General features: G+C 47.5%; 47 protein-coding genes, 1 tRNA gene, 1 other RNA gene and 1 pseudogene (2 of these 50 cut by a window edge). 27 read left to right on the top strand and 23 right to left on the bottom strand.

Translation table 11 applies throughout. The annotated features are described in order from the left end of the window. Together Q1A54_RS17120 and Q1A54_RS17115 are read right to left on the bottom strand one after the other, a co-directional pair. Positions 1-328, bottom strand: the beginning of a protein-coding gene (locus Q1A54_RS17120; protein WP_299990580.1) for a hypothetical protein. The gene continues 386 nt to the left of window position 1, outside the view; only the first 328 of its 714 coding nucleotides appear in the window; its start codon is at positions 326-328; its stop codon lies off the left edge, out of view. Between the two features lie 60 nt (positions 329-388). Next, a complete protein-coding gene (locus tag Q1A54_RS17115; protein WP_299990578.1) occupies positions 389-1,096 on the bottom strand; it encodes an SDR family oxidoreductase in 708 nt (235 codons plus the stop codon). A gap of 116 nt (positions 1,097-1,212) precedes the next feature. Here Q1A54_RS17115 and Q1A54_RS17110 point away from each other — a divergent pair, with 116 nt between their 5' ends. Together Q1A54_RS17110 and Q1A54_RS17105 are read left to right on the top strand one after the other, a co-directional pair. Continuing rightward, positions 1,213-1,944, top strand: a complete 732-nt coding sequence (locus Q1A54_RS17110; RefSeq protein ID WP_196119715.1) for an ABC transporter permease — start codon at positions 1,213-1,215, stop codon at positions 1,942-1,944. A 73-nt stretch (positions 1,945-2,017) separates the two neighbouring features. Beyond that, positions 2,018-2,761 (top strand): annotated as a pseudogene (locus Q1A54_RS17105) (ATP-binding cassette domain-containing protein); the annotation flags it as partial. A 278-nt stretch (positions 2,762-3,039) separates the two neighbouring features. Here Q1A54_RS17105 and Q1A54_RS17100 read toward each other — a convergent pair. The 4 genes from Q1A54_RS17100 to Q1A54_RS17085 all read right to left on the bottom strand — a co-directional run bounded on the left by Q1A54_RS17100 (position 3,040) and on the right by Q1A54_RS17085 (position 6,793). Then, positions 3,040-4,350, bottom strand: a complete 1,311-nt coding sequence (locus Q1A54_RS17100) for a nucleoside transporter C-terminal domain-containing protein (RefSeq protein ID WP_196119717.1) — start codon at positions 4,348-4,350, stop codon at positions 3,040-3,042. A 102-nt stretch (positions 4,351-4,452) separates the two neighbouring features. Next, positions 4,453-5,052, bottom strand: a complete 600-nt coding sequence (locus Q1A54_RS17095; protein WP_196119719.1) for a bifunctional nuclease family protein — start codon at positions 5,050-5,052, stop codon at positions 4,453-4,455. 18 nt (positions 5,053-5,070) lie between these two features. Further along, positions 5,071-6,051, bottom strand: a complete 981-nt coding sequence (locus Q1A54_RS17090; RefSeq protein ID WP_196119721.1) for an electron transfer flavoprotein subunit alpha/FixB family protein — start codon at positions 6,049-6,051, stop codon at positions 5,071-5,073. Position 6,052: 1 nt separating this feature from the next. Further along, complete coding sequence (locus Q1A54_RS17085) at positions 6,053-6,793, bottom strand: electron transfer flavoprotein subunit beta/FixA family protein (RefSeq protein ID WP_299990574.1); 741 nt, start codon at positions 6,791-6,793, stop codon at positions 6,053-6,055. Between the two features lie 67 nt (positions 6,794-6,860). Between Q1A54_RS17085 and Q1A54_RS17080 the strand changes: the two genes are divergently transcribed. Continuing rightward, positions 6,861-7,193: a tetratricopeptide repeat protein gene (locus Q1A54_RS17080; protein WP_196119725.1), complete on the top strand. Its 333-nt coding sequence runs from the start codon at positions 6,861-6,863 to the stop codon at positions 7,191-7,193. A 193-nt stretch (positions 7,194-7,386) separates the two neighbouring features. On the opposite strand, the gene Q1A54_RS17075 is transcribed toward Q1A54_RS17080, so the two are convergent. Both Q1A54_RS17075 and Q1A54_RS17070 read right to left on the bottom strand, forming a co-directional pair. Next, the gene (locus Q1A54_RS17075) at positions 7,387-10,830 is read right to left on the bottom strand and encodes a pyruvate carboxylase (RefSeq protein ID WP_299990572.1); all 3,444 of its coding nucleotides are present in this window, start codon (positions 10,828-10,830) and stop codon (positions 7,387-7,389) included. A gap of 385 nt (positions 10,831-11,215) precedes the next feature. After that, positions 11,216-12,067 carry an HAEPLYID family protein gene (locus Q1A54_RS17070; protein ID WP_299990570.1) on the bottom strand — a complete coding sequence of 284 codons (852 nt, stop codon included), beginning with the start codon at positions 12,065-12,067 and terminating at the stop codon, positions 11,216-11,218. 179 nt (positions 12,068-12,246) lie between these two features. On the opposite strand from Q1A54_RS17070, the gene Q1A54_RS17065 reads away from it, so the two are divergent. The 4 genes from Q1A54_RS17065 to Q1A54_RS17050 all read left to right on the top strand — a co-directional run bounded on the left by Q1A54_RS17065 (position 12,247) and on the right by Q1A54_RS17050 (position 16,474). Further along, positions 12,247-13,116, top strand: a complete 870-nt coding sequence (locus Q1A54_RS17065) for a DUF2279 domain-containing protein (protein WP_299990568.1) — start codon at positions 12,247-12,249, stop codon at positions 13,114-13,116. A 152-nt stretch (positions 13,117-13,268) separates the two neighbouring features. Then, a complete protein-coding gene (locus Q1A54_RS17060) occupies positions 13,269-14,228 on the top strand; it encodes a Smr/MutS family protein (protein ID WP_299990566.1) in 960 nt (319 codons plus the stop codon). A gap of 187 nt (positions 14,229-14,415) precedes the next feature. After that, positions 14,416-14,810: RNase P RNA component class A (gene rnpB, locus Q1A54_RS17055), an RNA gene on the top strand. Between the two features lie 671 nt (positions 14,811-15,481). Continuing rightward, positions 15,482-16,474: a hypothetical protein gene (locus Q1A54_RS17050; protein ID WP_299990565.1), complete on the top strand. Its 993-nt coding sequence runs from the start codon at positions 15,482-15,484 to the stop codon at positions 16,472-16,474. 94 nt (positions 16,475-16,568) lie between these two features. Here Q1A54_RS17050 and Q1A54_RS17045 read toward each other — a convergent pair whose 3' ends face one another. From Q1A54_RS17045 to Q1A54_RS17035, 3 genes are all read right to left on the bottom strand, one after another. After that, complete coding sequence (locus Q1A54_RS17045) at positions 16,569-17,279, bottom strand: SIMPL domain-containing protein (RefSeq protein WP_299990564.1); 711 nt, start codon at positions 17,277-17,279, stop codon at positions 16,569-16,571. Between the two features lie 148 nt (positions 17,280-17,427). After that, positions 17,428-17,736: a hypothetical protein gene (locus Q1A54_RS17040; protein ID WP_007654587.1), complete on the bottom strand. Its 309-nt coding sequence runs from the start codon at positions 17,734-17,736 to the stop codon at positions 17,428-17,430. A 75-nt stretch (positions 17,737-17,811) separates the two neighbouring features. Next, on the bottom strand, positions 17,812-18,087 hold the full coding sequence (locus Q1A54_RS17035; protein ID WP_299990561.1) for a hypothetical protein: 276 nt from the start codon (positions 18,085-18,087) through the stop codon (positions 17,812-17,814). 197 nt (positions 18,088-18,284) lie between these two features. On the opposite strand from Q1A54_RS17035, the gene Q1A54_RS17030 reads away from it, so the two are divergent. Next, positions 18,285-18,356, top strand: a tRNA-Glu gene (locus Q1A54_RS17030). 126 nt (positions 18,357-18,482) lie between these two features. Here the strand turns inward: Q1A54_RS17030 and Q1A54_RS17025 are convergent. The 6 genes from Q1A54_RS17025 to Q1A54_RS17000 form a co-directional block, all read right to left on the bottom strand. Then, positions 18,483-20,327, bottom strand: a complete 1,845-nt coding sequence (locus Q1A54_RS17025; RefSeq protein WP_299990559.1) for a PLP-dependent transferase — start codon at positions 20,325-20,327, stop codon at positions 18,483-18,485. A 167-nt stretch (positions 20,328-20,494) separates the two neighbouring features. After that, positions 20,495-20,656: a hypothetical protein gene (locus Q1A54_RS17020; protein ID WP_299990557.1), complete on the bottom strand. Its 162-nt coding sequence runs from the start codon at positions 20,654-20,656 to the stop codon at positions 20,495-20,497. Positions 20,657-20,859: 203 nt separating this feature from the next. Further along, entirely contained in the window at positions 20,860-21,534 is a 675-nt protein-coding gene (locus Q1A54_RS17015; protein ID WP_299990555.1) for a site-2 protease family protein, read from the bottom strand. A gap of 61 nt (positions 21,535-21,595) precedes the next feature. Then, on the bottom strand, positions 21,596-22,207 hold the full coding sequence (locus Q1A54_RS17010; protein ID WP_196119753.1) for a MarC family protein: 612 nt from the start codon (positions 22,205-22,207) through the stop codon (positions 21,596-21,598). Positions 22,208-22,409: 202 nt separating this feature from the next. Then, positions 22,410-22,799 (bottom strand): DUF2255 family protein, encoded by a 390-nt coding sequence (locus tag Q1A54_RS17005; protein WP_299990553.1) that lies wholly within the window; start codon positions 22,797-22,799, stop codon positions 22,410-22,412. A gap of 19 nt (positions 22,800-22,818) precedes the next feature. After that, entirely contained in the window at positions 22,819-24,030 is a 1,212-nt protein-coding gene (locus tag Q1A54_RS17000; RefSeq protein WP_299990551.1) for a serine hydrolase domain-containing protein, read from the bottom strand. A gap of 1,227 nt (positions 24,031-25,257) precedes the next feature. Between Q1A54_RS17000 and Q1A54_RS16995 the strand changes: the two genes are divergently transcribed. The 3 genes from Q1A54_RS16995 (at position 25,258) to Q1A54_RS16985 (ending at position 29,984) form a co-directional block, all read left to right on the top strand. After that, positions 25,258-28,098, top strand: coding sequence for a T9SS type A sorting domain-containing protein (locus Q1A54_RS16995; RefSeq protein WP_299990549.1), 2,841 nt, complete (start codon positions 25,258-25,260; stop codon positions 28,096-28,098). A gap of 139 nt (positions 28,099-28,237) precedes the next feature. Continuing rightward, the gene (locus Q1A54_RS16990; protein WP_299990547.1) at positions 28,238-28,936 is read left to right on the top strand and encodes a protein-L-isoaspartate(D-aspartate) O-methyltransferase; all 699 of its coding nucleotides are present in this window, start codon (positions 28,238-28,240) and stop codon (positions 28,934-28,936) included. Between the two features lie 166 nt (positions 28,937-29,102). Next, complete coding sequence (locus tag Q1A54_RS16985; RefSeq protein WP_299990545.1) at positions 29,103-29,984, top strand: DUF3078 domain-containing protein; 882 nt, start codon at positions 29,103-29,105, stop codon at positions 29,982-29,984. Between the two features lie 14 nt (positions 29,985-29,998). Here the strand turns inward: Q1A54_RS16985 and Q1A54_RS16980 are convergent, their stop codons facing one another. The 4 genes from Q1A54_RS16980 to Q1A54_RS16965 form a co-directional block, all read right to left on the bottom strand. Beyond that, positions 29,999-30,397 (bottom strand): DUF983 domain-containing protein, encoded by a 399-nt coding sequence (locus tag Q1A54_RS16980; protein WP_196119761.1) that lies wholly within the window; start codon positions 30,395-30,397, stop codon positions 29,999-30,001. Positions 30,398-30,483: 86 nt separating this feature from the next. Next, entirely contained in the window at positions 30,484-32,913 is a 2,430-nt protein-coding gene (locus tag Q1A54_RS16975) for a TonB-dependent receptor (RefSeq protein ID WP_299990543.1), read from the bottom strand. Positions 32,914-33,069: 156 nt separating this feature from the next. Next, a complete protein-coding gene (locus Q1A54_RS16970; RefSeq protein WP_299990541.1) occupies positions 33,070-33,822 on the bottom strand; it encodes a DUF72 domain-containing protein in 753 nt (250 codons plus the stop codon). A gap of 6 nt (positions 33,823-33,828) precedes the next feature. After that, positions 33,829-35,307, bottom strand: coding sequence for a Do family serine endopeptidase (locus tag Q1A54_RS16965; RefSeq protein WP_299990539.1), 1,479 nt, complete (start codon positions 35,305-35,307; stop codon positions 33,829-33,831). Between the two features lie 259 nt (positions 35,308-35,566). Between Q1A54_RS16965 and Q1A54_RS16960 the strand changes: the two genes are divergently transcribed. From Q1A54_RS16960 to Q1A54_RS16940, 5 genes are all read left to right on the top strand, one after another. Next, positions 35,567-36,979: an amino acid permease gene (locus Q1A54_RS16960; protein ID WP_196119769.1), complete on the top strand. Its 1,413-nt coding sequence runs from the start codon at positions 35,567-35,569 to the stop codon at positions 36,977-36,979. A gap of 187 nt (positions 36,980-37,166) precedes the next feature. Then, on the top strand, positions 37,167-37,730 hold the full coding sequence (locus Q1A54_RS16955) for a methyltransferase domain-containing protein (RefSeq protein ID WP_196119771.1): 564 nt from the start codon (positions 37,167-37,169) through the stop codon (positions 37,728-37,730). A gap of 183 nt (positions 37,731-37,913) precedes the next feature. Then, a complete protein-coding gene (locus tag Q1A54_RS16950; RefSeq protein WP_196119773.1) occupies positions 37,914-38,315 on the top strand; it encodes a hypothetical protein in 402 nt (133 codons plus the stop codon). A 102-nt stretch (positions 38,316-38,417) separates the two neighbouring features. Continuing rightward, a complete protein-coding gene (locus Q1A54_RS16945) occupies positions 38,418-39,866 on the top strand; it encodes a M14 metallopeptidase family protein (protein ID WP_299990536.1) in 1,449 nt (482 codons plus the stop codon). Positions 39,867-39,953: 87 nt separating this feature from the next. Continuing rightward, entirely contained in the window at positions 39,954-41,186 is a 1,233-nt protein-coding gene (locus tag Q1A54_RS16940) for a nucleoside recognition domain-containing protein (protein WP_196119777.1), read from the top strand. 73 nt (positions 41,187-41,259) lie between these two features. Here Q1A54_RS16940 and Q1A54_RS16935 read toward each other — a convergent pair whose 3' ends face one another. Then, positions 41,260-41,721, bottom strand: a complete 462-nt coding sequence (locus Q1A54_RS16935) for a nuclear transport factor 2 family protein (protein WP_196119779.1) — start codon at positions 41,719-41,721, stop codon at positions 41,260-41,262. 108 nt (positions 41,722-41,829) lie between these two features. Next, on the bottom strand, positions 41,830-42,417 hold the full coding sequence (locus Q1A54_RS16930) for a hypothetical protein (protein ID WP_196119781.1): 588 nt from the start codon (positions 42,415-42,417) through the stop codon (positions 41,830-41,832). A 301-nt stretch (positions 42,418-42,718) separates the two neighbouring features. On the opposite strand from Q1A54_RS16930, the gene Q1A54_RS16925 reads away from it, so the two are divergent. The 11 genes from Q1A54_RS16925 to Q1A54_RS16875 form a co-directional block, all read left to right on the top strand. Beyond that, the gene (locus Q1A54_RS16925; protein WP_299990532.1) at positions 42,719-44,269 is read left to right on the top strand and encodes an amidohydrolase family protein; all 1,551 of its coding nucleotides are present in this window, start codon (positions 42,719-42,721) and stop codon (positions 44,267-44,269) included. A 387-nt stretch (positions 44,270-44,656) separates the two neighbouring features. Beyond that, on the top strand, positions 44,657-45,454 hold the full coding sequence (locus tag Q1A54_RS16920; RefSeq protein WP_230392234.1) for a polysaccharide biosynthesis/export family protein: 798 nt from the start codon (positions 44,657-44,659) through the stop codon (positions 45,452-45,454). Positions 45,455-45,470: 16 nt separating this feature from the next. After that, positions 45,471-47,792 carry a polysaccharide biosynthesis tyrosine autokinase gene (locus Q1A54_RS16915; RefSeq protein ID WP_196119788.1) on the top strand — a complete coding sequence of 774 codons (2,322 nt, stop codon included), beginning with the start codon at positions 45,471-45,473 and terminating at the stop codon, positions 47,790-47,792. A 56-nt stretch (positions 47,793-47,848) separates the two neighbouring features. After that, the gene (locus Q1A54_RS16910; RefSeq protein WP_196119790.1) at positions 47,849-48,943 is read left to right on the top strand and encodes an NAD-dependent epimerase; all 1,095 of its coding nucleotides are present in this window, start codon (positions 47,849-47,851) and stop codon (positions 48,941-48,943) included. Between the two features lie 139 nt (positions 48,944-49,082). Then, the gene (locus tag Q1A54_RS16905; protein ID WP_196119792.1) at positions 49,083-50,642 is read left to right on the top strand and encodes an oligosaccharide flippase family protein; all 1,560 of its coding nucleotides are present in this window, start codon (positions 49,083-49,085) and stop codon (positions 50,640-50,642) included. Further along, a complete protein-coding gene (locus Q1A54_RS16900; RefSeq protein ID WP_299990528.1) occupies positions 50,602-52,074 on the top strand; it encodes a hypothetical protein in 1,473 nt (490 codons plus the stop codon). The genes Q1A54_RS16905 and Q1A54_RS16900 overlap by 41 nt, the downstream gene beginning before the upstream one ends. 415 nt (positions 52,075-52,489) lie before the next feature. Further along, the gene (locus Q1A54_RS16895) at positions 52,490-52,846 is read left to right on the top strand and encodes a hypothetical protein (RefSeq protein ID WP_196119796.1); all 357 of its coding nucleotides are present in this window, start codon (positions 52,490-52,492) and stop codon (positions 52,844-52,846) included. 7 nt (positions 52,847-52,853) lie between these two features. Next, complete coding sequence (locus Q1A54_RS16890) at positions 52,854-54,149, top strand: O-antigen ligase family protein (protein WP_299990525.1); 1,296 nt, start codon at positions 52,854-52,856, stop codon at positions 54,147-54,149. 115 nt (positions 54,150-54,264) lie between these two features. Beyond that, positions 54,265-55,377, top strand: coding sequence for a glycosyltransferase family 4 protein (locus Q1A54_RS16885; RefSeq protein ID WP_196119799.1), 1,113 nt, complete (start codon positions 54,265-54,267; stop codon positions 55,375-55,377). A 50-nt stretch (positions 55,378-55,427) separates the two neighbouring features. Continuing rightward, positions 55,428-56,615 carry a glycosyltransferase gene (locus tag Q1A54_RS16880; RefSeq protein ID WP_196119801.1) on the top strand — a complete coding sequence of 396 codons (1,188 nt, stop codon included), beginning with the start codon at positions 55,428-55,430 and terminating at the stop codon, positions 56,613-56,615. A 185-nt stretch (positions 56,616-56,800) separates the two neighbouring features. Continuing rightward, positions 56,801-57,671: the 5' portion of a DUF354 domain-containing protein gene (locus Q1A54_RS16875; RefSeq protein WP_299990521.1), read on the top strand. The gene runs 236 nt beyond the window's last position; only the first 871 of its 1,107 coding nucleotides appear in the window; its start codon is at positions 56,801-56,803; its stop codon lies off the right edge, out of view.

Genomic DNA, 57,671 nt, shown 5'->3' with positions numbered 1-57,671 from the left:
GTGACCAGTAGCCATGGGCTCTATCGATCTTAGCCCGTGTGCGCAACTGCTCGTAACCTGCCTGTGTGCCAAGCAAAAAGCCATTCGAAGCGACGTATTGTGCCTGCAGGCTGGCTCCGAGGGCCAAATTATACCTGCTGCCATAAGGGTTGATCACCATTGGAGAACTGCCCCAGGTATCATTTATAACCATTGAAGTTGTGCTGCCAGCTGACTCGCCACCAAACCTGGAGAGTCCGGAATTAAGGTGCACACTGTACTCCATTTTCTGCCCGAACGACAGGGTGGCGCTACCTAGCGCAAGCAAAAGCAGGTATACTTTTTTCATATAGGTATAAGCTTGTTTCTGATTCAAATCAACCCTGCATACCCACTTCACTCTCCTGTGCTAAATATCGCCTAACTGTGGTCTGATCAGAATCTCCTCCACTACACTGTTGGGTGACATGGTATAGGCACCATAAATGGCCATGGCCACATCTTCAGCTCTCATAAAGCGCTCTGGCGGCAGGTCCACGCCTTCCCAGCTGGCAGTTAAAGTTGCACCGGGCAGAATGGCCGTTACACGCACGCCGTGCTCTTTCATCTCCTCACGCAATACTTTTGACATCCCGAGCAAGGCGTATTTAGAAATACAGTAAGAGCCACCATTGGTGTAGGGTGTGATGCTGGCTGTGGAGCACATATTGAAGACATGCCCGCTTCTGCGCTTTTTCATATCCAGCACAAAAGCCTTGGTGATGTAGTAGGCGCTGTAAAGGTTCGTGTTGATCATCATCGGAAGCGCCGCATCGTCCTCTTCGTGCACTTTGCCAGGTATAAACAGCCCACTGTTGTTGACAATCACCTCGATCTTGACCTCAAGGCCTTTTACATAGGAGATGAAGTTTTTGAGTGAGCCCATGTCGCTCAGATCAGCCTCCTGGTAGAACACTTTGGAAAAGGTATAGCGCTCCTCAATTTCCAGTTTCAGCTTTTTCAGGTCTTTCTCGTTTCTTGAACAAGTAATAATATGAAATCCTTCTTTTGCAAATTGTTCGATTACGGCCCTGCCAATGCCTTTTGTGCCACCTGTCACCAAAATATACTGCTGCATGTGCTCTATATAGATATTAGATAATACGTTTTCAAAATTTAACCGTAATATAGGCATTTAAACAGTATTTTTGTTTAGAAACACGTTTAATACCTTGTTTAACACGTAACGCCTGTATGCTACAATCCTTTGGGAAATACCTGCTGTTCATGCAAAGCCTCTTCACCCGTAAAGAATCCGCCAAGATTCTGTTCGGCCGCACCGTCGACGAGGCTATTTTGATCGGCATCAACTCTATATTCATCGTTGCCATCGTTTCCACCTTTATCGGTGCGGTTACCTGCGTGCAGGTTGCCTACAATCTCAACAATGCGTTCATCCCACGTTCCACCATCGGTTTCATGGTGCGCGAAATGACAATTCTGGAATTGGCTCCTACTATTACCTCTATTGTACTGGCTGGTAAAGTTGGCTCCAGCATCGCTGGCGGTCTGGGCACCATGCAGATCACCGAGCAGGTAGATGCCCTGGAAGTAATGGGTATCAACTCAGCCTCTTATCTTGTTCTACCGAAGGTAGTAGCGGCTATCCTAGTTTTCCCCATGCTGGTGATTCTGGCCATGTTCCTTTCCATACTGGGAGGCTACTTAGCCGGAACGCTTTCAGGTGAGCTAACGCCTCAGGAGTACATTACAGGTATACGCGACCAGTTTATCCCTTATAACATCACATTTGCGCTGATCAAGTCAGTGGTGTTTGCTTTTCTGATTTCGTCCATCTCCTCTTTCCGCGGTTACTATACCTCAGGCGGAGCCCTGGAAGTTGGGGCAGCCAGTACGGCTGCCGTAACGAACAGTGTGATTGCCATCCTGATTGGAGACTTTGTGCTGGCATACATCTTACTGTAGGGTTGCTGGCCATTAAAAAATTTACAGGAGTTCTTCGCGTCTTTGCCTTTAGCTCCCGAATACAAGAATCATCATGATTGAAATACACAACATACACAAAGCTTTTGACGGCAAGAAAGTGCTAGACGGTGTGAGCGGCGTCTTTGAGACGGGCAAAACCAATCTGCTGCTTGGTGCCAGTGGTACCGGCAAAAGCGTGCTGCTTAAGTGCATCGTGGGCCTGATTAAGCCAGACCTTGGGAGCGTGACCTTCGACGGGACCTACTTTACCAACAACAAACTTGACATCCGCCAGGAGATCCGCCGCAAGATCGGTATGCTCTTCCAGGGGTCTGCCCTGTTCGACTCCATGACGGTAGAGCAGAATGTGGAGTTTCCGCTTAAGATGCTGACCGACATGAACAAGGAGGAGCGTATGGACCGGGTAAATTTCTGTCTGAAACGTGTGGGATTGGAGGGTGCTAATAAGAAAATGCCCTCGGAGATAAGCGGTGGTATGAAAAAGCGTGTAGGTATAGCCCGCGCCATTGCACCACACTGTACCTACCTGTTTTGTGACGAGCCTAACTCTGGCCTCGATCCGCAAACTGCCATGAAGATCGATGAACTGATCAAGGAAATCACCGAGGAGTATAATATCACCACCATTATCGTAACACACGACATGAACTCTGTAATAGAGATCGGTGATAAGATCATGTTTCTCTACGAAGGCAAAAAGCTCTGGGAGGGCACCCGCGACGAGATCATGGACACAGACATTCATGAGCTCAACGAGTTCATCTTTGCTAACCGACTGATGCGCGATGCCAAGAAGGTAGAAGACGAAGAGCGCGAAGAGGAGGAAGAACGCCGGCACAATGGTCAGGTGGCTTCACAGGGCAAAGAGAAGACTCCTTCTGAAGAAACAGTGGATACACGGGACGAGCCGCAGCCTGAAAACCCCGATGGTCCTGCCGCTACTACCCAAACCGGAAACGACAAGGTATAAACTCAGATACCGGTATAAGCAAGGTATAGCTATACCTGTACAACCATAAAAAAGGCTCCCGCTTAGGTATAGCGGGAGCCTTTTTTGTAGATATAGTTTCTATTTTAGAAGTCTAGTCCAAACAGCATACCTGCCACAGTAGCGGTCATCATACAGGCCAGGGAGGCACCAAGCAAGGCGATGAAGCCAAGTTTGGAAAGCTGCCCCTGCTGATTGGGAGCCATGCTGCCAATACCACCGATCTGAATGGCAATGGAGCTGAAGTTAGAGAAGCCAGCCAGGGCATAAGTTGCCATCACCAAGGCTTTTGGACCCAATGTACCCGCTTCTTTCATGTTAGCCAGGTCGAGGTAAGCTACAAATTCGTTGATGGCGGTTTTCTGTCCGAGCAAGCTGCCCACCTGTAAGGTATCGGCCCATGGCACACCCATGATGAAAGCGAACACCCGGAAGATCTGACCCAGAATATATTGCAGCGAGAAGCCGTTGAACTGACCGTTTGTGCTGGCTACTACCATTTCATTCAGTCCGGTCCAAACACCGATCATGTCTGTCAGGATGTAGTTAACCAAAGCGATAACGGCAATGAAAGCAAGCAACATACCACCAACGTTAGCGGCTAGTCTCAGACCGTCCCCAGCTCCTCTTGAGAGGGCGTCGATCAGGTTCACACCCAGCTGCTCTTCGTTTACTTCGAGCTTGTTCGTGATTTCTTCGTGCTCTGTTTCAGGCACCAGGATTTTGGCGAGTACTATACCTGCAGGCGCGTTCATGATAGAGGCCGTGAGGAGGTGTGCCGCAAAGATGGCTTTCTGCGCCGGATCAGTTCCGCCGAGGAAAGAAACGTAAGCCGCCAGTACACCACCGGCCAGCGTCGCCATACCGCCTGTCATCAGGCACATCAGTTCGGAGCGCGTCATGCGGGCGATAAACGGACGAACAAGCAATGGTGCCTCTGTCTGTCCTAAAAAGATGTTGCCAGCGGCAGAAAGGCTCTCAGGACCTGACAGGCGCATCACCTTCGACATCACCCAGGCGATGCCGTACACGATCTTCTGGAGCACACCGAGGTAGTACAGGCCAGCTGATACCGTGGAAAAGAAAATGATGGTTGGAAGAACCGAGAAGGCGAAAATAAAGCCGAGTCCGCTATTCTTGGATGGGTCTGCCAGATTACCGAAAAGAAACTGCGCGCCCGCTTGCGAGAAATCCAGAAAGGTTACGAAGCCTTCACTCACGTAGGCAAAGCCTTTTGCCACGACGGGTACTTGGGTAACCAATACGCCAAACAGAATCTGGAGGCAAACGCCGTAGCCGACGAGTCTCCAATCTATATTTTTACGGCTTTTAGAGAACGCAAAGGCAATGGCAATAATGGCTAGGAGGCCAAGAAGCCCTCTGAAAATATCGAACATGCTGTGGGACAAAATTTGGCCAAAAGTAAGCCGAATATCTGTTAAAACAAAAAGTCCTGTGCCATATAGGCACAGGACTTTTAAAGTATAGCGTATGTTATGCTAGTTTCGCTTGTTCAACTCGTCACGGATCTTAGCGGCACGCTCGTAGTCCTCTTTTTCGAGGGCCTCGTTGAGCATCTTGTTCAAGTCATCAACCGACGTCTGGTTGAGCGGCTCCTTGGCACTCGGAGTCGATGAAGAGCTGCTCTTTACAGTCATTTCTTCGTTTTCGTCCTCTTCCTCTTCCAGATCGCTCAAAATAATGCCAGCTTCTGACAGCACACTTTCCACCGTGTAGATAGGCACCCCGAACCGCAAACCGATCGCAATGGCGTCGGACGGACGCGCATCCAATTCAAACTCCTTCTCGCCATCAGTGCACATGATCTTGGAATAGAACACGCCCTCTTTCAGGTCTGAGATCAGGATCTCGGTGATGTTCACGCTCATCTGCTCGGCAAAGGTCTTGAACAGATCGTGCGTGAGCGGACGGTTTGGGTTGATTTTCTCTATCTGTATAGCGATGGACTGCGCCTCAAACATACCGATGATGATCGGCAGCCTGCGGTTTCCATCACGCTCTCCCAGCACCAGTGCAAACGATCCCGTCTGTGACTGGCTGGAGGAGAGCCCGAGTATCTCTAGCTGTATTTTTTTCACAATTAAGCTCTTCTTGTTCTATTTGTCTAAAGCTTTTGCAGCTTCTATTAATTTAGGAAGTACCTCGAGCGCATCGCCAACTATGCCATAATCAGCGGCTTTGAAGAACGGCGCTTCCGGATCCTTATTAATAACGACAATCACTTTAGAAGAGTTAACCCCTGCCAGGTGCTGAATGGCACCAGAGATGCCCGCAGCGATGTACAGGTTAGGGCTTACAGTGATACCCGTCTGGCCAACGTGCTCATGGTGAGGGCGCCAGCCGATATCAGAAACAGGCTTGGAGCAAGCGGTTGCAGCACCCAGTTCTTTAGCAAGTTCCTCGATCAGGTGCCAGTTCTCAGGGCCTTTCATACCACGACCACCAGACACGACGATCTCAGCTTCCGGCAGCAACACGCCACCGCCTGTGTCCTGCATCACTGTCTCCTTTGGAGCGGCAGCAAAATCAGACTCCGCCAGGTCAGCTGAAAGCTTCTCTACTGTAGCAGTTGAGCCTCCGTTGCTGATAATGTCGGTGCTGTTTTTCTTAACGGCGATGATCTTCACATCAGATGTCAGGTTTACGTCCGCAAACGCCTTGCCTGAGAACACACCGCGTGTCACCGTGAAGTTGCCACCGTCAATCTTCGGAAGTTCAGTTACGTTGGTAGCCAGTGAGCCGTTCAGTCGAACAGCCAGCTTAGAGCCTACCGCCGCGCCAATGTTAGAGTTGGAGAACACCAGTACTTTGGCGCTTTCCTGCTGGGCCGCTGTCGCGATCACTTTTACGTAAGCGTCAGCTACAAACTGCTTCAGGCGGTCATCGGCGTCGTACAACACCTTGCTGATGCCCTGCTCGCCCAGTTTGGCCAGCGCCTCTTCGTGTACTTCACCAATGGCTACCGCTGTAGCGGTTGTGCCCATGGCCTGCGCTACCTGGCTGCCGTAGGATGCTGCCTCGAGTGAGGACTTCTTGATCTCTCCGTTCAGACCTTCTACAAATACTAATACAGACATATTACAGTACTTTAGCTTCGTTTCTCAATAGTTTAATCAATTCGCCGGCATTCTCCGGTTCAATCAGCTTCACGCCGCTCTTTTTCTCGGGCTTGCTGTAGTTCACGTACTCCGACTTGGCTTCACCACCTGCTGCTTCCACCACTTTGAGTGGTTTGGTGCGGGCTGTCATGATACCGCGCATGTTTGGGATGCGGGGCTCGCACATCGGCTGTTGAGCGCTGGCTACGAAAGGCAGTTTTACCTCCACCACTTCTTTACCACCTTCGATCTCACGCTCCAGACGTGCCGTGCTATCGTCTACCATGTCCAGTTTGAAGGCTGGCGTAACAGACGGAATGCCCATCATCTCGCCTACCATGTTGTGTACCTGGAAGCCGTTGTAGTCGATGGACTCCTTGCCCATCAGGATCATATCATAACCTCCCTCTTTGGCCACGGCAGTAATCTGCTGCGCCACGAAGAAAGCGTCTTTCGGGTGTGCGTTCACGCGGATGGCGTCGTCGGCGCCAATGGCTAGTGCCTTGCGAATGTTCGGCTCAGCGTCGGCTTCGCCCACGTTCAGCACGGTTACGCTGCCGCCTTTGGCCTCTTTCAGCTCAATGGCGCGGGTCAGGGCGTACTCATCCCAAGGGTTGATCACGTACTGTACCCCGTTCTTGTCGAACTCTTTGTTATCTCCAGTAAAGTTGATCTTGGATGTAGTATCCGGAACGTTACTGATGCAAACTAATATTTTCATGATTAGAAATGTTAGCTTATTTAAAATTAGATTTGTGCGAAGTTAGTTAAAATATAGCCAAATAGAAATGTCTCAAAATAGATTAGAACAGCTCTTCAAATTCTACGAAGAAGACCCGAACGATCCATTCACGATCTATGCAATAGCGACAGAGTTACGTGGATCCGAACCGCAAAAAGCGATGGAGTTTTACGAGAAACTGCTGTCTGAGCACGAGCGCTACGTAGGCACTTACTACCATGCGGCCAGCTTATACGCTGAGCTTGGACAACCTGAAAAAGCCGAGCAAACCTACAAAAAAGGAATGCTGATCAGCCGTCAGGAAGGCAACATGCACGCATTTGCCGAGTTGCAACAGGCGTATAACAAGTTTGCAGGCCTTGACTACGAAGACGAGTAGCACCTTTTGCGCTACAGATCAAAAATAGTATGCATGCAGCATATCTGCAAGTATAAATCAGGCTTTTATGCCGAAATGTTTTCTAATGGCTTCTGTAGCGTACTAGATATAGCGCCCGAAGGTTTACGATAGCAAAAAGAAAAGCCACCGCCTTTGCAGGTTTGGTGGCTTTTCCTGTTTATACTTTGGATGGCTACGATAAACTAACCACCAGATCGTCGGTGTTCACCAAAGAGCCTTCCGGCAAATGCAGATCGGCAATCTTGGTGGCTTCTGAAGCTGTGATGGTCGTTTCCATCTTCATAGCCTCGATCACAAACAGCGGCGTGTTTTTCTTCACCTCTTGGTCTTTCTCCACCAGAATCTTTGAAAGCAGCCCCTGCAGCGGTGCCCCGATGTGCTTCGGATTACCTTTGTCTACTTTCTGGTGCTGTACCCGCTCCACTTTCACGGACTTGTCACGCACTTCGATGTTTCGCGTCTGGCCGTTGAGCTTGAAGAACACCGTGCGCATACCGTCCTCGTCCACATGGCCCAGCGACTGGTATTTGATCACGATGGACTTGCCGCGGGCAATGTCGATAATGGCCTCTTCGCCCGGCTGCATGCCGTAGAAGAAAAGGCGCGTCGGGATCTTGGAAACGTTGCCGTACTGCTCTAAGTGTTTGTGATAGGCCTCGTATACCTTGGGATAAAGCTGGTACGAGAGGAAGTCGGTATACTTGGTATGCTCCCCAAACTTCTCCTGAAACTCCCTGAATTCCTGATCCAGATTGATCGGCGCAAGGTGCTCGTTCGGACGCCCGTCGTATGGCTGCTCGTCTTTCAGGACAATAGACTGCAGCTTTTTCGGGAAACCGCCCACCGGCTGGCCCAGATCACCGCGAAACAGTGACTGCACTGATTCCGGGAAGGAAATCTGCTCGCCACGCTCCAGCACATCCACTGTCGTCAGGCCGTTTGACACCAGGTATAGCGCCATGTCGCCTACTACTTTGGAACTTGGCGTTACCTTCACCAGATCCCCAAACAACTGGTTCACTTCCGCATAGGTCTCTTTGATCAGTTCCCACTTATCACCCAAGCCCAGCGCATTGGCCTGCGGACGCAGGTTAGAATACTGTCCGCCCGGAATTTCGTGGTGGTATACCTCGGCCGTTCCTGCTTTCAAGCCAGACTCAAAAGGATAATAGTACTCCCGCACCGTTTCCCAGTAGTTGGAGTGGCGGTTGAGGCTCTTCTGGTCGAACTCTCGGTGCCGCTCCTGAAAACGCATGGCCTCCACCATCGAGTTAAAGTTCGGCTGCGAGGTAAGGCCAGACATAGAACCCAAAGCCACGTCCACCACATCCACACCTGCTTCTATGGCTTTGAGGTACGTGGCTGACTGTATACCTGATGTGTCGTGTGTATGCAAGTGGATTGGCAGTTTCACGGTGTCACGCAGCGCCTCTACCAGCACCTGGGCGGCGTATGGCTTGAGCAAACCAGCCATGTCTTTGATAGCCAGAATGTGTGCCCCAGCTTCTTCGAGTTGTCTGCCCAGTTGCAGGTAGTACTCTAAATTATACTTGGTTTTCTTCGGATTGAGAATATCGCCGGTATAGCAAAGTGTACCCTCCGCCAGACCGCCTGTGCGCTTTCGCACGAAGTCGATGCAGGGCTCCATGCTCTTCATCCAGTTGAGCGAGTCGAAGATTCTGAAAATGTCCACGCCCGTCTCCCACGACTTCTCCACGAACGACTCGATCAGGTTGTCCGGATAGGCCTTATACCCTACCCCGTTCGAACCGCGGATCAGCATCTGGAGCAAAATGTTCGGCACAGCCTCCCGGATCTCAGCCAATCGGCGCCACGGATCCTCGTGCAGGAAGCGCAGGCACACGTCAAACGTGGCGCCGCCCCATACTTCCATGCTGAAAGTCTGCGGATGATCCTTGGCATAGGCTTCAGCTATCTTGAGCATATCAAAAGAGCGCATACGGGTCGCCAACAGCGACTGGTGCGCATCGCGGAAAGTGGTGTCGGTATAGTGGATCTGCTTGTCGTTGCGCAGCCACCTCGAGAACTCCTCGGGCCCAATCTCTGTCAGGAGGTCCTTCGTGCCGCGCTCGTAGTTTTTATTCAGGTTGAAACCCGTGAAATCCGGTTTGGAAAGCACTTTGTCCGGATCTGGTTTTTTTACGTCCGGGTGACCGTTTACGATCACATCAGCCAGGAAACTGAGGAGTTTGGTTGCGCGGTCCTTGCTCTTGCGGAACACAAAGAGCTCTGAGTGATTCTTCACAAAATCCACGGTCGCGTCACCGGAGATGAAGGTTGGGTGATTGATGATGTTCTGCAGGAATTGAATGTTCTGCTTCACGCCACGGATTCGGAACTCATCCAGCGTGCGCGACATCTTCATGGCGGCGTGGCGCAGGGTCGGTGCCTGTGCAGATACTTTTACCAGAAGCGAATCGAAGAACGGACTGATCTTGGCACCCTGGTACACGCTGCCCTGGTCCAAACGAATGCCAAAGCCACCGGCACTGCGGTAGGCGATGATGGTGCCGTAGTCCGGTTTGAAATCATTCTCTGGGTCTTCGGTCGTGATGCGGCACTGGATAGCCACGCCGTTTGCGCGCACGGTGTGCTGCGGACCAAGCAATACTTCCTCGTGATCCAGGGTATAGCCGTCGGCGATGAAGATCTGCGTTTTGATCAGGTCGATGCCGGTGATCATTTCTGTCACGGTGTGCTCCACCTGAATACGCGGATTCACTTCGATGAAGTAGATGTTATTGTTATGCGGCTCCACCAAAAACTCCACCGTGCCCACGTTGTTGTAGTTTACGGCTTTGCAGATGCGGATGGCGTAGTCGTAGAGTTGGTGGCGGGTTTCTTCGCTCAGGCTGATAGCTGGGGCCACTTCTACCACTTTCTGGAAGCGGCGCTGCACCGAGCAGTCGCGCTCGAACAGATGGGTGATGTTGCCAAAGTTATCGGCGACGATCTGCACCTCAATGTGCTTCGGATTCTCCACGTACTTCTCCAGGAAGAGCGTATCGTCGCCAAAGGCTTTCAGGGCTTCGTTCTTCGCTTCAAAAAAGCCTTTCTCCAATTGCTCGTCGTCCCGGATCACACGCATACCGCGACCGCCGCCACCGGCTGCAGCCTTGAGCATGAGCGGATAACCGATGCGGTGCGCCTCTTCCAAAGCGGTGTCATAGGTGTTCAGATCCAGGTCATTGCTCTGGATGATCGGCACATCGCAGCTCACTGCCACTTTCTTAGCCGACACCTTGTCGCCCAGTGCCCCCATCACCTCCGGCCGTGGACCAATGAAGATGATACCGTTCTCAGCACATTTGCGGGAGAAATGCTGGTTTTCGGAAAGGAATCCGTAGCCCGGGTGAATGGCGTCTACTCCATTTTCTTTGGCGATGGCGATGATGCCGTCGATGTCGAGGTAGGGCTGCAGCGGCTGGTTGTCTTTGCCGATCTGGTAAGCCTCGTCAGCTTTGTAGCGGTGCAGGGAGTAGCGGTCTTCATAGGTATAAATGGCCACCGTCTGGATATTAAGCTCCGTACAGGCTCTGAGCACACGGATGGCAATTTCGCCGCGGTTAGCGACAAGTACTTTTTTGATTTTCATATAAGGTGAGATGTAAGGTATAGCTGCACTATATTTTTATGGATAAAGGGCGAAAAGGGAAACACCGATGCGCCACAGGTATAAGCAACACTATAATAATCAGGTATAGACGAATGGCAGACTGGAAATGAAGCGACCTGCCGTTTTGAAAACATCCCTTAATACAGGCTTTTTCAGGATAAGGTTATATTGCAAATTCGAAGGATAAACAGCGTTATTTATACCTTCTTGACTACAGCCTCTGCAACATATTACAAAACACTAATATACCTACAGTTAGGCAGATAGCAAAAAATAGCGCCACCGTTAAACAGTGACGCTACCAAATAAACAACAACCTAAACTTTAATCTGATTAGAAAACCTCTTGCTATGCCTGTCTGGCCTTAGTGCTTTTTGTGCCCCGGCTCGTAAATCAGTCGGAAAAAGGTGCTCATGCGCTCCCGCTCTTTTGTAACCGGTATACCTGTCACAATACCGATCATTAGGCCCTCGTTGATCACCAATCGCATCTGCGGACGCAGCACCATGTCCATGTGTCCGCCCTGCATTTCCTTGTTTACCTCAAGGCCTACAAAGTTGCGGCTGTTCGGTATCATGTAGTGTGCACTGGTGTTGATTTCGTAACTGGTTTCAAGCCCGCTGTGGCCAAAGTGATTGAACACCCGCGGACCGGTATAGATCAGTGAGTGAAAATTGCTGCCCCACTTTTTGGCCGCCACTAGAAAGGGGTTAAACAGAAATCCCTGAAACACATCATCCCGGCGGATGCGATTGAGTTCCTTCAGTTCGAACTCAGTGATGGTACCCAAGGCCATGGACGTATTAAACCGCTTGTTCACCAGAAAGGTATACTGCGCCGCCAGCTTCAGCGACTCGATGCGGTCAGAGGGACGGTTCACCTCCGGGCGACGGTCTTTGCTGTTGGTTGTGTAAACCGACACCGGTACTTCAATCTCCAGTCCCAGCCTGTCGATCGGTGCCCATTCGTATTCCACCAGAAATTCATAGCGGTCGTAGCCGAGGTTGTCGGTCATGCCGGCACCGATGTTCCACTCCTTTTCCCCTTTGTGGGCGCCAAGATCCCGGATCAGGTCAATGTACAGAGGCTCTGCGTGGTTCAGTTTGAGTGGCTTTGGAGCCTGCTGCTGGCTTGTGTCAGGTATAGCTGTTTCCTGGGCGTAAGCTGTAAAAGAAAGTATGGTAATAAAAGCTGAAAGAAGTAAAGTCCGTTTCATAAAAGGTTTAAACCAAAATAAGGACGAAAGTATGGTGGCTCTATTAAAGGCATATTAAAAATAGATTAGAAATAGATTAAAGCAGCTGATCTGAGGTAAAGGGACAGGCTGATTTTGACAGGTATGTGTATATTTGCCACGCAATGTCGCGAAACCTGCTCCTTCTCTGGCTTTCATGTATGCTTCTGCTCCAACCCATGCAGGGCATGGCTGCTATACCTGACAGCACCAACGCAGCGCCAGACAAAGGACGTCTGCTGCTACTCGGCAGTGGCTTTACGGTCGGTTACACGGCCATGCTGGTTTCACTGAACAAGGCTTGGTATAGCGATCAGGAGCGCACAAGTTTCCACTTTTTCAATGACAACCGCCAATGGAAGCAGATGGACAAAGCCGGTCATTTCTGGGGTGCCTTTCACCAGAGCCGTGCAGGTATAGACCTGCTGCGCTGGGCTGGAGTACCCGATAAAAAAGCGATTTTGTACGGCGGTTTGACCGGTATCATCCTACAAACGCCTATTGAGATCTTCGACGGTTTTCAGTCTGACTACGGCGCCTCAGTGGGCGATGCGATTGCCAACACGGTAGGTTCGGCTGCGGTGGTGGCTCAGGAGCTAGCCTGGCGAGAGGTGCGCATCATGCCAAAGTTTTCTTTCCAGACCACCCGGTACGCCGAAGAGCGTCCCAATGTGCTGGGTAGTACCCTGCCGGAGCAGGTTCTGAAAGACTACAATGGGCAGACCTACTGGCTTTCCGTCAATGTAGGCAGCTTTCTGAAAGAAGAGAGCAGGTACCCCAAGTGGCTGAGCATAGCGGTTGGCTATGGTGCACAAGGTATGGTATACAATGATCCGGAGCTGAACAAGGCACGCGGTTTCAATGCCCGCCGCCAGTTCTACCTCAGCCCTGACCTCAACCTGATGCACTTCAAAGGCCGCAGCAAAGTGCTCAACACCACGCTATACGTGCTCAGCATCATCAAAATTCCTGCTCCCGCCCTGGAGTACAACCGCACAGACGGGCTGCGCTTCCATCCGGTATACTTCTAAATCGGCACGATTATTCCGCCGCACAAATCGTATCTTTGTGTAAAGTCAATTTGTACTTGTATAATAAGGTATAGCAAACAACGCTATACCTCAGCACAGGCTTTATGCTTGTGACTAATGAACAACCACTAACGATAACGAGCAACGAAAATATGAACGTAGGAGATCGCGTGCGCCTGATGTCAGGACGAGAGGAAGGCATCATCACCCGCATACTGGATAATAACATTGTAGAGGTCGCCATCGACAACGACTTCACTATACCTGTGTCACGTCGTGAGATTGTGTTGATTGCGCCGGAAGAAGCCAAGGCTTTCCGCAATACCGAGCCTGAGCCCTACGCAAAGCCGGCTACCCGCAAGGAACCGCCGGCCCCCGTGTTGGCCGAAAAAGGGATTTACCTGGCCATGGTGCACCAGTCAGATGAACTGTTGGCTGCCACAGTAGTAAATAACACAGACTACGATGTGCTCTTCGCAAGTGGCGAAGAGCGCAATAATCAGTACCGCGGTTTGCAGAACGACAAGTTGGCCCCGAAAGCCAGCCGTGTAGTGAGTCACTACCACATGAAAGACTTCGAAAAGTGGCCGACACTGATCGTGCAGTTTTTGCAGCATCGCAATGGCAGTCCGAGCTTGTTTGAGCCAGTTACGAAGAAGGTGCAGTTCCGTGCCAACTCTTTCTACAAGAGCAAAAAGACCGCTCCGGTACTCAACAAAGAGGCCTACCTCTTCCAGCTTGACAGCAAACCTGTTGCCGTAGACACTGACAAGATAAAAGAGCAACTCTCAGAGAAGCCTGCTGCACAGGAAAACGTGAAGGTACAGGCACCCGAGCACGAAGTAGATCTGCACATCGAAAAACTGGTGGAAGACCATACTGGTATGAGCAACAGCGCCATGCTGAGGCTACAACTGGATCGTTTTCAGGATGCACTGGACCGCGCCATGGCCGCCAACATGCACGAGATTGTGTTTATTCACGGCTCAGGCAACGGCGTGCTCCGCAAGGAGATTCAAAAGATACTGAGTCGCACCCCGGGCATCCGCTTCTTCGAAGACGCCAAAAAAGAGAAGTTCGGGTATGGCGCAACGTTAGTGAGACTTAGGTGATTGTTAAATTGCTGATGGTTAAAGTGTTGGTATTTTTCAACACGCATTTTGCTTCCCTCGATTTAAGTTCAGAGAGATTGCTCTGCCACAAAATGAATCAGCGTGATTGGAACGATAAGCTCATTTCAACAATTTAACAATTTAACCATCAACAATTAATCATACCTTTGCAGGTATAGAAAGCTTAACAGCAAGCCGTCTTATCGCTGCTCCCGCAAGGGAGGAGAGGAAAGTCCGGGCAACATAGAGCATCCTACTTCCTAACGGGAAGGGGCCTTCCGGGAGACGGGAAGGCTACAGCCAGTGCCACAGAAAATTACCGCCTCGGCTTCGGCCGCGGTAAGGGTGAAAAGGTGCGGTAAGAGCGCACCAGCGGCTGGGTGACCAGTCCGGCTGGGTAAACCTTAGGAGTTGAAAGACCAAATAGGCTGACAGCGTCTCGCTTCGGCGGGGCTAAGGGCTGCTCGTCCGATGTCAGTGGGTAGGTCGATGGAGCCTGTGCGCGAGTGCAGGCCTAGATAAATGATAAGACGTTGGGCTTCGGCCTGATGACAGAACCCGGCTTATAGGCTTGCTGTTAAACTTTTCTTTCCTTTCTTAGATCATTTCTTCTTTTTTCTAGCGTACAGTAGGTTGCAGGTATAGCAAGTTTGATGTTTCATTGCATGCCCTAGCCGGGCGGGCAGATTTTGCCCTGGCCGGGCGGGCCTTACTTTTTTCCTTGATGAAAAAAGTAAGCAAAAAAATCAAGACTCCCCAAACTCGCTGAACGCTCGAACAGTGGGTAGTCATTTTGCGCACCTGGCGCTGCTACTTGTTTCATAGCTACCGTGCGAGTTAGTTTTTCAATGCGTGTCAGCGAAATGTGTGGTCTTTATACTGAAACTATGATACTTATACCTTCGAACTGGCAGTTACTTTAGTCCCCCTCGAAGGTAAGGCCGTTAAGTTCTGTCTGAAATTATCCCCTTGAGGGGATTATAGGGGTGTAAATTCGGTGCTAAGTTGCCAGTAGCGAACTTATTTACAATTCATCCGCAGCCCTTCCCCCTTCTGAGAGCTTCGCTCGAAAGTTTCGACACGCGTCTCGCTTGTCCTCAAGGGGAGAATTTGCTGGAGCTTAACGGCTTTACCCTGCAAAGGGGGCAGCCGGACGACAATCGTGCACGAAAATCCTGTAAATCCATAAATCCTGTAAATCCTGATTCAGACAAGCTCTTCTTCGTATCTTTGCACCCTCAAATGACGCGATTATGACTGAGTTGAAATTATACGACCCGTTCCCGAACATGCAGTTTAGCGAGAAGCACTGCTTTTTGTGCGGGGCACATACCGAACCTGAGAACCGAACCCCAGTATTTGCTACCTGGCTGCAGGACAGGTATAACCTGCGCGATAAAGAGCTGCTCATGCTCGACAAGAGCGTCAGCACATACGGTGATCTCACCATCCCCTGCTGCGACCACTGCCATACCCATCATGTTATTCCGCTTGAGGAAGAAATAGCCAAAGCCACAGAAACAGGTTTGGACGGACTGCAGGCGCTGGAGCCAAAAAAACTATTCCAGTGGATTGGTAAGATGTATTATGGTACGCTGATCACGGAGCTGATCAAGGAGGCGGACCCGCTGATCATGCCGCAGAACCCGGTGAGTGAGAACCCAAAAATGCTGGGCAAATTCCGCGAATTCTTCAAGGTGCTGCAGTCTATGCGGGTGCCAATGGAGTTTTCCGATTTTCTACCCTGCTCCCTGTTTATGCTGGAAGTGAGCCCTACGGAAGATGAGCTGCCTTTTGAATACCAGGACGAGCTGACGACCATGGCCTTTAGCATCAAGCTGGGACCGGTCGTGCTTGTGTGCACGCTCCTCGACAATGGCATCATTGGCAGAGCCCTTGGCAAACTTTACCGCCTGACACAGGGCCAACAGCTGCATCCGGTACAGGTGGCTGAGTTTAAAGCACGTGTATTCTATGCGGCTTATATCTTTAATGTAGTGCCCGAATACTTTGAGCGACCACTCAAGCCGGAGGATACGCATATCACCCTTGACACCATTATCGATGATGTGACGAACGAGATTTTCAACCCCTGGGAGTTGACCGCTTATGCCCATATGTTAGAGGAAATGCTCAAACCTTGGGACATCCGCGAAAATGAGATACTCGCTGAACCTGGCAAACCACTAAGTTTTCTGCTGGATGATCAGCAAAACCTTAAACCAATGGAGCATTTTCAGAAATAAGCTGAATCCGTTTCGCTTTATACCTGCTCCAAACAAAGAAGAGCTCCCTGGTCTGTACCAGGGAGCTCTTCTTTGTTTAGTTACCTATTAAAGTCTACTGCTCTATCACAAAACTCACGTTAACATTAGAAGTCACCGTCACTTCCCCTCCTGCTATGGACGGACCGCCACTTTGTGCCATTTCCATATCCATCGACATTTTCGCATAGCCTATCCGCGGAGAGCCGTTAGAAGAATGTTCGTTGATGGAGTACACCTTACCCACTTTAGCACCTAGTTCAGCTGTCAGGGCATTGGCTTTTTGTTTGGCGTCGGCCACCGCTTTCTTGCGGGCTTCAGCACGGTGCTTCTCAATGTCTGAAACTCTGAAATAGATGTTATCGATGCGGTTCACCCCATTGTCGTACAAACCTGTAAGCAGTTCGTCAAACCTGTTGATTTTTCTGATAACAATGGTCATGGTTTTCTGGGCCATGTAAAATTCGGGCTGTGCTTTCCCAAATTCGTTACCTGAATAGATAGGCTGCAGGTTCACAAAAGAAGTCTGGATATCTTTGGCATCCACGCCCTGCTTGCGCAGGTAGGCAATAATGGCAGCGGCTTGCTTATCGGTTTGCTTCCGGGCCTGATCCAGGGTCTTCTCGCGTGTTTCCACTCCCAGGCTTATCACGACTTCATTTGGTTCAAGTTTCACCTCCCCTATTCCGTTCACACTGATAAGCGGAGGCATGATCTGTTGCTGGGCCATTGCCGGAAACATAGCTGCCAGCAAAAACACAAGGGCGATAAAAGATACTTTTTTCATAGTATTGAATAAAAAAGGTTAGAAACACTCTGGTAAATATAGCTACTTGCTATATAGAACCAATTACAAAGGCCGTACCAGAAATGGATTTGCACAAAAAAACCCTTCACGATTTAAGCGAAGGGTTTCTATTAGCATGAGTTGCTTACTAAGCCTCTAAATCAAAATCCTGGTCAGCTACATATTTGGCGACCAGCACAGCGCCCAGTGTCACAGCACCAGCCGTTAGGATAAGCTGTGTCGTGCTCATGCGGCGGGCACCTTGCAACACCAGTTTTCCAACATCGTGCAATAGCTCAGGCAGTTTATCGTGTTTGCCCTGGAACACATGCATAGCTGACTCCACTGTTTTGGACATATCATGTGGCTGTAGAAGTTTGAGAGCACTTTGTTCCTTCTTGCCCTGGCTTTGTCCGCCATTACCGGCATTCTGGTTGCTCTTGTTATCGTTTTCCATAGTTATACTCGGTTTCGTTTAGGTATTAAGTTCAAGTGATTTTCTTATACGGCATTATGCGCGACAGGATATAACCTACCCCTCTGCACGACCACCGTACTTGGTGATCATCTCGCTCATGCGCTGCATCAGACTGTCGGCGCTGATCATCATACTGGCCGGAAATCCTACTGACAGGTCACTAATCTCAAGCGACTTTGCCTCAGGATTATAGTTGAAGTTGGCATTGACACCCTTCTCGTTTATGCGTCCGCTGTTGCCCTGTAAGTTCATGCCATAGGTCTGAAGTTTGCTTTTCAGTTCATTGTAAGCCTCAGGCGTTACGCCGGTATATAGTGCTCTTTTCGACATAGTATTTATCTCTTTTATGGATGAAAGTATAACGGCACAAGATAAGACGAAGTTTACAAAAGTTACCGCTCGTTATCTGCAGGAATCACCTGCCAGGGCATCAAAAGCGGGAACGGTGCAGAACTTCCACTTTTTCGAAAAATAATTTTGCATACTAAAAATCAGCTTGTATATTTGCACCCGCAATACAGTAGAACGGTCCGTTCGTCTAGGGGTTAGGACTCCAGATTTTCATTCTGGCAACAGGGGTTCGATTCCCCTACGGACTACTAAAAAGCCGGTTCAGGTATACCTGAACCGGCTTTTTTTATGTTCTTAGGTTACTCTTCAGGATGTGTTTCCCATAAAAAGTAACGCACCACTGCGACAGGTTGCAATGGTGCGTTACAGAAAGCTTAAATCTGCTCCACGAAATCTAAAAATACCTTTTTATGCAGTTCAAGGTCCATGTCAGGAGATAATGCTACACGGGCAATATAGTCCTTATCGTCTTCTTTCGTTGTCCCTTGAGTAGATGTTGCAGGTATAGTCCAATAACATCCTTTCAGTTGCCCGTAGCTCACGCAGTATTTACTTTCGTGGGGAATTTCTTCGATCATTAAATTGATCAGTTTTAAATTCAACTCCCTTTTATAGGCTTCTCTTTCTGCATCGGTATCCCCCTTCGTAGGAAGATCCAGTGAAAACACGGATGGCGTAAATCCTTCCTGCGCCAGTTCTTCGGAAACGAAATTGATTTTAGCCGCTGGCAAAACCTCTTTGATAAAGTTTACATAGTCACGAGTGTTCTTATAAGCATCTGCAATTCGTTGATTCATGGAAGGCAGCTGCTCTGCCAGTATCTCCATCTGAAGATCAGTAGCCTCGTTGTCACAGAGTATCAGGTGCTTTTCTATCTTTTCGAGCAAAGCTTCGGCCTTTGTGTTTGCTACACAGTAGCCGGCAGTAACTTTCCCGCCACTCGGAAATTTCGATCCGCTCACATAGGAGATTGTCCTGACCGTGGAGAGTATACCCTCTTCACTTGCGAACTGCACATTCGGGCAAAATGTCTGATCCAGGATAAAGACCGGATCGATCGCAACTTCACCGGCTGCAGTCTTGCGCTCTTTACTTAGAACATCTCTTAGTTTTTGAAGATCCGGAACCTCGACCCTCGGGTTTGTTGGAATCTCAGCGATGATGTATGGGACAGCATCCTGGCTGGCAATCCTGTCCAGCACGGTATCAATACTTTGAACCATATCGTGCTCCCCATCAACAAGTAAGTCCACCACTTCAACATTATCCAAACAAGCAGCTACTCGTCTTGCCTGGTCGTTTGTTCCACCATAGCAATTGGGGGGAACAATAAATCGGATACCCTTGCCTTTATGTCTTTCCAGGGCCTCGTGTACCAGCCCCATCATGATGGCATACTGCATAGACAGGCCGGATGAAGCAGCGAGCGCTTTTGTATTAGTACCGTTAATCTTTCTGATTGACTCTACTACACGGGCTTTGTTCTTGGCAACATCACGCTGCTTATGATCAGAAGAAGGTTTTCCTGTAAGCTGCTGCAGGGCAGCAAAACTATTAGCCGGCGTCATGGCAATGGTTTCTCTTCTTCGCACATGCTGAATTTCAGAGATATAGCGCTCATTTTGTTCCCCGTTCACCAACAAGATACTTCCAAACTGAGAGTGAACCTGGACAAAGAAGTCAATCGTCGGGTTGAGGTCCACTTTCCCAATCTCATCTTCCTGCGAAATGAAAATGGTACTACCATCAAACTCAGAAACCTCTTCTATATTCTCAACCTGCTTTAAGTCAAATTTATAACCATAAACTTGCTTCAGTACTTCAGCATCGAATGCATCCGGCAACTCGCCGGTATAAAGGACCTGCGTATTCTTATGATCCAGTAAGTTTTTTCTGAGAACTGCTAAAACAGGAACCGTTCTGGAAGAAAAGCTGATAACATTCTCCGGTTTCAGATTATGCATCTTGGCAATACTCCATTCCAATATAGAAGATAAGGGATGTCCCAATCGAATGTAATCGAATGCAGTGGGCAATTCACTAAGCGCTGCTGTTTCAGAATCGCTGTCCTTGTACAGTTTTTCAAACTGCTCTAAGAATTGGGTTTTGGCTAATTGTTCATTGTAAATATCCAGTCGGTGGGTAGTAAGCTTCAACCAATCGGTTGGCATATTTTCTAATACACCTTGTATATAATGAAGCACTTTATTTCCTTTCATAATTTTTATCTTGAGATAAGCTATAAAATACAAAGTAGTAGAAAATATAACTTCCTGCCTAGTTTTAAACTGATTGAGAAGATGCTAAACTACTACTGTTGTTTATTAGAGGTCTTCAACACCAAAGGAGGCTACCGCATAACCTTCTGTAAAAGAAAGGGACAAGCTTAGTCTTTGGATGCAGGTAGCCGATCAATTTCATCGTCATTTTTAGATGCACTGCGTTTAGCTTTTTTCGCCGCAGCTTTAAGAGACTCCTGATGTTTTTTTCTTTCCAGAAACTCTTTTTGGCGCTGCTTCTTCTGTTGGTCTCTTGCTCTGGTACTCATAACCTGATTTATTTTTTACAGTATCTGATTTTCGAATCTTACTAAGCCCCAATTTCCATAATAATCTTATTGCATAGCTGAGCTTCCTTCAAATATTTACGCACAGCCGCTAAATCCATATGGATAGAGTCCGACAATTCATCCCTATGGGCTACCACAGCAGCACCCAGGTATACCTGAAACGATTACTATCAACCCATTTATTACAAGGGTATTTTCGGATAGTTTTGCACTTCTGTTTCCTTGCCGCTTTTTAAGATTTTCAGTCGGCTAGGCCTATTCTGCTGCGCTACTTCATGTGCCTTCTCCAAGGCCTGCTCTTCGCCTTCAAATGCCTGTACAAGCTCCCTGTCATGATCCAGCACGCACCACTGCTTTTTTTCCTGATTCCATTCCACCCGGTATGTTTTAAAATGCGCCTTGTTCCGAATCAGGTCAAGTATCACTTTACCGTCGCTCTCGTTGCCATCCGGGTAAGGCATGGGCAGCAGGGCAAAGAATACATAATAAAGCGAGAAGTACGTGAATTGGTAAGTGAGTATACCTGGCTCCAGTGTCTTGTTTTCGATGAGGTAAACTACCACGAGCGCTGCAAGTGTATTAAATAATGCTCCTCCCGAAAATATGAGGATGTTGGCAAACCGTTCGTTTCGCTTCAGGTTTTCAAAAGTGCAGAGACCATACCAAAAATAGTACTTACGAACTTCCACTATACCTATCCTAAAAAGCACTTTACCAGCGCCTATAGAAACTTTTATGTTCTTCCCTCCCATTAGCCAGGCGAAGAATACATGCCCAGCCTCGTGCACAAGAGAAATTATTGGTAACACAAGAAAGAAAGCCAGAAAAAACTTAGGGAGGTCATTAATTTCAAACATAGCTTCAAGTATACGTTTTACAGAAAGCTGGTTGCTGCCAGAAAAGCAAATAAGATTGCCATTACATGACCTCAGGTGTAACCAGGTTCCTTATACCTGACACAATCATGTCGATACCGATGGCACCCAGGAAAAAGCCATTGATACGCAGCAACAACTCCATGTTCTTGTCAAAAGCTACCTGCACTTTTTTGGAGTGCATACTCCGGCGTATATACTTCAGCCCCATGATAATGCCAAAGTTGATCAGCATGATACTGACTAGCGAAAGCACCCCTTGCCACAGCACCAGCTGCTCTGACATCAGTACGGTAAGCGATATGGTACCGGCGCCTACCATGAAGGGCAGAGCTATTTCTGAGGCCAGATCGTGAAGATCGCCTTTTATCTGGATGAAGGCTTTCTTGCCCTGCACGATAAACATATAGGCAAAGGAGAACAGCACAACGCCGCCGAATATCCGGAATGACTCAAAATTGATGCGGAACACTTTCTGAAACACCAGGTCACCCAACAGCAGAAAGACAAGGTAAATGCCAAAGGAAATACTGCTGGCTTTGATAAAGACAGATCGGAAATCTTCATCAGACAGGTCTTTCATGATGGGCTTTAAGTATAGGAAAAGCGCAAAAGGGTTAAGCATTACCAAAAAACTAACGATTGCTGTAATCATAAATATCAGGACTGGTTGAGGGTGCCTTTAACTACGCAGCACAGCACAGGTAGATATAAAAAAAGCATGTAAAGCTTTAACATAGCTTCACATGCTTTCATCGGGATCAGGTGAGTCATCAACCCACTTATAGTTGACAACCAATACCTAAGACCTGGTTGTTTGTTCAGAAAATATTATTCGGGAGAGAAGCCAGTATCTGTTAAATCGACTGATTTTCAAAAATGAATTCCATGGTATAGTTGTGGTACTCGGGCTGCGTGATACCAGCCACATACGGCAGGTTGTGCTCTTGTGTGTACTTCGCTTTGTAGGCTTCGTCTACCTGCAGGTTCAGGTTAGTGTCTCTTACCTGCTCTCCTCTTACGTTCAGCACATGTTGGCCGTATTGAATCTGTCCGACGCCTTCTTCCAAAAAAGCAGTGAACCAGCTTCTGTTACTTTTGATCCAGCTTCGGGCAAAGACCCTTCCTGCTACTTCGACCATCCATATGTTTAGAAAAGTCTCGCGTTCTACGCCGCCTTTAACCCCTACGAGTGTAGAGGAGGCCAGGTAGGCTATAAAATCAGTCGGGAAGGGTTGTTGCTTCATGATCTGTATCTGATGAAATTTAGCGTGCACTGGCTACCCGCGCCTGTTTCCTTGTATTTTTGGATTGGGCCGGGTACATAAAATTGCGCACATCCTTCATGTAGTTCAAGCTGCCATTGGTCAGGTTGCTGAGCACAATGATGGAACTGTGGTCTTTTGGGTTGCGCAGGAAATAAGTGTTGAAACCATGCCACAAGCCGCCATGGTAAATTACAGTGTCGCCACTCTCCACCTGCTTCAGACGAAAGCCGAAGCCGTAGGACTCTGCCCGCTTGTTGACCTTTCCGGTTGGCATAAAGGCCTCCTCCAGCGTTTCGCGCTTCACCAGTTTTTGGGTGTATAGCGCCTGGTCCCATTTGTAAAGGTCTTCTACGGTTGAGTACATTCCTTTATCACCCAAAACGGTGTCCTGGTAGTCGGGCAGGCGCTTGCGACGACCACCGATGTGCCCTGTTGCCACACGGCCGGTTTGGGTGACCAGTTCGTGGTTGAAGGTATAGGTGTCATGCATTTTAAGCGGCTCAAAAATATGCTCCCGCATGAACTCTGCAAAAGGCTGTCCGGAAGCCTTTTCTACCACGGAAGCCAGCAACGCATAGCCTGTGTTACTGTAGCTGAAGGTACGGTCAGGCTGGTAATAAATGTTGGGTTTGTGCACAGCCATCATGCTCAGCACATCATCATTGCTCAGGTCCACTTTACGGTCTGGCCAGAATTCTTCGCTGAAATAGGTATAGTTAGGCAAGCCGGAACGGTGCGTGAGTAGCTGACGCACTGTTATGCCTTTGTAAGGAAAATCGGGGATGTATACCTGCAGGCTGTCATCGTAATTAAGCTTACCCTGCTCTTTCAGCATCATTACGGCCATGGCCGTAAACTGCTTCGAAACGGAAGCTAGCTGAAAAACCGTCTGAGTGCTAAGGGTGTCTTTCGTCTTGAAATCAGCGTACCCGAAAGCGCCGCGGTAAATGATCTGGTCATACTTAGTCACGAGCACTGTCCCGTTAAAGCCCTTGCGCTTGTGCAAATGCGTGAAAAGGGAATCGACCTCTTTACCAAGTTTGGTCGCAGTGGTGGGAGTAAAGGTTTCAGGTACCTCTACGTGTAATTCACAGTCCTCCTCTACGATCAGCTCTTCGTTCTGAAAGCCGGAGCAGGCACTAAAAGATAGAAATAAAGCGCACGCCGCTACGCTCCGAATTAAAAGCGACTGAATGTTACTAAAAGCCATACCTGAAATATACCAACAAGGGAAATGAGCTTTAAATATAAAGGAAGTTTCTGATTAATCGGAAAGGAAATTCCATAAAACTTAAAAATCAGGCTATTAAAACCTCACTATTTAACGTACACAATTTGCTCTACTCCGCTAGTATTGAAAATGAATCCCATATGGCCTGACAGTTCTGTGAGTTGGCCTGTTCCCGCATAAGTTAAATGCTATTGCTTTTCATAATTGCACCGAAATTAAGCTTACTCCAGAGTTTTACATCTATTCTGCTACTTCATATCGATAGCTATCAGCTATTTACCTATCTGTATTCAACCTACAAACAGTGCAATACCCCCAATAAACTAACCCAAATAAATCACACTTACACTAAGTAATATGATACTTATACTCATTTTTTACCAAATATTAAGAAATATCAAAATTCATGTAAATAAAATTAATGCAATACCGTACAGGTAGTTATGGAATCCAAAAGACATCCATAATAGCATTGTTCTCAAGGTTTTTATACCCTGTAGCAGAATCGATATATAGGTTAAATAATATTTTTAGATTTTACACCTCAATCCAACTATGAAAAGAAATTTACTTCTCCAGTCAATCAGTTTCCACCTGCATTTCCCGAATCCAATTTAGGCAGCTGATTTCTAATTAGGCAAACCAAAACAAGGCACATACTTCCGCCATTTGAGCAGGACTTACCAAAGCCCTGCCTGGCACCGCCTTGCCTATACTTTATTATAAAAAAAGATTAACAATTACTTACACATTACTACTATGAAAAAAAATTACGCTTACTCAATTCTTACGAACCAAGTCTGCTACGGCTCCTCCCGGCTGTGGCAGCTATTTGCTTTTAGCCTCTTATGCTTGTTTCTGTATCCACTTACTAGTCTTCAGGCGAATTCAAAAAATAATGTTACCAAAGCAGAAGATGTTTTAACTGTATATATCGGCCTTGGAAGTGTGTTACAAATTGATTGCTATGGCACACCTATTCAAGCATACACGCATGTTTACCTGAATGGCGATGAGGTCACAGAGGGCGTCATTTATACATGGTCTGGCCCTAATGATTATTCTTCAGAAGAACGTGCGGCAACCGTTTCAGAGCCCGGTGATTATACAGTTGAGGTAACACACCTGGCTACTGGTTTAACGGCAACTGCGACTCATAGAATTTCGCAAAGACCCAGACCTGAGGGAAGTGCTGGACCTGATAAAGTGCTGACGCGTGACAACCCTACCGTTACGTTAGAGGGGTCGGTTGTAAATAACTCGGGGCAACCCATATGGCTAGCCAGCGACGGGGGCAATTTTGTTTCAGGTTACAGAACACTTAACCCGATTGTGGATGCCCCGGGCACCTATACCTTAAAGCTTCAGGATGGAAGAGGATGCTCGACAGAATACACGGTGAAAGTTACCCGTGAAGAAGAAAATACATTAGCTGCACGTATCGATTATGGCTCTGCAAAACAACTTGATTGTGATCGCAATGCTATTACATTAAATGCCTACGTTACACTGAATGGAGAGGAAATAACAGAAGGGATTATGTATAGTTGGACTGGCCCTAATAGCTACTATCCACAACTACAGGCAGTATCCGTTAATGAACCTGGGGAACATACGGTTGTGGCTACACACATTGCCACTGGAGCAACAGCAACCGCGACACTGACCGTTTCTCGAATGCCTTCTCCTGAAGGAAGTGCAGGCCCCGACAAAGTGCTGACGGCCGAAAACCCTACTGTTACACTCGAAGGGTCCTTAGTAGAAGGGTCAGTGGTAAGTGGTTTGTATGAAGTAAGATGGGATGCCATTGATGGAGGCGAAATTGTTTCGGGTCACTGGACATTCAACCCAGTCGTCGCTACTCCTGGTACTTATCGAATGTCAATTATGGACCGTATAAGCAAGTGCACATTCAGAGAAGATGTAATAGTTACCCGCGAGGGGGAAATTCCGCTTGTGGCTTTTATTACATCTTCAAATGGTTCTATGCTTGATTGTTCTCGTTCATACGCCATCAATATGACTGGCCACGTTCGATTAAATGACCAACCTGCATCAGGAAACTTATCGTACCAATGGGCCGGCCCTGATGGGTTTAGCTCAAACGATAAGGAGATTGCTGTTAAAGTGCCTGGTAATTATACTCTTACGGTAACAGACACCATCCGAAACCTTTCTACTACATCCGAGCCATTTAGAGTTGGCACCTATGATAATCCAAAGGGTAGTGCTGGTCCCGACAAAGTACTGACCAGCCAGAATAGCACTGTCACCCTGGAAGGTTCAGTTAGTAGTGGCTCCTCCCTACAATGGGTCGCAAGCGATGGTGGTAACATTGTCTCAGGCGAACGAACACTCAGACCAGTGGTGAATGCACCGGGAACTTACACATTGATAATCACTGATACTGGAGGATTATGCAAATTCGAAGATTCTGCAGTAGTTACCCGTGAGGAGGAAAATATATTAACTGCCGAAATTGGCTTTACAAATGTTCCAGAGCTTGATTGTGCTGGCTCTAATTCTGTAACAATGATTGGTTTCGCTTATCTCAATGAAGAACCCATACAAGAGGGAATTACCTACCAGTGGAGCGGACCAAATGGATACACTGCTGATAGCAAAACTGTTACAGTAACCGAACCAGGAGATTATACTTTAGTAGTAACTGAGACAATCGGAAATCTAACCGCAACGAGCAGTTATACTATTAACCCACCTGTATACCCTACGGGCAGCGCCGGACCTGACAAAAAACTGACTTGCCAAAATAGTACTGTTACACTCGAGGGGTCTGGTGATGGTGCTGTGATATGGTTGGCAAGCCACGGAGGCAACATCGTATCGGGCGAGCGTACGTTTAACCCGGTCGTGAACACCCCAGGCATTTACACCATGGTAGTTACCAATGTAAAAAGTGGCTGCAAAATTGAAAGTGAGGTAAAAGTTATCCGCGAAGAGGCACTTACAGTAAGCGCTATCGGCGGCCAGTTGGATTGCGCAACCGGCACCCTACAACTGACGGGCTCATCCTCCGCTGAAAACGCAAGATATACCTGGACCGGCCCGAATGGTTTTACATCTATGGAGCAAAACCCTATAGTGAAAGTAGCGGGGACCTATACCCTTAGCGTTTCCGACAAGGATAGTGACTGCTCCGGCTCTACCAGCGTTGTGGTGACCCCTGCCTCAACTGGTGTGGAAATCACGCAGCATACCATCGACTTTGATAGCCAGCCGAGGGGCCTGATTTCAAGCATTAACACCGAGGCCGGACCAGTGGCGATAACGGGCAGAAAACGTAACCCAGACGGCACATTTGCACCTGAGAACTACGCTGCCATTTTTGACTCCCAAGACCCGACCGGCGACGACACCAACCTCTACACCGTAGACTGGGGACAAGTGCTGATCATTAATCAATACCAGAATGATTACCCTGATGCGACCCAGTGGGGCGGCGAAATCATACTTGACTTCTCAGCCGTGGGGCCTGTAACTATGGAATCCTTTAGAGTAGTGGGCGTGGATAATTTTGAGGATATGTCATGGGTATACCTCTATGACGCGGATGGCAAGGAACTGAACAAGGTATACCTGAAGCCGCTTGGTATGAACAGCAAGCAACTTGTCAACCTGGGGAATACCAGAGGTGTTATGAAAATGAAAGTGGTGCTGGATGGCAGAGACGGGTCAGGTGATTTTGCTGGATCGGCAGCTATCGACAACATCAAGTTCCACAGGGAGACAGCTACCAACACTCCTTGTAATACAGAAGTCACGAACATTACACATGCCAAGGCCTACCCTACTTCTTTCAGTGAGCGGTCTAAAATTGAGTTCATCATGCGTGAAACTGATAACTACACTATCAGCCTTTATGACACGCAGGGCATGCTGATTAAGCAGCTACAAACAGGTACCGCCAGAGCAGGTGAGTTAACCACAGTAGAAGTGCTTGGCCACGAACTGAAAGAAGGTATGTACTTAGCCAGACTTGTGAGTGAGAAAGGCTCGCATACATTTAAGCTGGTGTTGAAGCGATAAGTCGTAACTCTGTCACATTTCTTTTAAAAAGCCCCGTCTCCGCTGGAGTCGGGGCTTTTTAATAAAATAGCTTGAGTCAACTTCTTCTTATATCATTAGTATATAAAAGAAGAGGTTTGATGAGACGGTTAGAGGTGTGATGGGATCTCCGATTAATATTATCATTTTCATAATACTGCTGTTAGCTCCCCTACAGGAAGACGCTTATAAAGCGCAGCGAGAGCGAATGGTCGAGCAGCAGATCAAACGACGCGGAATAAGTGACAAAGCCGTGCTGAATGCTATGCGCTCCGTGCAACGGCACCTCTTTGTACCTCCTTCCATCGCTGCCGAAGCCTACTCTGACGGCGCATTGCCCATAGGGCTCAAGCAAACTATTTCGCAGCCTTACATGGTGGCTTACATGACACAGGTGATCAGACCTAAACCAGATATGAAAGTGCTGGAAATCGGCACCGGCTCTGGCTATCAGGCTGCTGTGCTGGCTGAAATCGTCAAGCGGGTATACACCATTGAAATTGTACCGGAGCATGGGCGGGCGGCGACTGCACGACTAAAACAACTGGGTTATGGTAACGTGGAGGTCAAAATAGGCGATGGTTATGCTGGCTGGACGGAGCATGCGCCTTTCGACGCTATTGTCGTGACGGCCGGTGCCGAGTCTGTTCCCCCTCCCCTGTTTGAGCAACTCAAAGAAGGCGGCCGCATGGTTATACCTGTCGGTCCTGTGTATAGTACCCAAACCCTCAAGCTGATCGAAAAGAAAAAGGGCAAAGCTGTGACCCGCAACCTGATGCCTGTCGTATTTGTGCCTTTCACAAGAGATGGACAGCGGTAATCACCTTTCATCCCGAATTATTGAGAAAGAGATGAGGCAGCGGCATCTGAAAAAATATACCCATACCTGCAGAATTGCGTAAGCGCTATATATCAACAAGTAAGCATAGCTATAATTTCATACTTGCCTTGCTAATCATAACCCTTTATCCATACAAAGCTTACACATGCAGAAAATTCTACTCTCCTTCCTGACCATCCTTTTAACGGTAACTACAGCTTCGGCACAGGTAGAACCTGACACCACCTGGCGCAGAACTTTTTCGGCGGGCATCAACCTGAACCAGGCCGCCTTCAGCGACAACTGGAAAGCGGGTGGCATAAGCTCAATTGCTTTCAATTCGCACCTGGATGCACGCGCCGATTATAAGCTGGGTAAAACCTCCTGGGACAACGCCGTGCAAATGCAGTACGGTTTGCTTAAAAACAAGGGTGAGGAACAGCGCAAGAGTATCGACCGCATCTTCCTGGACTCCAAGTATGGCTATGCTATTTCTTCGGACTGGAACACTTTTGTGTCGGCTAACTTCCTGTCGCAATTCACCAGGGGCTATGAATATGACGTAGATGCCGACGGCAACGACCGGCTGATTTCAAACTTCCTGTCGCCGGGCTTCCTGACGTTTGCGCTGGGGGCTGAATATAAACCGAACCCTTATTTTTCACTTCGCCTGAGCCCCTTTGCACCCCGCTTTACTTTTCTGGCAGATGATGCCGTGGCAGCTAATGAGCGATACGGCGTGCCGGAGGGCAAAAGTGTACGCACGGAGTGGTTGGCGGCCATGGTGCAGGCCACTTATAACCGCGACATCTTCACCAATGTCAACCTCCGGCTGAATTACATGTCCTACATCAATTACAAGGAGCTGTCCGGGAAGCGCATTGACCACATGCTCAACTCCACACTCACGGCTAAGGTAAACCGCTACATCAACGTCAACCTGATGGCCAACTTCATCTACGACTACGACCAAGACAGCGACGTGCAGTATAACCAGTCACTCGGTTTGGGTATACTCTATACCATGCAGGGTTTTACTGTGCGCTAGTATGTTCAGCGTTACTAACGATGCAGCTTGTTGGGGATTTCACTACAGGGGCCTTCGTAGCGTACAAAAATGTGAATGTAGAGTGAGCGAGACCATCTGAAGATCACCGGCAACAAGCCAACCACCACAGCTGCCACCACCCCGATCATCATGGCCATCGTGATCTCCTCTACGAATTGGGAAAGGATGAAGAGACACACAATGAAGATGGCCACATTGAATGCGAAACTCACATACATAGCGCCATAATAAAAGCCGGGCTCCGGCTCAAACTCCTGCCCACAGCAGGGACAGTTGGTGTGCATATCAGAAAACCTGGTGGTATAGAGTCCACTCTTGAACATTTTGCCTTCACGGCAACGCGGGCATCTGTTGAAAATGATACTGTATAATACGGAGTTTCTGTTGCTCATGCTGTGTCTTTCTCTGATGTTAGGACATACTTCTCAAAGGTACGTTTTTTAAGAAATAAGGCACAGCAGCGACCGAAATTACAGTTCTAAAATTCTACAATAAACCCTAACGTAGGCACCAGATTGCCATCATTGTTTTTGAGGATGACAGGTATGGCATTGCTTCCATCGTTGCGCAGCGGATTGCCATCGGTGGTCGCGAAGCCAGTGTTGTCCTCGTTGCGCTGGAAGGTATAGCGGTCGAAGCCGGGTGTGTTGCTGGCCAGCACATTGGCAATGTCCAGAAACAGGTCAAGTGTGATGCGGTTGAAATTCCACTTTTTGTCGATGCGCACATCCAGCTGGCTGAGCGGCCGCAGACGCTCTGAGTTGAGTCGGGTATAGTCGAGTATACCTACTCCCAGCGAGGCATAGTTGCGCTGCGAGGCCTCCAGATCGAAAGGCGTAGCAGGTGCACCGCCTGCGAAACGGTACTTGGCTCCAAACTCCCAGTTGCGTGGCAGCTTCTTGCCAAGCAAGCCGGAGGCGAGGTGGCGGTAGTCCCATGCACTAGCCACGTAGCGACCATCGGTACCGGCAAACTCGCTGATCACATAGGTATAGGACAGCACACCGAACACCGTCCCCGTCAGCTTTTTCTGTACATAAAACTCCGCTCCGTAAGCCCTCCCCTTCCCGGTGGTGCTTACGGCTTCATTGCCAATCGAACCGAAATCACCTCCCTGGTTGGCCAGCGAAATACCATCGCGCAGCGACACAGGGTAGTTGTCATAGTCTTTATAGAAGCCCTCCACTGTGAAGCGCAGATCCTCGCGTGGCAGAAACTCCGTGCCCAGCACATAGTGGATGGACCGGATGTAATCAGCTGAGCGGTTCAGGAAGCGGTTATTCTCCTGATAACCTAGTACAGTATAGGTTGGTAGTTTATAATAAGTGCCCCAAGAGCCGTTGATCGTCCATTTATCTGTAAGCAGGTATGAGGCTGACAGGCGCGGCGAGAGCGTTTTCAGCGGATTGCGGCCTTCGTCTGTGAAGGTGTTCATGTCGGTGCGCAGGCCAAAAGACAGCCCGAGCCGGTTGTTTAGCACCGTACGTGACACCTGACCGAAAGCCCCATACCTGAAGAAGTCGAGGTTTGTGTCGTAGTCCACCGTTACGGCAGGCTGCACCAGGTTTCCGTTTTCATCTCGCACCTCGTTGCGGATCAGGCTGAAGATGTCGTTGGTGAACTGTACATACTGCCCCGACACTCCATAAGCATACTTGAAACCGTTCTGGTACTTATTCACGTCCAGGCGCAGCTTATTCTCGGTTTCACGTGAAGTTGATTTGAGGGTGAGCTGGGAATTACTTCCCTCCTGCGCCGCCTCCGTCTTTTCCAGATCAATGTTAAAGGCGTTTCGGCTTAAAGCCAGGTTCACGTAGCCATCTTTTACGAGCCTTTTCATGGCCACGCCAGTCGTGTAGTTCCATTGGTTGTTGGAAGGTATAGAGCGCAGAATGTACTCACTTTCAGGCGTACTGTTGCGCGGCACCCCAAAGGCAAACTCATCAATGGCCCCCACCCCGATGAACGAAAGCGATGTTTTGCTGTCGATCTTGTGGTCAACCTTATACTGGAAGTCCCAGTAATTAGGCCGGATAGGCAGATCGAGCAACTTGAACAGGAACTGCAAATAGCTGCGCCGCGCCGATACGAGGTAGGTTGTTTTCGAAGAAAGCGGTCCCTCTAGTGTTGTCGCAAACTCCGAGCCGCTCAGGCGCACGTTGCCCGAGAAACGCTCCGGGTTGCCATAGCGCTGCCGGAACTCAAAAACCGAAGCCAGGGCATTGTCGTACCGGGCGTCGAAGGCGGAAGAGCTCACCTTCAGGTCCTCGATAAAGGATACGTTCAGGATACCGGTTGCCCCGCCTGCACTGCCCTGCGTGGTAAAGTGATTGATCAACGGAATCTCGATGCCATCAAGGTAGTACACGTTTTCGCTCGGTGCACCACCCCGTATAATCAGGTCGTTGCGGCCGCCTCCGCCGCCTCCGTTGGTGGCTACGCCCGGTAGCACTTGTACCACTTTGGAGATGTCGAAATTACCGCCTGGGTTGCTGCGAATCTCCTCTGTGCTCAAGCTCTGAACCGATAGCGGCGTCACGATATCGGCTATGGCCGCGCTTTGCCGGCGGCGGGCCACCACTTCTACCTCCCCTAGCTGACTGGTAGCCGGCACCAACTCAAAGTTGATGATCTGGGCATTGCCTGAGGTTACGTTCACGTTGAATTTACTCAGTGGCTGGTAACCAATGTATGAGCTCTGTAGGGTATAGCTGCCGAGCGGAATGTTGTCGATCCGGTAGGAGCCGCTTTCGTTGGTGACCGTACCCAGCTGCGTGCCTACCACCTGCACCGATACTCCGATCAGGGCCTCCCTGGTGTTGGCGTCGCGCACAGTACCCGTAATCACACCAGACTGTGCAAAGCTAAGTGTTGGCAAAAGCAGTAAGAAAAAGAAGAATAAGCGCATGGTTGAAAGGCTAAATCATATCGCAGGTATTACACACTTCCAGCCGAAATGTTTTGAAAACACTATATATTTTTAGTGATTACATTTCCAGAGAGTTACCTCAGGATTTAATCCTTTGATGTTTAAACACTTAGAGACATCCCTTCCTAATATTGATTATAGCTCGCTCACTAATTCCCGCAGCCTGTCGGCATTGAGCACGGCATTGCCTACGATGGTGTTATTAAAGAATACCCATACCTCTTTGCCATCTTCCAGCCAATCTTTCACCATGTAGGCATAACGCTCCAGCTTTTCGTCGGAGTAGGACGAGGAGTACATTTTCTCGTCGCCGTGGAGCCGCAGGTAGGCTATATCAGTGGTCGTAACTTCAGTGCCCGGAAAGCGCTTGCCCGCATTGGCGTTGACGGTGGTGATATTGTGTTCGCGCATCAAGTCAAAAGACTCCTCTGTGAACCACGAGATGTGCCGGGCCTCCAGCGCAAAAGGCTGCCCTGGGTATAGCTCCCGCAAGGTATGGTAAAAATCACCGGCTATACCTTTGTCGAATCGGAAACTGCCAGCGATCTGCACCAGCACCGGTCCCAGCCGCTCTCCCATTAGCTGGTAGCGCGACATGAATTTCTGCAGCGGTTCTTCGATGTCCTGAAACTTGCGCTTGTGCGTAATCTCCTGGTGCAGCTTAGGTGCAAACTTAAAATGCGCCGGTGTCTGCGCCAGCCACTTCTCAATGGTTTTGGCCATAGTGAAGTGGTAGAAGCTGCTGTTGATCTCCGTACAGTTAAAGCGGGTAGCGTAGTGGCTTAGGAAGTCCGCCGACTTAAGCTCGGGCGGATACAGCACTTCCCGCCAGCGGTAGCTCCAGCCGGAAGTGCCGATGTATAGCCTATTTGAATCTGTGTCCGTCATAAGCCCTTACGCACCCAGCGGGAAGTTGAACACAAAGGCCGTACCGTCAGGCGTAATGCCGTCCAGCCGCACCATACCGCTGCGCGATGCTGCCAGTGATTTACTGATGTCAGCAAGACTGTTCACAGGGCGGCCATTCACGCGGGCGATCACGGTGCCCTCCGGTATACCTGCTGAGTCGAAGAAACCACCTGGCTGAATCTTGGTGACGTACACGCCCTCGCTCAAACCGTAGCGCTGCTTCATGCGGTCGTTGATCGGCGCAAAAGTAGCACCTAACCTTGCCTCTAAGCCTTTGGCAGCGCCCTCGGTAACCGTTTCCTCTTCTTCGCCCTGCAATGTGACCGTGGCTTTCCGCTGTTTGCCATCCCGCAAGATCGCCAGCTCTACCTTGTCGCCAGGGTAGTAGCGGGCAATGCGTTCTGAAAGCTCTGCTGATGTGTTCACTTCAATGCCGTCTATACCTTGTATAATGTCGCCTTCTTTCAAACCTGCTTTTTCGGCGCCGCTACCTGGCTGCACACCCATGATGTACACGCCACTCACTTCGCCCGGATCGATGCCCCGTGCCCGCAGCATCTGGTCCTCTACAGCCGGAACCGGGAAGTTCACACCCAAAAAGCCCCGCCGTACCTGCCCGTACTTCCGTATGTCGCCCACAACTTTCTGCATCAGGTTGACAGGTATAGCAAAGCCATAACCAGCATAGCTACCCGTTTGCGAGGCAATGGCTGTATTGATGCCGATCAGCTGCCCGGAAGTGTTCACCAGTGCACCCCCGCTGTTGCCGGGGTTAATGGCCGCGTCAGTTTGAATGAAAGACTCGATGGCGGTATTGGCTACCTGTGCTGGGTCCACGTAACCGCCCTGCCCTGGCCGGTTCAGGATGCCAATGCTACGGCCCTTGGCGCTGACGATACCGGCTGTTACGGTTGAGTTCAGCGAAAGCGGATAACCTACGGCCAGCACCCATTCTCCTACCTGCACTTTATCTGAATCACCTAGCGGCACCACCGGCAAATCACTTGCCTCCACTTTAAGCAAGGCCAGGTCCGTGCTTGGGTCAGTTCCGATCAGTTTGGCCTCGAAGGTACGGCGGTCAGGCAGTACTACTTCTATACCTGAGGCCCGGTCGATCACGTGGTTATTGGTTACGATATAGCCATCGCCTGATATGAGCACTCCTGAGCCCGAGCCACGTGCCGGGGTGGATTGCTGTGGCACACCGAACAATTCGTAGATCGGGTTGCGACTGGTTTGATTTACATTATAGAGCGTTTTGATGTGCACGACGGCTGGTGTCACATTGGCTGCGGCCGGCACAAAATCCGGGTTGCCAACCGACGAGACCACCGGTGTGGCATCAGTGTTATCGTTGTTGAAGTTGCCGTTTTGTTGCGAATTGCCTTCGAAGAGTTTGTACCCCACAATGGCAAGCACGGCAGAAAGGATGGCAATCAAAAAAGTGCCGACAGCTTTTCCCATAAATATTGATGTTTTACCACTTGCTTTACCGATTATCACACGACCGGGTTGGCTGACAGGCAGATTAGAGTTCATAACAGCTGTTTTTGAGAATGAAGTGAACGTTTTCTTCAAAGGCTATACCTGATTTGTCCCAACCAGTAAACCTTCCTATATACTACTTACTCTTTAAAAAAGCGCATGGTTTACAACTTAGATCCTGTTACACTCCGTAAACAGTGGGTCAGAGACGATGAAGCCTACACCTAGCAATAAAACTATGCCTAACCTGAACGAAGACTATCCTGCGGCAGACGCGACGCTCGCTTCAACCCAAACAGAAGTTTCAGCCGAAGAAAAACCCAAAGCAGAGCCCAGACCCGCCCTGAGCATGTTTGATGCCATCGCCGTGATTGTGGGCGTGGTGGTGGGCGCCGGCATATTTCGAACACCCTCGCTGGTGGCTGCCAATGTGGAGAGCGGCACCATGTTTCTCACCACCTGGGTATTGGGTGGGCTGGTTTCGTTGATCGGGGCACTCTGCTACGCTGAACTGACTACCACTTTCCCACATGCCGGGGGCGACTATCACTTCCTGACAAGGGCCTTCGGCAAACGGCTGGCTTTTCTTTTTGCATGGGCACGTATGAGCGTCATCCAGACTGGGTCTATTGCGTTACTTTCTTTTATCATCGGCGATTACATGGCCCAGATTTACAGTATCGGAGAGCTCTCCTCGGTCATCTATGCGGGATTGGTCGTGGTCTTGCTCACTACGATCAACATTGTGGGGGTTAGCTTTGGCACAGGCGTGCAGCGCTTTCTGATCATACTGGAGGTACTGGGTATCCTGATCGTGCTGGGAGCGGCCTTCCTGTTCACGCCTGATGAAGCAGTAGCGGCAGGGAATGCAGGTACAGGCAACGGCACTTCCATGGGCCTGGCCATGGTGTTTGTGCTGCTCACCTTCGGTGGCTGGAATGAAGCAGCCTATATTTCTGCAGAACTCAAGAGCGGACGCCGGGGTATGGCAACCGCCCTGATTGCCAGTATTGCCGTTATTACACTGATCTACCTGCTCATCAACCTGGCCTACCTGCATGTGCTGGGGCTGGAGGGGATGGCCGCATCTGACGCCATAGCAGCTGACCTTGTACGGGTTACGCTAGGTGACACGGGCATGGTGCTCATCGGTATCATTGTGACACTGGCTGCCCTCACCTCTGCCAATGCCACTATCCTGACTGGCGCCCGTACCAATTATGCACTAGGCCGCGACTTCCCGGTATTCAGTTACTTAGGAAAATGGAACACCAAAGCATCCTCTCCGGTAAATGCCTATGTAGTGCAGGGCGTGGTGTCGCTGGCTCTGGTTGGACTGGCACTCTTCACCCGCAACGGATTTGAGACGATGGTGGAGTACACGGCGCCGGTTTTCTGGTTCTTTCTGCTGCTGGTAGGTATCGCCTTGTTTGTGTTGCGCCGCAAAGAGCCAGAGCGTCCCAGGCCTTTCAAAGTACCGCTATACCCTGTACTGCCCCTTATCTTCTGCCTGACGAGTGGCTACCTGTTCTATTCCAGCCTAATGTACACGGGGTTGGGAGCTCTGGTAGGTATAGGCGTGCTGGTGGTGGGGGTGCTAGTGTTGCTGGCTATACCTCGCATCCAGAAACAGAAAGAACAGGCAGCGTGACAGCGCAGTCGCTTAAAGAAGTCCTACTAAAATATTCATAAAATGCCACAATTAAGAACTACTAATCCCGGCTGCACGTAAATACACCCTGTGCGCGTTTCTCTTCTCCGGATAAGACGCCATCACAAAACCGCTCACCTTATACCTGATATTTTCTTAAATGGATTACTAACTTAATGAAAACAAGATGAGAGCAATCAGAAATTCGCTTTGCACACTTGTGCTGACACTATTCGCTTCTGCGGCATTTGCCCAAACCACTGCTACACCTAAGCTTGACGTCCCCTATGTTCCAACTCCTCAGAAAGTGGTGGATGCCATGCTGAAACTGGCAAATGTGTCAGACGGTGATGTCGTGTATGACCTGGGCTGCGGCGATGGCCGTATCGTAATCACGGCTGCAAAGGAGCACGGTGCCACAGGTACTGGCTTTGACATCAACCCCGAGCGTATCAAAGAAGCCAACCAGAATGCCCGTGAGGCCGGCGTGACCAATAAGGTGAAATTTGTGGAGCAGGATCTGTTCAAAGTGGACTACCGACCAGCTTCTGTAGTGACGCTATACCTGTTGCCTAACGTGAACATGAAACTTCGTCCGGTGCTGCTCGAGCAGCTGAAGCCTGGCACCCGCATTGTGTCGCATGCCTTCGACATGGGTGACTGGGAGCCGGAAGAGACCCAGGTGATAGACGGATCTACCATTTATTTGTGGACTGTTCCTGAGAACAAGAAAATCGGCAAAAGTCGCTAATAACCACCGAAACTACTAAAAAGCCCCGTGCACTTTGTGTGTGCGGGGCTTTCTTATGTATGCTGTCTGCACATCTAAAATAGGGTTTCCGCATCTGAATTGATAATATAATCCCTATATTTACAGCTGACACTAACCACAATCTCTGAAATGTATACAGGATTACAACATCTACACTCATTCATGGCCTATCTGGTAATTCTAGGCCTTCTTGTAAGCATCATATTTGCCTTCATGGGCATGTCTGGCAATAAGCCTTTTACAGACAAAGACAGAAAAATGGGCTTGTTGGGCCTTATACCTGCACACTTGCAGTGGGTGATCGGTGTGATTCTCTACTTTATATCCCCACTTGGAATTGAACTTGCAAACGAAGGCTTCATGAAGGATTCTACTTCAAGACTTTACGTGCTGGAGCACCCGCTGACCATGATCATCGCTGTTGTATTGATCACCGTAGGTTATGCCCGTGCCAAGCGTCTGCAGGACAACAAGAAGCGTTTCAGCAGCATTGCTATTTTTTACACCATCGCTTTGATCCTGGTATTGGCTCGCATTCCGTGGGGTGCATGGCCTGGCAACTAAGCCACCAACAGGTATAGCGCCCCAACAGGGCAGAGCCTCCCCTTTCAGGTATAGCCCTGAAGCGGGAGGCATTTTTTATAGAGAGCATCTTAAAACGGTACGATGAATACGACATCTTCAAACAGCAACATACCAGCTGCCATTCAGGAATTGGGCCAGCAACTTTACCATAGCCACTATAAGTACAAAGAGTCTGCACTGCGGCACCGGCGCTTCCGACACCGCGACATTGTGCCCCTGATTGAGCAACTGCAGGAGCAGTCAGCCTTCGAGGTGCAGGTGGCAGGTCACTCGGTGCAAGGCCGTTCGATCTATTTGATCAAGGCGGGTACCGGCAAAACTAAAGTTATGCTTTGGTCGCAGATGCACGGCGACGAGCCCACCGCCACCATGGCTTTGTTTGACCTGCTGCACTTCCTCAACCAGTCGGACGAACTGGATGCCATACGCAAACACATCCTGGAGCACCTGACGCTTTATATTGTGCCGATGCTCAACCCGGATGGAGCCGAAATGTACACCCGACGCAACGCCTTAGGTATAGACATGAACCGCGATGCCCTGCGACTGCAGAGCCCGGAATCAGAATTGCTCAAACAATTGCGTGATCAGTTCGAGCCGGCCTTTGGCTTTAACCTGCATGATCAGAGTCGCTACTACACGGCCGGCTATACGGCGCGTCCGGCCACTATTTCGTTTCTGGCTCCGGCTTATGATCATGTCCGCAACATCAATACAGTGCGTGAAAGGGCCATGCGCACCATCGCGGGTATGGACCATGTGCTGCAGCAGTTTATACCTGGGCAAGTGGCCAAATTCAACGACGAGCACGAGCCCCGGGCTTTTGGCGACAACATACAGAAATGGGGTACTAGCGTGATCCTGGTGGAGTCAGGTGGACAGCATGGCGACCCGGAAAAGCAGCACATCCGCCAACTCAACTTTACGGCCATTCTATCAGGCTTATACCTGATTGCAGAGGATGCCTACAAAGCCTTTGAGCTGGAAGGCTATGACCGTATACCTGAAAACCAGCGTCACCTTTACGACCTGGTGCTGCGCCACGTCCGCTATACTGAAAATGGCCGCGACACGATCCTGGATATCGGCATTAACCGACTGGAGGTAGACGCTCCGAACCACCTCGGGTTTTACCATAGCAGTGCGGTTGAGGAAATTGGTGACATGAGCGTGTTCCATGGCTACGAAGAACTCGATGCGACTGGCCTCACCCTGGTACCCGGCAAGGTATACGAGCAGCCCATCGACAGTCTCGATGACCTGACCTCGGAACTTGGAGCCGAACTGCTCAGACAGGGCTATACCACCATCCGGGTAAAGCACCTGCCCGGTGTACTGCCTGACCCGACCTCGCTCCCACTCAACGTGACAGGTATAGCCAGCATCATCAACCACCAACTTGCGCTGGACGAGCCGGCCAACTTTATCCTGAAAGATGCGCAAGACCAAGCCAGATATGCTGTACTGAACGGATTTGTACATGACCTGCAGGGCGACCGGCCGGAGCTCTTTCATGGAATACTACATTAGGCAGCAATAGAATTTTGTCGCTTAAAATCCTTCCCATTTGGAATCAGTTTGTATCTTACAGACTGATTCCTGACCAACCTTTGCTTCATGGTATTAAACTATCTGTGGGCGGCCTTCTTTCTGATCGCCTTTGCTATTGCCTTGTTCCAACTCATCGTGTTTCGCGATGTAGAGATCTTTCAGAAACTCGTCACCAGCACCTTCGACAATGCCAAACTCGGCTTTGAGATTTCGCTCGGCCTGACCGGCGTGATGACGCTGTGGCTGGGGTTGATGAAAGTTGGTGAACGGGGTGGCATTATCGCCATTTTCTCCCGACTGGTGGCACCCTTTTTCAACCGGCTTTTCCCGGAGATACCGAAGAACCACCCCGTGTTCGGCTCTATCCTGATGAACTTCTCAGCGAACATGCTGGGACTTGATAATGCCGCTACACCGCTGGGCCTGAAAGCGATGAAAGAGATGCAGGAGCTCAATCCGATAAAGGATCGCGCATCGAATGCCCAGATCATGTTCCTGGTGCTCAACACCTCCGGACTCACTATTATCCCGATCAGTATTATGGTATTCCGGGCGCAGCTGGGCGCAGCTGATCCTTCTGATATTTTTATCCCTATTCTGCTGGCTACCTTCTTCTCTACTATGGTGGGCTTGATTGCCGTGGCCCTGTACCAGCGCATCAACTTGTTCAATCCCGTGATCATGGCTTATATAGGCACTTTGCTGCTGCTGATTGGCGGATTGATTTATTACTTCAGCACCATTTCGCAGGAACAGGTCAGCGTCATTTCACAAGTGGCCAGCAATGTGATCCTCTTCTCGATCATCATTTCGTTTGTTGGACTGGCGCTCATTCGTAAAGTGAACGTGTACGAAGCCTTTATTGAAGGCGCTAAGGAGGGTTTCACAGTAGCCATCACCATCATTCCCTACCTGGTAGCTATACTGGTGGCCATAGGCGTGTTCCGTACTTCAGGTGCTTTGGATATGATCGTGGATAGCATAGGCTATCTGATCGCTCTTACCGGTGTAAATACAGATTTTGTTCCTGCACTGCCAGTAGCCTTTATGAAGCCACTGAGCGGTAGCGGTGCCCGCGGTCTGATGGTGGAAGCCATGACCACATATGGTGTCGACTCATTCGTGGGTCGTATGGCCTCCGCTTTCCAAGGTTCTACTGAAACAACATTTTACATACTGGCGGTATATTTTGGCTCGGTAGGCATCAAGCGCTCCCGCTACGCCCTGACCTGCGGTTTGCTGGCCGACTTTGCAGGTGCTATTGCTGCCATCTTTATCGCTTACCTGTTCTTCCACTAAGCATCAGGTATACCCATAAAAAGAGCGACTGCCCATAGAGCAGCCGCTTTTTTTATTTTCAATTTTTAAACTTCTAATTTCGGGCAACAACCGGGTGTCCTTCCAGCTGCGCGTAGCTTAGTTTCCAGTTACCGTCGCTGGCCTTCTTCCAAAGCAGCATAAAGTTGCCTTCTCCAAGCCCACGTGGTTCGCCAGGGCTAACCGGCAGCACATCTACTGAAAACGTACCGGCCTCGTAGGCGATCTGAGTATCAGTGCCGGAGCTAACGGGGTAGGTTTTCAAGTCAGCAATGGTGCCCATGGTTTCGCGCACCCACTTGTCCGACACTTCAGACTTGCCTCTATAGATCACCTCGCCTTGCAGGAACTGCACATCCTCGGCCATCATCGAGATCACTTTGTCAGAGTCCCGTGCATTCCAGGCACTGATAAACTCCTGGTTCAGTTCACGAACATCCACTGACTCTCCTCCATCAGACTTCGCACACGAAGCCAGGAAGAAAAGGGCAAACAGGGTATAAAGTATATTTTTCATGATTTCTAAATTTTGGTGAGTAAACCACGACGCCATACGTGAAAACGGAATCGTTGGATTTATACCCTTTCCCGACTCAGCACCGGGAAAGGGATAAGGGTAAACATGTTACCAGCTCTTACGTCGAACCTCAGAAGTATAGTAAGGCTTGCTGCGGTCACCATAATCGAGGTTAGGCAGGAAGTTAGCATATACTACTTGTGGCGTTGGTCCATCTTCAGATGCATACATCATCGCCAGTGAATTGGCTGCTGCTGTTTCAGCTGGGGTGGCCATTGCCAGACTTGTCTGAGGAGTAGCTGCTTTTTTAGCTGGAGCTGGAGCTGGCGTGTTTTTCGCAACTGTCGCTCTGTTGGCTGCCGCCGAACGTTCTGCAGCTGCGGCACGCTGGGCTGCGGCTGCTCTTTCAGCTGCCGCTACACGGGCGGCTTCCGCCTCACGCTCCTTCTGCTTGTTGTCGATGACCTTGCCTACACCGTAACCTACAGCGCCACCGGCTACACCACCTACAACACCACCTACTACGCGGTTACGCTTATGTATAATAGCACCTGCTGCAGCACCTGTACCGGCACCGATCACAGCACCTTTTGCCTGAGGGCTCCAGCCTGTTCTTTTTTCCTGCGCCTCAGCCGATCCGCCAAAAGCTACTGATGCCATCAGTGCCAGGCTCATGATATAGCTTACCTTTTTCATAACAATTTCAGTTTAGTTAAAACAATTAAACTCTGTTGTATGGGTAGTTACAAGTTGCGTGCCAGTGCAATTAAAATAGCCTAAAATAAGTCGTTGCCATACCTAGAGATTCTTATGAATACCAAAGTCAAAAACACATTCATAGCATTGATTTACAATAAGTTGAACACACACCCAGCACTTGAAAAAAAATATAGAGTATGAAGAAAATTTTTTTTTATTATCGGGTATTATTCTTCAGGAAGGTGCAAACGGAGCAGGTATAATATTGCTTTTCATCGCTAATAAATTATCTTTAAGCATGGAAAAACTGTATCGTCACGCCGCCCTGCTTGTCAAGTTAGTAGTTGCATCACTCGTATTCTCATCCTGTCAGCAGGTTGCTACTGATCAAAACCGGTATGAACTACTGATCCGCAATGCCATGGTGGTAGACGGTACGGGGAGTGCTGCCTATGCAGCCCAGGTCCTGATAAACGGTGACTCTATTGCGCTGATCGATACGGATACCTCCAGAACTTACACGGCCGATCGCACCATTAATGCCGCTGGCCTATACCTTACGCCGGGCTTTATTGACACGCACGCACACGGCGATCCGCTTGAAACACCTGACTTTTCCAATTTCCTTTCGATGGGGATCACGACGATCTGCCTGGGCCAGGACGGCTTCAGTCCACAGCGCGAAAACCTGAAAGAATGGATGCGTGAAGTAGACGGGAAAGAGCTTGGCGTAAACGTGGCCATGTTTGCCGGTCATAATACCCTCCGAATGCTGTCGGGTATAGAGTATGATTCCATCCCATCAGAACAAGGTATGGCCAAACTGGAACAGCTCCTCACAGACGCCCTCGACGCAGGCTGCTTCGGTATGACCACCGGCTTAGAGTACAACCCTGGCTACTATGCCCGCCCAACTGAGCTGAACAGGCTCGCTGAAATTGTGGGTAATAAAGGAGGCATCATCATGAGCCACATGCGCAATGAGGATGATGCCTTTGTAGAAGCGTCGATCAGAGAACTCCTGGAACAGGGCAAGTACTGCCCTGTACATGTGTCGCATATCAAGGTAGTATATGGCAAAGGCGAAGAACGCGCCAACCGCGTGTTGCAAGTGCTGGACTCTGCACGTCAGCAAGGAATACAGGTAACAGCAGACTTTTACCCTTACATCGCCAGCTATACCGGCATCGCCATCCTCTTCCCGGACTGGGCCAAAAAACCGCATGATTACCAGGAAGTACTAAAGACCCGCCGTCAGGAGCTTGCTACTTTTCTGCGCAACAAGATCATACAGCGTAACGGACCAGAAGCGACCCTGATAGGCTCTGGGCCCTACAAAAGTAAAACGCTGCAACAGGTGGCAGAGGAACTGAACAAACCCTTTGAGTTGGCACTGATGGAAGATATCGGACCCTACGGTGCCGACGGTGCCTACTTCATCATGGACGAAACCCTGCAGGAGACCTTTCTGAAGGACCCGCACGTGATGGTCTGCACGGATGGCAGCCCCACCATGCGCCACCCCCGCAGTTTCGGAGCCTTCGCCCGTATACTGGAGACTTATGTGGTGCAGAAAAAACTACTATCATTGGAGGAAGCTGTGCACAAAATGACGGGATTGTCCGCTAAGACCATTGGACTGCCTAATCGTGGCTTAGTTAAGCAGGGATATAAAGCTGACTTACTCCTTTTTAATCCTGAAGAGATCCGGGAAAACGCTACTTACGAAAATCCGCACCAAGAGGCTAGTGGGTTTAGGTATATACTGGTGAATGGGAAGGTTGTGAGAGAAGAAGATCAGCAAATTATAGTTAGAACAGGACGTGTTTTGAAAAAACATTCTAACTAAGTTGAACTACACCAAGCCATCTGAAGCAACTAACTTTCTTTTAAAGCTGACACTAGGTTAAAAGACACCAATTTGTATTAACCTAGTGCCAGCTTTAAAAAAGAAAGTTAATACAGCCTCTTCGCGTTTATACTTCTTCAGTTAACCCGCCTGAAATCAAATAATATAGCCATTTCCTATTAAATAAATAGCATTAAAACACCCCTTTATTCAACTGCAGGTTTATATATCATTGAAAAATTATTCACCATTTAATTTTATATAAAAACTTACTTCAGTCCATAACGTATTGTATAAAAAACTATAAAACTTTGACTTTTAAGCCCAAGTTTTATAGTTTTTATATGTTCTATCAAGATTCCGAACCTGTCCAAAACCCTTATGTATATGAATCTACGTCGACTGATTTGCTTACTTTCATACGCTACACTACTAATCCCTTTGCTCTCCGCCTGTGTGAGTACTAAAGACGCTGTATATTTCAATAACATTGGTAATAGCGAGATAAAGGGTAGTACTGAAAGTTTAGAACCCGTCATACAACCTAATGACCTCTTAAGCATTACAATCAGTAGCTTGAACCCTGCGGCTTCTGAGGTTTTTAATGTATCATCTAATTCGAGTATGAGGATGAACAATGCAACTGCTCAAAGCACAGTAGCCCCTGTTATTGGCTATTTGGTTGATCAGGAAGGCAATGTGCAACTACCATTACTCGGGAAGACAAAAGCTGCGGGTATAACAAAAAAAGATTTTCAAGAAGGTATAAGAAATCAGTTAATTCAGAAAAAGCTTTTAGTTGAACCTGTAGTCGATATACGATACCTCAATTATAAAATTTCTGTGTTAGGTGAAGTAGCACGCCCCTCTGTACTAACTGTGCCTAATGAAAAGATAACACTATTGGAAGCGCTTGGCTTAGCTGGGGACCTTACTATATATGCTAGCCGGAATAATGTGCTTTTGATTCGTGAGGAAAATGGCGTTAAAAAACTTACTCGGTTAGATCTTACTTCGAAAGAACTCTTTGCCTCCCCATACTACTACCTGAAGTCAAACGACATCATCTATGTCGAGCCAAACAAAACCAAGATTCAGAGTGCAAGTAACGTGCGTCAATGGCTTCCAGTAGTATTCAGTGGATTAACCATTGTGATAATTGCCCTAGACAGATTAACAAGATAATTTAAACAGTAAACTTATGTCGAATAATAATCCTAATGCAGAAGATAACTTCTTCGTTTCATTAGCTTATAAGTATCTCCCTTATTGGCCTCTCTTCATAATATTGCTCGTTTTATCTATAACAGGTGGTTGGGTTTATCAAAACTTTTTGGCTATACCTTCATATGAGGTTACTGCCTCCATGATTATCAAAGATGAAAACAAGGGCGTAAGTGAGTCACGCATAACAGAGTCGATGGATAACTTTACAACCAACAAAGTTGTAGAGAACGAAATCAACATTATACATTCTCGCTCGCTTTTGAGCAAAGTTGTAAATGATCTGCACCTCTATGCCCCCATCCAGGAGGAAATGCAGTTTAAGTCTGTTTCTGCCTACACCTCTTCTCCCATAATCATTGAACTAAAAAATCCTGCTGAAGCCACAGAAGTTCTTAAAACTTATTTTACTGTGGATAATGGAACAGTTACGATCGATAATAAAAGCTACCCTATTAACAAATGGGTCAGGTCACCCTATGGTATTGTCAGGTTTGCCAAAAACCCCAATATGACAACAGCTGCTACAGGGCCTCTTTATTTTACAATTACGAATCCTGCTAATGTGACAGATGAATTGATGGCAAAAATAAGGATACAAGCCTTGAGTAAAGTGTCAGCGGTGATTAACCTCTATCTGAAAGATTCAGTTCCTCAACGTGGTGAAGACATTCTGAACATGCTGATCGCTTCTTACAAAGAACTTGCAGTAAGAGAACGTAGTAAGTTGGCTGCCAATACGCTAGCCTTTATAGAGGAACGCATTAAAATGGCAACTGAAGAGTTAGAGGCTTTAGAAAATAAGGTCGTTCAGTTTAAGTCTACACAGGGCGGTGTAAATCTCAGCGAGCAGGGCAAACTATACCTGGAAAATGTACGTGATAATGACCGTAAAATTTCCGAGATCAACACGCAGTTGGCTGTGCTGAGTAAAGTAGAGCGTTATGTCCAGTCTGAAAATACATCGGGCAGTTTTGTTCCTTCCACACTCGGTGTAAACGACCCCTCACTCAATCAACTTCTTCAAAAACTATACGATTCAGAAATACAGTATCAGAAATTGCGAAACACGACAGCTGAGAATAACCCAATCTTAGTTTCGATCACAAATGAGATAGAGAACATACGTCCGCGAATTATTGAGAATATCCGTAACCAGCGGGTGAACCTACAGGCGAGCCGTAACAATCTGTCTTCTACAAACAGTGGTTACAACAACTCCTTACAATCTATACCGCACAAAGAGCGAGAACTAATGGAGTTGACTCGTCAGCAAATGGTAAAGAATAACGCCTATAATTTCTTGCTTCAAAAGCGGGAAGAAACAGTTCTTTCCTATGCTCCTACTGCTGAAGACAGCAAAGTAATCGATATGGCAGGCACATCCCCTATTCCTGTAAGTCCAAAACCGCTTTACACATACCTGGTCTCAGTGATCATAGCCTGTGTTTTGGGCCTGGTGTTAATTGCAGGCAAGGAACTCCTAAATTCAAAGATCCTTTTCCGCTCTGAAATAGCCTTATATACATCTGCGCCTATCGTAGCAGAGCTTTCTTTCAATAAGAACCATAAGAAAGGTGTATTTAAAGCCCCAAGTGAAGTAGCAGTGGTCGAACAGTTCAGGCAGCTTAGAGTTACGCTTGGGCTCTATGGCAGGACCTTCACGAAAAAGAAGATCATGGTAACATCCAGCATACCTGGTGAGGGCAAAAGCTATGTGAGCACCAATCTGGCACTCAGCTTAGCCTCCTCCGGCAAAAAAGTTGCCCTGCTCGATCTGGACTTACGTAACCCGAATACTTCGATGCAATTCAACCTCTACAAAACTAGGGGGATTATTGAATACCTATCAGAAGGTAACATCACTCCACCCGAGATCATAAACGAAACAGAGTTCACTAACTTGTCTGTACTACCTGCAGGAACCAATGTAGGTGATCATACCGAATTACTGCTCAACCCCAAACTGGAAGATCTGATCTCTTACCTGGAACTAACCTACGATTATTTGATCATTGACACGCCACCGGTCGATTTGGTTTCTGATGCCTATCTGCTATCAGAGTACTGCGATATATCACTGCTAGTGATGCGCCATGCTTATACTCCAAAACCACTTGTACAACGCCTGGCACACGACAATAAGATTAAATCTTTGAACAATGTTGCTATTGTCTTCAATGGCGTGAAACCACGAGGTTTTGTGAAAGGGCAATACGGCTATGGGTACGGATATGGCTTTGAACACAAGTATACTGATAAGACTTACAGAGGTCGTGGCGCTGCAGCAAACGCTTAATCAATTATAATTCGCATAAAATATTTCAGTCTCATAATGTAAAATCGACCCTAGCCATGAAAATTTTAGTTACTGGAACAGCAGGATTTGTAGGTTTCCACCTGGCGGAAAAACTACTTCAAAGAGGAAATCAAGTGGTCGGTGTTGATAATATTAACGACTACTATGACACTAAACTAAAATTTGCCCGATTGGCTGAAAGCGGTATATGTGAAGAACTCGTAGATTGGGATACAGAAGTGAAAAGCTTTAAGTACCCTAACTACAGCTTTTACAGAATGAACCTCGAGAATAAGGAGGCGCTGATGGCTTTATGCGAGAGGGAAAAATTTGATGTGATCATGCATTTGGCTGCACAGGCCGGCGTACGTTATTCTATTACAAACCCAGATGTATATGCGCAGTCAAATCTAATCAGTTTTCTGAATATACTGGAAGCAAGTCGTCATTTCAAAGTTCAACACCTGGTATACGCTAGTTCATCGAGCGTGTACGGGCTGAATGGTGTGATGCCTTTTTCAGTGAAACACAACGTAGACCACCCTGTGTCGCTGTATGCAGCCAGTAAAAAGGCCAATGAGTTGATGGCTCATACCTACAGCCACCTGTACAATATCCCAACTTCCGGGCTGCGCTTCTTTACCGTTTATGGGCCATGGGGCCGTCCGGATATGGCTTACTTCTTGTTTGCTGACGCTATTCTCAACAACAAGCCGATACAAGTTTTTAATAATGGCGAGATGAAGCGAGACTTTACATACATCGACGATGTAGTAGCGGGCATTGTAAATGTGATGGATAAACCGGCTGAGCCTTACAAAGAATGGGATAGCGAAAATCCGGATCCTTCCCGCTCAACGGCCCCCTATCGTATCTATAATATTGGAAACAATAAGCCAGTGCAGCTTATGGCATTTATAAGTGAGATTGAAAGATGCATGGGCAAAAAGGCGATCCTTGAGATGCGGGGCAACCAACCGGGTGATGTCACTGCCACATGGGCCAATGTAGATGACTTGATAGAGAACTTCAATTATAAACCTGATACAACAATAGCTTATGGATTGAAGAAATTCACTGATTGGTATACTAAGTTTTATTCTATTAAAAAGCAGCAAGAAATACAGCCGGAAGCACTGAATATAACCTGATTTGTAAACTCTTAAACCAGCCAATCCTTCTCAAATCCTATTCAGGGATACAGTATGCACTATCTCAATAGTTGCTTTATATTCTATCTATACTAAGTGCCTTGCTCTAACTGATTTTACATTCTAAAACACCCTTCTCTTGAAGACTAAGTTGACAGCGCCACTTGCTCCAAAGCCTAAAGAAAATTTAAGACAGCGTGCTTACCTCAATTCTATTACTAGTATAATTGACTATGCCGGTGTTCAAATTGTGGGCTTTATTGTGAGTCCGTATATAGTAGCTGGCCTTGGAGGATCGATGTATGGTATCTGGCAAATGCTTCTCCAGATGACTGGATTCGCCAATGTTGCTGATACCCGCGCTACACAGGTCCTGAAGTGGTCTATAGCTCAGAAAAGAGACCTCGCTTCGGATCAAGAGCTAAGAAGTGATCTTACTACTGCACTTATTGTCACTGTTTTTATCCTGCCGATCATCTTAGTGATTGGTGCTATAATTGTCTGGTACGCTCCAGTTATTACACATGCCGGGCCTGAGTATCACACCATCATTCGTATTACCTGTTCGCTGCTTATTTTGACATTGGTCACCAACAAACTGTTCGATCTGTTTGAGTCGGTACTGCGCGGTATGAACATGGGGTATAAGCGCATGGGCTTTAGGGCAGTCATCATAGTTTTTGGCGGGGCACTCAAAATATTTGTTATAACGCAGGGCTATGGTCTTATTGGTTTATCGGCAGTAGGAGTTGCCGTTGCCCTAGCGACAGGTATTACGTTTTACTTTATAGTAAAAAAGCATGTCCCCTGGTTTGGCTTCGCCAAAACTACTAAAGCCAAGGTGCTTTCCTACAGCAAATTGAGCGGCTGGTTTATGGGCTTTACCGTCTCCAAAATGTTCTTGTTTAGCAGTGACAAAATTATTCTGGGTTACCTGGCAGGGCCTATTTATGTGACACAGTATGCCATAACTCTTTTCACATCTTTTGCTTTAGAGGGATTTATCAATGCAGTTGTAAATGGCGTGATACCAGGTATAGGTAGCTTATATGGCAAGAAAGAGTATGACAAGGTGCAGCAGGCCCGCAGCTTAGTTATCACACTAAATTGGATGTTAGTGGCTTCACTGGGCGCTGTCATTCTGCTCTATAACAAGTCCTTCATTTACCTATGGGTGGGGGCCGAACATTATGCAGGCAATACAGAAAATCTTCTGATCCTTTTGATATCGGTGCAGGCCATATTCTTCCAGATCGACAGCAACATTATTAACGTCAGCCTGAACCTGAAGATGAAAGTATACCTGGCAATTATAGCTTCTGCCCTTACCATTGCCTTGTCCTTTTTCCTGATCGAAAATTTCCACATTATCGGGCTTTGCCTTAGTATACTGATAGGTCGCCTGGTACTCTCGGTTGGCTACCCCCTACTCCTCAGTAAGCTTATGCACATGCAGTTCAACTATATGGGTTTGAAACAGATTCGGCCTATCCTCATAACGTCTGCATTGTTCGCCCTGGCAATTTTTATAGGTCAGACTATCACGATCACAGACTGGGTATCACTTACCTTGATCGGGGCGCTTACCATACCTGTTATTGGCATTGTATTCTGGTTCATCGGTTTAGGCCGTGCGGAAAAGGAAGCTGTATTGGAGCTTGCTTCAAGGATTAAACTATTTAAACGTGATGATAACTAATACTACCACGACTACATATGTTGTGACCCAGGAATCGGAAAGGCTTCTTCAAAAGCTCTTAGCGCATGAAATTCGCTTTGCACATTGGAAGAGCAACGGGCACCTCCTAAAATCCCTGGCAGGCAAAACTGATCTCGATTTGCTTGTGCACCCTGATGATTGTGCCAAGTATGAGGCTTGTATGACTCAACTAGGCTATAAGAAAATAATTAGCCAGGCATGGAGCTCCTATCCACTAGTTGAAGATTGGCTAGGCTTTGATGAAGCAACGGGTAACCTCCTGCACTTGCATACCCACTATGCATTGGTTACAGGTATACAACACGTGAAACACTTATACCTGCCTTGGTTAGAGCAATTTTTCGAACACGTAATTTATGATGTGGCCACAGGCTGGCCTATACCTACGCCCGCACTAGAGGCAATCATTCTGTTCATCAGAATGTGGGCCAAAATGCCTCCATCCGAGCGTTTAAAAAGCAACCCGACTATACCTGTTTATTTAAAAGAAGAGCTGGCATACCTGCTATCCAAAACAAATTCTGAAGAGCTCAGCCAGCTGTGCAAGGAATTGCAACTCCGGGTGCCCCCTGATTTTGGTGCCACTGTCCACAGTATTATGGCCAATCAAAAGTCGGCAAGTATACTGGGTGTGTCGATCTATTTTTATGAACAGCTAAAGTCATATTACCGAACACCTTGGTCGGTTTCGGTTTTGAAATCTCACCTGCATAAACTCCGCATCAGGTCTTCAAGGGCATCATCCAAGTTGTCCGGCCCATTTAAGTTCGGAAAAACCTTGGTTAAGGGTGGCAAAGTAATCGCTTTTGTGGGAAGCGACGGATCCGGCAAAAGCACCCTTACCCGGGATGTCTTAAACTGGCTGACGTACAAGATCGATGCCCACTATTTTTATTTCGGAAAGAACCCTTTCATATTCAGTTACAACAAGCAGATTATCTCCAAGACCGATCTGTTGTTTAAGCGGGATAGATTTTCTCAGATACTCAGAAAACTGATCGGCAACACCTACTACCCTCTTTTAATTAACCGAAAGATAGAAATGCTGGAGCATGCAAAAAAGATGAGCCGTACTGGTAGTGTGGTGATTTGCGACCGCTTCCCTCAACTAGATGTAAAGGGCATGAACGACGGCCCACACTTGCTGCCAAAGGACTGGTGCGCGGACCTGGAAATGAAGAAATTTAGACAAGTGCGCGACTATGACGCTGACCTTGTCTTTAGATTATTGGTGAGCCCAGAGGTAGCATGCGCCCGTAAGCCCGAACACAATACAGACATGATTAAATTGAAATGTGAAAACATCTCTAAAATATCCTTTGGTAGCTCTCAAGTGATTGATATAGATGCTGACCAGCCTTACGAGCAGGTGCTGCTGCGTGTGAAACAGGTAATCTGGGAAAATTTGTAATATAATCAACCCAATGAATTCGAAAGTAATAGAAGTTATAGGTCCCCCTGGCATAGGCAAATCGGCCATTTACCAAGACTTATGCGCGTCTTGGACACCTGCCGCAAGTTGGATACATGAGTATGAACTACAGGCATTGCCTAAGCCCTCTATTAGCCAAGTATTTGACTGGGTCGAGTATAACTTAAGAAGAGTATTGAAAAAACCGAAGGAAAATAGCATACCCTTGAACTTCGGACTCCGGTTTTCGGACGGTAACAGTGATTTGGTTAACTTCTGCTGGAATCTTCTGGCTTGCTCTGACACGCCCTCGAACCAAGAGGTTGGCAACCGCTTTAGGTCATCCTTCCTTTTGTTCTACGACTTTTGCCGGTACCAAGTCATACACGAAAAATCTAACGGAGCTCCCTGCTTAATGGAAGAGGGGTTTCTGCAAAAATCCTTTCTGCTTCATGATGACTACCAGACTGTTAAAAAGACACTAGATACTTACTTGGCGCTAATACCTAAACCCTATGCTGTACTGTTTATTGATACACCGGATATAAGCCTCATCACGCAGCGGCTGGCCCAACGTACCAAAGTGATAGCATCCCACCTTAACGCAGATCAGGATACATTGGAAAATGAAACAAAAAAATGGCGCCAGTTGCTAAACATTGCCGTGGCGGCGCTGGAGCAAAATGGCGTTAAGGTTTGTCGATTAGAGGCCAGCAGACCCATACAGGAAAATGTGGCCTTTGCCCGTCAATTTTTAGACAACCTAAAGTAACAAAGGTATGATAGAGCTTTTCTTCCTAGCCACTGAGATTTTCATTATCGTATTTACGCTATACTTGTTTGTGTATAAGAAAGAGTTGGCTATCATTTACATACCTACTCTCATATTTGCCCAAACTGTCATTACGCCGGTGCTACCCGCAATGACATACTACATCATCTTCACACTTTTCATTTTATACTTTATTTACAACAACATTTCCTTTTTGCGCGAAAACCCATTCACACTGGCTCTGTTGCTCTATTATGCCGTATTGCTGACGCAGTCACCTGACATCGAGAGTATTCGGGCTCCATTGTTTTCAGTGGCTTGGCTTTTATTCGCTATCCCTTTAATAATCTCCATTTATCGAAAATTTGAGCGTGAGATACTTTTAAAAGAATTATCGCAGGCGGCATTTATCATCCTACTGATTTTTGTAGTGAATGTGGCGATCTCTACCTTTGTAGGCTATGCGCCTAACGCCATGTATGGTATTACTACAGGCATTTTATATGGCAACTTATTCGCTACTGATTTTAATGTGCTCTCTCTCGCCATTTTTGTAGTTCTGATTAGAGCGGTGAATCAAAAAAGCATTATCTATTTTTTGCTGTTCGTTATTTCATTTTCTTTTGTAACACTATCTCTACGAAGGTCGGTTATGGGACTTGCTGCGATAGGTATAGCCGTTGCAGTGCTGCTGCTGTTAACGCAGCGAAGTCTCCTTAAAGTTGTAGCTTTTAGCGGTATAGTGGCTATACTGGGTTTTGCAATCATAGCAAATACTAGTTTCATGACCGTTCTCATCGAACGTTACGAGCATCGCAACTTGGCTGAGCGTGAATTGGAAGAAGAAAAACGCTTCCTAGAGTATGAGGTGCTCTATGAAGATATGTTTATTTATGAGGATTATAGTCCCTGGTTTGGGTATGGCCTGTTCGATAGCGCTGGCAACTATGGAAAAGGGATTTTTGAAGAGCGTACATTGCACTCAGACCTAACAAATATGGCACATTCCACAGGTATACTTGGGGTTGTGCTGTACCTGCTCATGATTTTCACCATCTTTTGGAAAAGTTATAAGGCATCCACAACCCGGACAGACAGACTTATCTTTTTTTATTGTGTAGTTGTATTTATGGTATACACCACTACAGGGCGTTATACAACAATCGAAAATATCTGGTTTATAGTGCTTTTACTCATGCTACCTGTTGCCAAGCAGAGAGAAACTGAGAATCACACCTTTTCACTAAAAAAAGATAAACCTGCACTAAAAAAAGACGTAAACCTACATAAATTACCTGCTTAAATTTAGCATCGATTGCTCAACTATTCCTTCTTGGGTTGCCTAATTTACATTTCAGGCAGCTCAAATTATACTATTACGTTTTATCGCATTCTATCAACACTTACTATGCTATCTAATGGCTAAGTTTTTATTTTACGATGACCAGATTATTAATATTCTTCTTAAAGAGGAAAAGCCATCTGGTGGTGCGGCAGTGCAGGCATATGGCTGGATACAGGGCCTGCTTGCGCTTGGGCATGAGGTATACATCATAACCGACATGAGTCGCACAGGAACACTTAAAGAAGAATGCAAAGCTATTAAGTTTATTCCTGGTTATGACTCGACTAAAGGTATTCGCTGGTTTAGATGGATTTACTATCGTATACCTTACCTGTATCGCGAACTCAAGAAAGCAAAACCGGACTACCTCTACAAAGGCATTCCAAGCTGGCACTCTTTCGTGATAGGTCTAGTTTGCCAGCGGTTAAACATAAAATTTATACAACGCATCTCAAATGACTTTTTGGTTGATAAACGGTTTTTGAAAAACCACTCCAAAGCCAATTGGGCTTTTCAGAATATGGGTATGCGGTTGTCTAATTACATTCTGTGCCAGAACGAGTATCAGTTTGACAAAATCCAAAAACAGTTTCCCCTAAAGCCTGTCAAAAAAATATCTAACCCTATATACCTTTCGAATAACCTGGTAGAAAACAGAAGTGATTACCGCAACTATATTGCTTGGCTGGGACTTTTCCAATACCAGAAAAATTTGAAGCTGCTTTACGAAATTGCCAGTAAGCTACCTCAACAGAAGTTCCTGATAGCAGGTAAGGAGTCGATCAATATTGATGCTGATACATTGTATTATCTCGATAAGTTGAAGGAGCTACCGAATGTAAGTTTCTATGGATTCATAAAACGAGATCAGGTACTCCCCTTTTTGGCAAAAGCGAAATTTCTGCTAAATACATCGCACTATGAAGGCTTCAGCAACACCTTCTTAGAAGCTATGGTAATTGGAACTCCTATTCTCACAAGTGTCAATGTAAACCCTGACAGTATTATATCTGATTTCAACTTAGGTATAGTTTACGAAAATGCTAATGATTTACTGGCTAAGCTCTCAGTTGTATCTCCGGAAGGTTATAAGCAAATGTCTGACAATGTATTGGAATACGTTGCTGCAAAACATGATTACCGGCCCCTGACAAAAGAGCTGGTAGGTTTTCTTAATGACAATTAGATTAATCTTTTAAGCTAACTGAATGCTACAATACTTTATGAATTCATATTATGAAAGTCACCCAAAGTAAGATCCGTATCGTTTTTTTTATCGGTAGCTTAAGAACCGGGGGAAAAGAGAGACGTTTATTAGAGCTTTTGACCTACCTGAAAAGTAAAGGCTGTTACGAGATGCTAGTACTGCTTACTTCTGATTTAATTCATTATCCTAAATTTCAAACCCTGGATATTCCGTACCAAATCTTACCCAAGGTATGGCGGCGGAAAGATCCTACAGTGGTCTATCAGTTTTATAAGTACTGCAAAAAGTTTAACCCCGATTTGATTCATTCCTGGGGACAGATGCAATCTTTTTATACCTTACCAACTGTGGCACTGGAGTCAATCCCGCTCATCAACAGCCAGATTACTTCAGCGCCTCCGACTACGAGCAAGTTTTCTCTTTCCTATGCTTTAGATCGCCTCATTTTCAGCATGTCTGCTGTTATTCTTTCTAACTCGAAGGCTGGTTTAACAACGTTTCAACCTCCAAAACATAAGAGCAGGGTGATTTATAATGGATTGAATCTAGAACGCTTTGAGAATCTGCAGAATGCTTGGGATATAAAAAAGATTTATGGCATTAATACACGGTATGCTGTAGTCATGGTTGCATCCGTCTCTCCGAATAAAGATTATAACATGTTTGTTGAAGTTGGTCGCATTGTCACTGCTTTGCGCGACGATATTACTTTTATTGGCGTGGGAGGATATCTTGAACATGACCCTACTTACCAACATGTGCTAGAAGCGACTAATAAAAACCCTAGAATGCTTTTTAAAGGCGCCATAAACGAAGTGGAGAGTCTTGTTAATGCATGCGATATCGGCATGCTTCTTTCTCCCAACGGAGAAGGCATATCAAATGCCATATTGGAGTATATGACATTGGGCAAACCAGTAATCGCTAGTAATAAAGGGGGAACTCCAGAAATTATTAGGCATGATGTAAACGGCTATCTTTTAGAAGATCATGATACAGCAGAAGATATTGCAGCCTATGTTATGGAGTTGGTTAATGATGAACAAAAGCGGACGGCATTTGGCGAAGTAAGTCGTAAAACGATTTACGAAAATTTCACTGTTGAGAAAATGGGTAGATCATTTGAACAGGTATACCAGTTAGCGATCCTCAAAAAACCTGCTGTGTTACGCACTATACCTGTCAGCAAAATAGACAATAAGGTCTTAGAGCTGTGAAAACATAAGCTTTGAGCAGTCCTTATACGAATAAGATCTTTCCTTTAAGAATAGATGCCTACTCCGCAGCGTTGCAATCACTAGCTAACAATGAATCTTGAAAGAATAGTCAAATCAATAGAAGTTTGACAAAGGTATCATCGCTGGAAGCTATTTCATATTTATCACTGCTTTTTTGTTAGCCTATGAGAGTCCTAATCGATATAAACCATCCCGCACACGTTCATTATTTTAGAAACTTCTCTAAAATAATGATCAGCAGAGGACATGAAATACTATTTGTGTCCAGGGATAAAGAGATGGCACATCGTCTGCTTAATCTCTATGGTATACCTTACATCGACAGAGGTAAAGGGAAGGATGGGAAAATTGGCAAGTTCATCTACCTACTGTATGCTGACTTGAAACTACTCCGCCTGTCTCAAGAGCTTGAGCCAGATCTATACCTTAATTTTCTGCATCCATATCCCTCGCATGTGGCCAAGCTGCTTGGCAAGCCCTCGCTAGTGTTCAGTGATACTGAGCATGCCACCTTACACCACAAGCTCACTGTTCCTTTTGCTACCAGGGTTTTTACGCCAGCCTGCTATCGTCTTGATCTGGGCAGCAAGCACGTGCGGTTCAATAGCTTTATGGAACTGGCTTACTTACATCCTAATTACTTTAAACCTGACCCAGATATACTTGATATATTAGGTGTGAATGAAAACGAAAAGTATGTCATCGTTAGGTTCGTATCTTGGGCGGCCGCGCACGATTTTGGGCATACAGGTATGTCGCTTGTCAACAAGATTAAAGCTGTGCAGCAGCTCGCAAAGCATGCCAGAGTATTTATTACGTCAGAGGGTGAACTGCCACAGGAACTGGAACAATACAGAATTAAAATTCCTTTCGACAAGATGCACGACGCTATTTATTACAGCTCATTGCTTTTTGGCGAAAGCGCTACAATGGCATCAGAAGCTGCAGTACTCGGCACACCAGCTATTTTTCTAGACAACGATGGCAGAGGTTATACCGATGAGGAAGAGCGTAAGTATGGCATTGTGTTCAATT

Origin of the sequence: uncultured Pontibacter sp. (assembly GCF_947502515.1) — a bacterium.
Taxonomy (GTDB): Bacteria; Bacteroidota; Bacteroidia; order Cytophagales; family Hymenobacteraceae; genus Pontibacter.
Note: the sequence above shows the minus strand (reverse complement) of the source record. Positions and strands in the feature narration are given on the sequence as shown.

Coding starts and splice junctions, on each gene's coding strand:
- Q1A54_RS17075 (WP_299990572.1), bottom strand. CDS start 10,830: ATGAAAATCAAAAAAGTACTTGTCGCTAACCGCGGCGAAATTGCCATC.
- Q1A54_RS17100 (WP_196119717.1), bottom strand. CDS start 4,350: ATGTTCGATATTTTCAGAGGGCTTCTTGGCCTCCTAGCCATTATTGCC.
- Q1A54_RS16895 (WP_196119796.1), top strand. CDS start 52,490: ATGGAAGAGGGGTTTCTGCAAAAATCCTTTCTGCTTCATGATGACTAC.
- Q1A54_RS17065 (WP_299990568.1), top strand. CDS start 12,247: ATGCTTCTGCTCCAACCCATGCAGGGCATGGCTGCTATACCTGACAGC.
- Q1A54_RS16960 (WP_196119769.1), top strand. CDS start 35,567: ATGCCTAACCTGAACGAAGACTATCCTGCGGCAGACGCGACGCTCGCT.
- Q1A54_RS16880 (WP_196119801.1), top strand. CDS start 55,428: ATGAAAGTCACCCAAAGTAAGATCCGTATCGTTTTTTTTATCGGTAGC.
- Q1A54_RS17060 (WP_299990566.1), top strand. CDS start 13,269: ATGAACGTAGGAGATCGCGTGCGCCTGATGTCAGGACGAGAGGAAGGC.
- Q1A54_RS17040 (WP_007654587.1), bottom strand. CDS start 17,736: ATGGAAAACGATAACAAGAGCAACCAGAATGCCGGTAATGGCGGACAA.
- Q1A54_RS16915 (WP_196119788.1), top strand. CDS start 45,471: ATGTCGAATAATAATCCTAATGCAGAAGATAACTTCTTCGTTTCATTA.
- Q1A54_RS16990 (WP_299990547.1), top strand. CDS start 28,238: ATGGGATCTCCGATTAATATTATCATTTTCATAATACTGCTGTTAGCT.
- Q1A54_RS17015 (WP_299990555.1), bottom strand. CDS start 21,534: ATGTTTGAAATTAATGACCTCCCTAAGTTTTTTCTGGCTTTCTTTCTT.
- Q1A54_RS17025 (WP_299990559.1), bottom strand. CDS start 20,327: ATGAAAGGAAATAAAGTGCTTCATTATATACAAGGTGTATTAGAAAAT.
- Q1A54_RS16975 (WP_299990543.1), bottom strand. CDS start 32,913: ATGCGCTTATTCTTCTTTTTCTTACTGCTTTTGCCAACACTTAGCTTT.
- Q1A54_RS16955 (WP_196119771.1), top strand. CDS start 37,167: ATGAGAGCAATCAGAAATTCGCTTTGCACACTTGTGCTGACACTATTC.
- Q1A54_RS17020 (WP_299990557.1), bottom strand. CDS start 20,656: ATGAGTACCAGAGCAAGAGACCAACAGAAGAAGCAGCGCCAAAAAGAG.
- Q1A54_RS17070 (WP_299990570.1), bottom strand. CDS start 12,067: ATGAAACGGACTTTACTTCTTTCAGCTTTTATTACCATACTTTCTTTT.
- Q1A54_RS17005 (WP_299990553.1), bottom strand. CDS start 22,799: ATGAAGCAACAACCCTTCCCGACTGATTTTATAGCCTACCTGGCCTCC.
- Q1A54_RS16885 (WP_196119799.1), top strand. CDS start 54,265: ATGGCTAAGTTTTTATTTTACGATGACCAGATTATTAATATTCTTCTT.
- Q1A54_RS17000 (WP_299990551.1), bottom strand. CDS start 24,030: ATGGCTTTTAGTAACATTCAGTCGCTTTTAATTCGGAGCGTAGCGGCG.
- Q1A54_RS16935 (WP_196119779.1), bottom strand. CDS start 41,721: ATGAAAAATATACTTTATACCCTGTTTGCCCTTTTCTTCCTGGCTTCG.
- Q1A54_RS16910 (WP_196119790.1), top strand. CDS start 47,849: ATGAAAATTTTAGTTACTGGAACAGCAGGATTTGTAGGTTTCCACCTG.
- Q1A54_RS16920 (WP_230392234.1), top strand. CDS start 44,657: ATGAATCTACGTCGACTGATTTGCTTACTTTCATACGCTACACTACTA.
- Q1A54_RS16930 (WP_196119781.1), bottom strand. CDS start 42,417: ATGAAAAAGGTAAGCTATATCATGAGCCTGGCACTGATGGCATCAGTA.
- Q1A54_RS17090 (WP_196119721.1), bottom strand. CDS start 6,051: ATGTCTGTATTAGTATTTGTAGAAGGTCTGAACGGAGAGATCAAGAAG.
- Q1A54_RS16890 (WP_299990525.1), top strand. CDS start 52,854: ATGATAGAGCTTTTCTTCCTAGCCACTGAGATTTTCATTATCGTATTT.
- Q1A54_RS16985 (WP_299990545.1), top strand. CDS start 29,103: ATGCAGAAAATTCTACTCTCCTTCCTGACCATCCTTTTAACGGTAACT.
- Q1A54_RS17110 (WP_196119715.1), top strand. CDS start 1,213: ATGCTACAATCCTTTGGGAAATACCTGCTGTTCATGCAAAGCCTCTTC.
- Q1A54_RS16925 (WP_299990532.1), top strand. CDS start 42,719: ATGGAAAAACTGTATCGTCACGCCGCCCTGCTTGTCAAGTTAGTAGTT.
- Q1A54_RS17080 (WP_196119725.1), top strand. CDS start 6,861: ATGTCTCAAAATAGATTAGAACAGCTCTTCAAATTCTACGAAGAAGAC.
- Q1A54_RS17045 (WP_299990564.1), bottom strand. CDS start 17,279: ATGAAAAAAGTATCTTTTATCGCCCTTGTGTTTTTGCTGGCAGCTATG.
- Q1A54_RS16970 (WP_299990541.1), bottom strand. CDS start 33,822: ATGACGGACACAGATTCAAATAGGCTATACATCGGCACTTCCGGCTGG.
- Q1A54_RS17035 (WP_299990561.1), bottom strand. CDS start 18,087: ATGTCGAAAAGAGCACTATATACCGGCGTAACGCCTGAGGCTTACAAT.
- Q1A54_RS16965 (WP_299990539.1), bottom strand. CDS start 35,307: ATGGGAAAAGCTGTCGGCACTTTTTTGATTGCCATCCTTTCTGCCGTG.
- Q1A54_RS17085 (WP_299990574.1), bottom strand. CDS start 6,793: ATGAAAATATTAGTTTGCATCAGTAACGTTCCGGATACTACATCCAAG.
- Q1A54_RS16950 (WP_196119773.1), top strand. CDS start 37,914: ATGGCCTATCTGGTAATTCTAGGCCTTCTTGTAAGCATCATATTTGCC.
- Q1A54_RS16945 (WP_299990536.1), top strand. CDS start 38,418: ATGAATACGACATCTTCAAACAGCAACATACCAGCTGCCATTCAGGAA.
- Q1A54_RS16980 (WP_196119761.1), bottom strand. CDS start 30,397: ATGAGCAACAGAAACTCCGTATTATACAGTATCATTTTCAACAGATGC.
- Q1A54_RS16940 (WP_196119777.1), top strand. CDS start 39,954: ATGGTATTAAACTATCTGTGGGCGGCCTTCTTTCTGATCGCCTTTGCT.
- Q1A54_RS17010 (WP_196119753.1), bottom strand. CDS start 22,207: ATGATTACAGCAATCGTTAGTTTTTTGGTAATGCTTAACCCTTTTGCG.
- Q1A54_RS17115 (WP_299990578.1), bottom strand. CDS start 1,096: ATGCAGCAGTATATTTTGGTGACAGGTGGCACAAAAGGCATTGGCAGG.
- Q1A54_RS17050 (WP_299990565.1), top strand. CDS start 15,482: ATGACTGAGTTGAAATTATACGACCCGTTCCCGAACATGCAGTTTAGC.